At 54.3% G+C, this 57,671-nt stretch carries 42 protein-coding genes (1 of these 42 running past the window's edge); 11 read left to right on the forward strand and 31 right to left on the reverse strand.

Going from position 1 to position 57,671, the window contains the following annotated elements; genetic code table 11:
* Window positions 1-125: 125 nt before the first annotated feature.
* From VAE57_RS01570 to VAE57_RS01615, 10 genes are all read right to left on the reverse strand, one after another.
* Window positions 126-1,574, reverse strand: a complete 1,449-nt coding sequence (locus tag VAE57_RS01570; protein ID WP_322820160.1) for a tetratricopeptide repeat protein — start codon at window positions 1,572-1,574, stop codon at window positions 126-128.
* Window positions 1,571-1,768 (reverse strand): zinc-ribbon domain-containing protein, encoded by a 198-nt coding sequence (locus VAE57_RS01575; RefSeq protein ID WP_322820161.1) that lies wholly within the window; start codon window positions 1,766-1,768, stop codon window positions 1,571-1,573. Before VAE57_RS01575 ends, VAE57_RS01570 begins: the two co-directional genes overlap by 4 nt.
* 94 nt (window positions 1,769-1,862) lie before the next feature.
* On the reverse strand, window positions 1,863-2,825 hold the full coding sequence (locus VAE57_RS01580; RefSeq protein ID WP_322820162.1) for a GGDEF domain-containing protein: 963 nt from the start codon (window positions 2,823-2,825) through the stop codon (window positions 1,863-1,865).
* A gap of 571 nt (window positions 2,826-3,396) precedes the next feature.
* Entirely contained in the window at window positions 3,397-3,654 is a 258-nt protein-coding gene (locus VAE57_RS01585; protein ID WP_322820163.1) for a hypothetical protein, read from the reverse strand.
* Window positions 3,655-4,054: 400 nt separating this feature from the next.
* A complete protein-coding gene (locus VAE57_RS01590; protein ID WP_322820164.1) occupies window positions 4,055-6,148 on the reverse strand; it encodes a carboxypeptidase-like regulatory domain-containing protein in 2,094 nt (697 codons plus the stop codon).
* A 1,531-nt stretch (window positions 6,149-7,679) separates the two neighbouring features.
* Complete coding sequence (gene gpmI, locus VAE57_RS01595; RefSeq protein ID WP_322820165.1) at window positions 7,680-9,302, reverse strand: 2,3-bisphosphoglycerate-independent phosphoglycerate mutase; 1,623 nt, start codon at window positions 9,300-9,302, stop codon at window positions 7,680-7,682.
* A gap of 12 nt (window positions 9,303-9,314) precedes the next feature.
* The gene (locus VAE57_RS01600) at window positions 9,315-9,563 is read right to left on the reverse strand and encodes a hypothetical protein (RefSeq protein ID WP_322820166.1); all 249 of its coding nucleotides are present in this window, start codon (window positions 9,561-9,563) and stop codon (window positions 9,315-9,317) included.
* 34 nt (window positions 9,564-9,597) lie between these two features.
* Window positions 9,598-10,785 (reverse strand): FAD-binding oxidoreductase, encoded by a 1,188-nt coding sequence (locus tag VAE57_RS01605; RefSeq protein WP_322820167.1) that lies wholly within the window; start codon window positions 10,783-10,785, stop codon window positions 9,598-9,600.
* Window positions 10,786-10,791: 6 nt separating this feature from the next.
* Window positions 10,792-12,237, reverse strand: coding sequence for an FAD-binding oxidoreductase (locus VAE57_RS01610; RefSeq protein ID WP_322820168.1), 1,446 nt, complete (start codon window positions 12,235-12,237; stop codon window positions 10,792-10,794).
* 2 nt (window positions 12,238-12,239) lie between these two features.
* A complete protein-coding gene (locus VAE57_RS01615; RefSeq protein ID WP_012257032.1) occupies window positions 12,240-12,590 on the reverse strand; it encodes a hypothetical protein in 351 nt (116 codons plus the stop codon).
* 541 nt (window positions 12,591-13,131) lie between these two features.
* Between VAE57_RS01615 and VAE57_RS01620 the strand changes: the two genes are divergently transcribed.
* Window positions 13,132-13,890: a glycosyltransferase family 2 protein gene (locus VAE57_RS01620; RefSeq protein WP_322820169.1), complete on the forward strand. Its 759-nt coding sequence runs from the start codon at window positions 13,132-13,134 to the stop codon at window positions 13,888-13,890.
* Here the strand turns inward: VAE57_RS01620 and VAE57_RS01625 are convergent.
* Window positions 13,887-14,543 (reverse strand): Crp/Fnr family transcriptional regulator, encoded by a 657-nt coding sequence (locus VAE57_RS01625; RefSeq protein ID WP_322820170.1) that lies wholly within the window; start codon window positions 14,541-14,543, stop codon window positions 13,887-13,889. The genes VAE57_RS01620 and VAE57_RS01625 overlap by 4 nt on opposite strands.
* 346 nt (window positions 14,544-14,889) lie before the next feature.
* On the opposite strand from VAE57_RS01625, the gene VAE57_RS01630 reads away from it, so the two are divergent.
* Both VAE57_RS01630 and VAE57_RS01635 read left to right on the forward strand, forming a co-directional pair.
* Window positions 14,890-16,593: a peptide ABC transporter substrate-binding protein gene (locus tag VAE57_RS01630; protein ID WP_322820171.1), complete on the forward strand. Its 1,704-nt coding sequence runs from the start codon at window positions 14,890-14,892 to the stop codon at window positions 16,591-16,593.
* Window positions 16,594-16,623: 30 nt separating this feature from the next.
* Complete coding sequence (locus tag VAE57_RS01635) at window positions 16,624-17,676, forward strand: AAA family ATPase (RefSeq protein WP_322820172.1); 1,053 nt, start codon at window positions 16,624-16,626, stop codon at window positions 17,674-17,676.
* A 70-nt stretch (window positions 17,677-17,746) separates the two neighbouring features.
* Here the strand turns inward: VAE57_RS01635 and VAE57_RS01640 are convergent, their stop codons facing one another.
* On the reverse strand, window positions 17,747-18,625 hold the full coding sequence (locus tag VAE57_RS01640) for a DNA adenine methylase (protein ID WP_322820173.1): 879 nt from the start codon (window positions 18,623-18,625) through the stop codon (window positions 17,747-17,749).
* A 366-nt stretch (window positions 18,626-18,991) separates the two neighbouring features.
* Between VAE57_RS01640 and VAE57_RS01645 the strand changes: the two genes are divergently transcribed.
* The 7 genes from VAE57_RS01645 (at window position 18,992) to VAE57_RS01675 (ending at window position 35,015) form a co-directional block, all read left to right on the forward strand.
* Window positions 18,992-19,756, forward strand: coding sequence for a hypothetical protein (locus VAE57_RS01645; protein ID WP_322820174.1), 765 nt, complete (start codon window positions 18,992-18,994; stop codon window positions 19,754-19,756).
* Between the two features lie 280 nt (window positions 19,757-20,036).
* On the forward strand, window positions 20,037-22,076 hold the full coding sequence (locus VAE57_RS01650; protein WP_322820175.1) for an alpha-1,4-glucan--maltose-1-phosphate maltosyltransferase: 2,040 nt from the start codon (window positions 20,037-20,039) through the stop codon (window positions 22,074-22,076).
* A 23-nt stretch (window positions 22,077-22,099) separates the two neighbouring features.
* Window positions 22,100-25,462 (forward strand): maltose alpha-D-glucosyltransferase, encoded by a 3,363-nt coding sequence (gene treS, locus VAE57_RS01655; protein WP_322820176.1) that lies wholly within the window; start codon window positions 22,100-22,102, stop codon window positions 25,460-25,462.
* A 59-nt stretch (window positions 25,463-25,521) separates the two neighbouring features.
* On the forward strand, window positions 25,522-27,555 hold the full coding sequence (gene glgB, locus VAE57_RS01660; RefSeq protein WP_322820177.1) for a 1,4-alpha-glucan branching protein GlgB: 2,034 nt from the start codon (window positions 25,522-25,524) through the stop codon (window positions 27,553-27,555).
* A gap of 258 nt (window positions 27,556-27,813) precedes the next feature.
* Window positions 27,814-29,592: a malto-oligosyltrehalose trehalohydrolase gene (gene treZ, locus VAE57_RS01665; RefSeq protein ID WP_322820178.1), complete on the forward strand. Its 1,779-nt coding sequence runs from the start codon at window positions 27,814-27,816 to the stop codon at window positions 29,590-29,592.
* Window positions 29,593-29,622: 30 nt separating this feature from the next.
* On the forward strand, window positions 29,623-32,061 hold the full coding sequence (locus tag VAE57_RS01670) for a DUF3536 domain-containing protein (RefSeq protein WP_322820179.1): 2,439 nt from the start codon (window positions 29,623-29,625) through the stop codon (window positions 32,059-32,061).
* Window positions 32,058-35,015 carry a malto-oligosyltrehalose synthase gene (locus VAE57_RS01675; RefSeq protein WP_322820180.1) on the forward strand — a complete coding sequence of 986 codons (2,958 nt, stop codon included), beginning with the start codon at window positions 32,058-32,060 and terminating at the stop codon, window positions 35,013-35,015. The genes VAE57_RS01670 and VAE57_RS01675 overlap by 4 nt, the downstream gene beginning before the upstream one ends.
* Before the next feature lie 558 nt (window positions 35,016-35,573).
* On the opposite strand, the gene VAE57_RS01680 is transcribed toward VAE57_RS01675, so the two are convergent.
* From VAE57_RS01680 to VAE57_RS01690, 3 genes are all read right to left on the reverse strand, one after another.
* On the reverse strand, window positions 35,574-36,284 hold the full coding sequence (locus tag VAE57_RS01680) for a hypothetical protein (RefSeq protein WP_322820181.1): 711 nt from the start codon (window positions 36,282-36,284) through the stop codon (window positions 35,574-35,576).
* The gene (locus VAE57_RS01685; protein WP_322820182.1) at window positions 36,260-36,943 is read right to left on the reverse strand and encodes a hypothetical protein; all 684 of its coding nucleotides are present in this window, start codon (window positions 36,941-36,943) and stop codon (window positions 36,260-36,262) included. Before VAE57_RS01685 ends, VAE57_RS01680 begins: the two co-directional genes overlap by 25 nt.
* Before the next feature lie 131 nt (window positions 36,944-37,074).
* Window positions 37,075-37,866: an alpha/beta hydrolase gene (locus tag VAE57_RS01690; protein ID WP_322820183.1), complete on the reverse strand. Its 792-nt coding sequence runs from the start codon at window positions 37,864-37,866 to the stop codon at window positions 37,075-37,077.
* Between the two features lie 253 nt (window positions 37,867-38,119).
* Between VAE57_RS01690 and VAE57_RS01695 the strand changes: the two genes are divergently transcribed.
* Window positions 38,120-38,863, forward strand: coding sequence for a hypothetical protein (locus VAE57_RS01695; protein WP_322820184.1), 744 nt, complete (start codon window positions 38,120-38,122; stop codon window positions 38,861-38,863).
* Between the two features lie 622 nt (window positions 38,864-39,485).
* Here the strand turns inward: VAE57_RS01695 and VAE57_RS01700 are convergent.
* The 16 genes from VAE57_RS01700 to VAE57_RS01775 form a co-directional block, all read right to left on the reverse strand.
* Window positions 39,486-40,931, reverse strand: coding sequence for an aldehyde dehydrogenase family protein (locus VAE57_RS01700; protein WP_322820185.1), 1,446 nt, complete (start codon window positions 40,929-40,931; stop codon window positions 39,486-39,488).
* A 46-nt stretch (window positions 40,932-40,977) separates the two neighbouring features.
* Entirely contained in the window at window positions 40,978-42,168 is a 1,191-nt protein-coding gene (locus VAE57_RS01705; RefSeq protein ID WP_322820186.1) for an FAD-dependent oxidoreductase, read from the reverse strand.
* 33 nt (window positions 42,169-42,201) lie between these two features.
* Complete coding sequence (locus VAE57_RS01710; protein WP_322820187.1) at window positions 42,202-42,990, reverse strand: hypothetical protein; 789 nt, start codon at window positions 42,988-42,990, stop codon at window positions 42,202-42,204.
* A 24-nt stretch (window positions 42,991-43,014) separates the two neighbouring features.
* Window positions 43,015-44,667 carry a carbon-nitrogen hydrolase family protein gene (locus tag VAE57_RS01715; RefSeq protein WP_322820188.1) on the reverse strand — a complete coding sequence of 551 codons (1,653 nt, stop codon included), beginning with the start codon at window positions 44,665-44,667 and terminating at the stop codon, window positions 43,015-43,017.
* 8 nt (window positions 44,668-44,675) lie between these two features.
* Window positions 44,676-45,200: a thiol peroxidase gene (gene tpx, locus VAE57_RS01720; protein ID WP_322820189.1), complete on the reverse strand. Its 525-nt coding sequence runs from the start codon at window positions 45,198-45,200 to the stop codon at window positions 44,676-44,678.
* Window positions 45,201-45,235: 35 nt separating this feature from the next.
* Window positions 45,236-46,711, reverse strand: coding sequence for an aldehyde dehydrogenase family protein (locus tag VAE57_RS01725; protein WP_322820190.1), 1,476 nt, complete (start codon window positions 46,709-46,711; stop codon window positions 45,236-45,238).
* Window positions 46,712-46,781: 70 nt separating this feature from the next.
* Complete coding sequence (locus VAE57_RS01730) at window positions 46,782-48,050, reverse strand: acyl-CoA dehydrogenase family protein (protein ID WP_322820191.1); 1,269 nt, start codon at window positions 48,048-48,050, stop codon at window positions 46,782-46,784.
* A gap of 22 nt (window positions 48,051-48,072) precedes the next feature.
* Complete coding sequence (locus tag VAE57_RS01735) at window positions 48,073-49,548, reverse strand: dihydroorotase family protein (protein WP_322820192.1); 1,476 nt, start codon at window positions 49,546-49,548, stop codon at window positions 48,073-48,075.
* A gap of 134 nt (window positions 49,549-49,682) precedes the next feature.
* The gene (locus VAE57_RS01740) at window positions 49,683-50,864 is read right to left on the reverse strand and encodes a CaiB/BaiF CoA-transferase family protein (RefSeq protein ID WP_322820193.1); all 1,182 of its coding nucleotides are present in this window, start codon (window positions 50,862-50,864) and stop codon (window positions 49,683-49,685) included.
* A 57-nt stretch (window positions 50,865-50,921) separates the two neighbouring features.
* A complete protein-coding gene (locus tag VAE57_RS01745) occupies window positions 50,922-51,416 on the reverse strand; it encodes a 3-isopropylmalate dehydratase small subunit (RefSeq protein ID WP_322820194.1) in 495 nt (164 codons plus the stop codon).
* Window positions 51,417-51,452: 36 nt separating this feature from the next.
* Window positions 51,453-52,676 carry a 3-isopropylmalate dehydratase large subunit gene (locus VAE57_RS01750; RefSeq protein ID WP_322820195.1) on the reverse strand — a complete coding sequence of 408 codons (1,224 nt, stop codon included), beginning with the start codon at window positions 52,674-52,676 and terminating at the stop codon, window positions 51,453-51,455.
* Window positions 52,673-54,085: a hydroxymethylglutaryl-CoA lyase gene (locus VAE57_RS01755; protein ID WP_322820196.1), complete on the reverse strand. Its 1,413-nt coding sequence runs from the start codon at window positions 54,083-54,085 to the stop codon at window positions 52,673-52,675. The genes VAE57_RS01750 and VAE57_RS01755 overlap by 4 nt, the downstream gene beginning before the upstream one ends.
* A 110-nt stretch (window positions 54,086-54,195) precedes the next feature.
* Window positions 54,196-55,140 carry a hypothetical protein gene (locus VAE57_RS01760; protein WP_322820197.1) on the reverse strand — a complete coding sequence of 315 codons (945 nt, stop codon included), beginning with the start codon at window positions 55,138-55,140 and terminating at the stop codon, window positions 54,196-54,198.
* A gap of 103 nt (window positions 55,141-55,243) precedes the next feature.
* Window positions 55,244-55,963 carry a hypothetical protein gene (locus tag VAE57_RS01765; protein WP_322820198.1) on the reverse strand — a complete coding sequence of 240 codons (720 nt, stop codon included), beginning with the start codon at window positions 55,961-55,963 and terminating at the stop codon, window positions 55,244-55,246.
* 32 nt (window positions 55,964-55,995) lie between these two features.
* The gene (locus VAE57_RS01770) at window positions 55,996-57,123 is read right to left on the reverse strand and encodes an aromatic ring-hydroxylating dioxygenase subunit alpha (protein WP_322820199.1); all 1,128 of its coding nucleotides are present in this window, start codon (window positions 57,121-57,123) and stop codon (window positions 55,996-55,998) included.
* A 28-nt stretch (window positions 57,124-57,151) separates the two neighbouring features.
* Window positions 57,152-57,671, reverse strand: partial view of a hypothetical protein gene (locus VAE57_RS01775; RefSeq protein ID WP_322820200.1) — the 3' portion only. Its footprint extends 410 nt past the window's final position; the window shows 520 of its 930 coding nt (coding positions 411-930); its start codon lies off the right edge, out of view; its stop codon occupies window positions 57,152-57,154.

Consider the following 57,671-nt stretch of genomic DNA (forward strand, 5'->3'; position numbering starts at 1 on the left):
GCAACGCTGCGTAGTATACTCGAAGGTCGTCAGCTTGTCAAGTGGCAAGGTCATCGCAGGCAACGCACACGCCAGATCGCTTCAGGAAGCGGTAAAGCGTCGACTCGCCTCTCATGCCACAAGTACTACGTACCCAACAGTTCAAGCGCAGTTTCGGCTCGCTGTCGCCAGATGCTGGTCGGTGCCTGATCGGCAACCGCTTCAAGAGCGGCACGTCCGCGCCTCAGATCGCCTTGAGCGCAAAGAATCAACCCGTAGTAGAAACGCGCTTCAACACCGCCCCCTGCTGTCAGGGCTGCGTCGGCTGCGGCTAACGCACCGCTCATATCGCCGCAATAGTAGCGGGTACCGGCCAGGATGGTTAAGGCTTCGGGATCGGTAGGCAAGTTATTAACTGCTGCTTGTGCTGCAAGAATGCCACTACTGCAACGCTCGAAGCCGCTATCAAGATGAAAACGAGCGGCTAATGTCAGATAACGGCCACGCTCATCGGGTGGAGCAGTAATGACTGCCTGTTCGTAGGCATCGGCTGCGGCAACAAAGTCACGTTGAGCAAAGGCTAATCCGGCCTGTGCCAGTGCAATGGCTGGTCCGGTATGATGCTGAGATTGAATCTGTTGCAAGCGACTGGCCGCTGCCGAGAGGTCGCCGGTATGAATATATGCGACCGCGAGTAATGCCCCAATCCGTATATCGTCAGGATGCACCGCAGCAAGCTGTTCGAGTTGTACGATCCCCTGTTGCCGATTCCCCAGGCGTAAGTGAGCGTAGGCTCGATAGATGGCTGCACTCAACCCATGAGCACCTGCTGGATCGACCTGGGCGAAGAATGCAAGTGCCAGATGATCGTATCCCAATTCCAGTGCCAGTTGGCCGAGTAGTTGTGGTCGTGCAGCCGGATCGGCTATAAGCGCAGTCGAAAGTGTTTCCGAGCCTGCCTGCGGCGGCAGGAGTGGACGCAAGAAGGGATCTGAATCGATAACAGACGCTGGTAGGTTCGCCGGTATTTCGTGGTCTGGATTGTACAGAGCACTGAGTAATGTTAGCCGTTCCCCTACTATTGCAACCCAGTCTGCCGGTAATTGATCCGTCGCCACTGATTGATAGGCAGCGAAGGCTGCGTCAAACCGACCTGACCGCAGATCATCATCGGCCAGCAATAGATCACGAATGGCGCAACGATTGGGTAGACAGGTGGTTAATGTCTGCCAGGTGCGACGCGCTGTTGAAGCATCTCCTTCCAGGAAGGCTATTTGCCCCAGATAGAGTACAGCAAGCTGATATTCTGCTGGCCGCAGACCAGTTTGAATAGCAGCAGCGAATGCTCGCCGGGCCAGATCGGTTTCTCCACGTACCGTGAGGACAATACCACGTCGCAGCTCTGCTTCGCTTAACCCATTTGCCAGGGCAGCGTACTGATTGAGTGCAGCACGATAGTGACCGGCGGCAAAGAAGGCATCTCCCTGACGCAGTGCATCGTAGGGATCTGCGCGAAGTGCAAACCATCCCGCAATACCAGCGATTAGGATGCTTATTGACCAGGCAGTGAATTGTCGCCAGTGAGAGGAGATCACGACTCATCATCTTCAGCAGGCAGTTCAAGACGACGACGCTGATGTTCGCGGCGATTACGACACTTTGGGCAGCGTGTCGGCTCATTGAGAAAGCCTTTATCAGCGTAGAACTCCTGTTCGCCGGCAGTGAAGATAAACGTTGCTCCACAACTACGGCAGATCAATTCCATATCGCGATAAAAGATCATTGCCATAGGCGCCTACTGCAACCGAATTGGTATTGATTAATCATTGCTCTCTATTGTACCACGCTGACCTACGTTTTGTCGGTATATTACCACCTGACCGCTACAGTGGTCGTCCGACAACAATCCGATTTTTGCCAGCAGCTTTCGCCTGTGAAAGTGCTGTGGTAGCAATTTGCAGCGCAATTCCGGCAGTATGGCCGTGTTGCGGGATGGATGCAATCCCAATAGAGATAGTGACCGGCGACGGCCAGAGCTGTGATCGCTCGATGACACGTTGGCGTAATCGTTCGGCCAATGCAGCCGCCCCACTGACACCGGTATTGGGTAACGCAGCCAGAAACTGGTCACCCGTCTGCCAGCGAGCGAGAAAATCACTCGGTCGTAATTGTTCACGGAGGACGGTGGCCAGATCGCGGATCATCTGATCGCCGGCGGCATAGCTCATTTCATTGTAGCGACGGAGGTCATCACCATTTATCAGCAATACACTGCACGCCTGGCTTTGTCTTTGCGCTGTCAGAATCAGCTCCTCAAGGCGTTGCCGGGCAGCAAAGCTATTTGGCAAACCGGTAACGGGGTCGATATCGAATTGATGCTGATCATTGAGCGTAGCGCCTAGCGCTGCGAGTTGAGCAATCAATCGGTTGAGCAGTGTCCCTGGATCAGCGGTATCCGGGATCAGAAATTGCAGAATGGTCGCCGGGTCACTGTCAGCGGGAATGTGATGGTAGCGAATAACCGGTATTGTGCTCAGATCAAGACGCTGTGCCTGCCGGTGTAAGAGTGTCTGTAACCGTTCAATTTGCACGACCTGTGTTGCCGGAGCACCTGGTGGAACCACAATCACAAATTGGGTGTTCCCCGGTTGGTAGATTGTTCCAGCCAACTCTTCACGCAATAAGAGGGCCAGCCAGCGTAACGTTGCCGAAGCCGGTGGATGAGGTAACTGAATATCGATGATTCCACACGGCGTCGTCGGTTGCGCCAGCCATTCGGCGAAAGCGAGTAAGTTGGCGGTACCGGTGTTGGGATCACGGCGCAGGATGGTGGTTATGTCTGGCATAGGTTGCTCTCAGCTCGTTTCAATCGGACCAACCCGGAATGATGCTGATCCAATTGTTGTGTGATGGGATGCTATCTCATTATACGAGTCATGTTGGTGAATTTGCAGCTATCATTTGCACGAATCTTGTAGATGTCAGGATCATGTCACAGATGATCTGACATCTCGAACCCGTGCGTGGTGCGGTCGCCCAGAAAACCACCTTTCCTGTAAACGCAAAAGCTGCTGACAGGCGCCAGTGAGGCCGTCAGGGTTTTTCCAATCAGTGTAGTACACTTCAACGCAACCCATCCTGCCGGCTTGCGCATTATCAGCCCGGTGTAACGGATGATCTTGAGTATGTTGGCAGGATGTATCAGATGTCGGCGACAGACATGGGAGATGGCAGACAGGTGCCGTCTCGTACTGTCGATGAGGTAATCCGTCAGACCTTAATAACGTAAACCCGATCACGCAAGGAATATAGCACAGGTTAAAGCCTGTGCTACACGTATGGCTGCTCGTCTTGGCTCGCCCCGCGTTATCAAAAGCGATGTTTGTTGCGACGAGTGCCAGGCCCGTAACGGTGCACTTACCGATGCTCGACTATCCGCAATTGGCTAATCTGCCCAAGCGCCGGGCGATCACGCGGATCGATGGGAAGACGGGCACCGCAGTAGTTGAAGCGGTAGATGCGACCACTTACCGGGCCGATGACGATCAGCGCCGCCTGACCGGTGTATTCGCAGAAAACGGTGAAACGCCGATCACCTGTTGGTTGCGCAGGACGGGTCGTTGTGTCGGTTGTGACCGGTGTCCAGGCTCGATTCTTGCCGCAGCATGTCATCATGACCTCCCTGAGATGGTATCTCATAGACAATTGGTTTCGGGGCGCTGATCCGCTCGATAACGATAGCGCCACCAGAAAATGCCAGCCAGTACAATCCTGCTTCAAGCCATGTTGGCGCGTAGTAGAGGGCGACCGGTAGTGCAAACCAGAGGCTCAGACAATAGAAACAAGCGAGTGCCTGCCCCAAAACACTCCCGCCTGCCCACTGTCGCAAGCGCAAGAAAATCGCCCACGGGCCATCTTCAGCATGAAAGAGATGGGTGATGCGCCAGACAGCACCTATTGCAATGATCAGGCTAAGCCATGACATAACAGCAACCCCTGATATTCAGCGGTGGCGAGTGGTGTTAGCCGATTCGGTAGATCATGCCGTAGCGGCTAACACGCACTCACCACTCTCCTAGACGGCAACCGTCAGGCTGTAGAAACTGAGCTTCCGCGGGTGATAATCGTAGTTGCAATCGACGATGGTGCGCTTGTAGACCCGCAACTCGATTTGATAGCAGCACGTGATCGGGAAGGCACAGCGCAAGTCAGGAATGGTTAAGCGTAATCCCCCACCACGCCAGTGTGGTGCCGTTGCGCCCTGGCTGCGTGCTGCTCCGTAATCGGGACCAACCTGATCGGCGGCGGGAGTAGTTGGCGGCAGGGCGATAGGCGTTAACGTTGCCCCCGGACACGTCAGCAGATTGACGCGACCATCCCTGCCGTAGGTTGCTTCGAGCGTGTAGAACGCCAGATGCTGACCGACATCGTAGGCGATAAAATCAATCTCAAGCGTGCCGCCACTGCCGGCAATGATATTGGCACAGGGATCGGCCAGATTACCATTGATGCGTACTGCGACAATATCGGCTGCCGGCTCAAGATTGCTGGTACTGTTATCGATGGTAAGCACCAGGTAGTTCTCGTGATCGGTATTGCAAATGGGCAGGATTTGTGGATGACCCAATTGCGGATTCGCTCCTGTCCCGCTGTTTTGATAACCGACCAGACGCAAGTAGTACGTACCATCGGCAAAAGTGTTGGCAGTTAACCACTGGAGTAGCAGATTGGGGTTACTCACCCAGAAACGGCTCAGTCCCCAGCTCCCAGGTCCGTTGTTTGCCTCGAAGAATGCCCGTGAAGGAGCAACCAGTCGTCCGCTGATCGGGGTGAAAGTAACCGGGAGCGTATGGAAGCCAACCGGCCCCGCGGGCAGTGCCGGCCCCCAGAAGGTTCGCGTAAAATTCCCAACTGCTGCGGGTGGCATAGGTTGCCACGGCCCACCTGGACTGGTCGCCCATTCAAATTCGTAGAAATCAACCATTGCCGCACTGCCAAACTGTCCGCCAATTGATACTGTACCGGCAAATGGGCGATCACCGTATGAGGCTACAACACTCGGATTCAGATAACCAGCCGGCGCTGCCATCGCCCCCATATTCCCACCGATACCGTTGCTCAGGCTACTGCACACATTCGCTACCACAACACAGTTGCCTTCAGGTGGAGGTAGATCGTCTATGCAACACGCCGCCTCGTTAGCGACCAGCGTCACACTCACATTTGTGGGAATATTCCAGCGCGTATCGGCGATAGTCTCGTCAACGATGACTTTGAGTTGCCCTTCACACTGCTGGGTGACTTGAAAGATAATATCCGGTGTACAATCCCACCATGGCTGCCAGGGTGCCCAGGGCCAGATGCGCAACTGTTCAAGTTCGGGGATATGCGGCAAACGTGCGCGTAGCTTCTCGCGCAGTGCTGGCAACATGGCTGTACCAAATGGTTGGTTCACCAGCGCCATTGCCTGACCATCGCGTTCCAGCAATGGCGCAAAGACGGTGAGCGATGGCCGCGGATCGGGGATGGGAATGGGAAAATCAGGCACCTGCTCGATGATCGGACGTAACAGATCGACGAGCCAGGGTTCGAGTTGCCAGTAGCGAATGCGCCACCACCACCATGGCCACCATCCACAACACCAGCGAAACTTGATGGTGAATGCACCATTGGCATCGGTCGTGTCACACCCCACCTGTTGGCGGCTGGACCACCACCACCAGCGGTCGATATCGAAGGCACACACCTGCGCCCCAGGTACCGGCTTTCCATCTGGACAGATAACTCGACCGGCGATCACAAAATGGCGACACCAGCGTCGCCACCAATGCCAGTAGTAGGCCGAGATCGAGATCGGTTCCAACTTAAACCGGCGCTCCTGCAACGTCCGCGCTGATATAGTGCGACTAATAGTTTGGAGATGAGGTAAATCCTCGTTTTCAGCATCGGCTGGACCAATGATGATGTTCAGAGTATCAGGCGCACCACTCAGTTCAACGCGGACTACCGCTCTGCCCGTTTTATCAAAACGAGCTAGTGCCGAGTGCAAAATGTTACCGGCACCCTCAACCACGACTTTCACCGGCGTCTCAGGAGAGAAATCATCAACACCGCTTGCGTCGAGTGGAATCTCGAAACTCAGTTGCCGTGATTGCTTTTGGTCTGCCATTACGAACCTCCTTCTAATGCTGAACCCTTCTAATCTCGACATGCGTACTGCGACCAGGACAGTGCCCTGCCCCATGGTCGTGGATGGAGTTAGTTGTAAATTTCACAACAGTACCGTAAACCATTACTGAAAAGCAATGAATTTTTCAGGTTTTTGTGAAAATCAGTGTTTTCTCAGTTTATTTGTTCTAAACCATATGTTTACCTTTCGCGTTATTATTCATGCTCGATGTCTTTATGAACGCTGAAGGGTATAATTTTTGCGAAATTCATTGATTTTAAATGATATGTTAACTATTTTGCGACTTCAATCAGCACGAAATTGCTGATATTGCACAATTAATCATACGACACTTTTGCAAAATAATCAGTAAAGATATTATTTAATCTAAATAAAAAGTTGATAAAAAGTATAATCTGGTCACCTGTCTTTTATCTCTTTAGCACGGGGAACATCCTGTATCTCTTGGTTCAGCAGAGGCACATCCGGTAAGCGCAGGGGATAATGACGAGGAGGTAGCCCGGTGTTGTCGAATAGCCACATCAGATGCTGGCGGGAGATATCCAGCGCGACGGCGACAGCCGCACCTTGTGCTGTCGATGACGTGATCTAGTCTTCCGTGAACGCAGCGTAGTCCTGGTCTCCGCAAGATAGGGTCACCCCTGAACCAATGCGCCAGGAGCATCGGTTCAGGGATGACTGTCGTGGTATGACGCCGGGTCATATCAAATCTTGACTGACACGGTATATCATGCAGGTTTCAGGCCCGTACTAACCCACCAGTGAGCCACTGGCGGGTCAACACGGGTGCATGAGCCAGTTCACAGGCAGTTGTGTGAGGTGCAGTGCCATCGTGATGCATGATCAGCATGTCGTGCTTGTGCTGCTGCCAACGATGCTCTGCAATATGCCCCCTCCTGGCCACCTTCGCTGGAGGTCAACAAAACATGCGAGGATATGTGGGGGTAGGACTTGGGGATGCGCTGAACGCCACTACCCTACCCCTTCTCATGCGCTGCGGGAGAGGGAAGAGCAGCAGCCTGACTCAGGTCCTCCTGATGAGGCAGGCATTGGGTTTGTGTATATTCTCTGTCCGCCCTGTACCTGCTGAGGGCGGGAGTCTCCGGTACAAGGTACCTCCGCTGTCGTGGTCAGGACGCAGGCGTCCTGGCGGCCCCACGAGCGGCAAGCCACCCAAAACACGGTTGCTGAGACCGTCCCTGAATCATGCCACCAGGAGTCGCCAGCGCCTGTTGGCGGCTCTCGCCACCTCCCTGCATCCGTGAAAAAGCCAGCGGCCAGAGAGTGCGGAAGCCAGGCTTCCGCACTCAAAACCATGCGACAGGTGACATTTTGAGCGGGAACGGTATCAACGCCGGTATGTGATGTCTGCGTGGATCGATGATAGATACATCTTTCCCGCTGCAATCCCACCCCTTGCTTAACGAGGTGTTTTGTGCAGAGGCATTCCTTTGCTGAAACGCCACCTGACACGCCACTTGTGCGGCAGCGGGCAACCTGACCGGATTGGCTAAGTACGATGCACAATCAGACTCTGCCCAGTCATATCGGCTGCCGGTTCTAACCCCAACAGTTCGAGCAGTGTTGGTGCCACGTCGGCCAATCGGCCACCATGCCGCAGTTCGATAGCATCTTTGCCATAGCCGGTACCACCAATCAGGAAGCAAGGTACCGGATTGGTGGTATGCGCCGTATGCGGCCCCCCGGTTTCAGGGTCAATCATCTGCTCGGCATTCCCGTGATCGGCAATGACGAGGGCCACGCCGCCCCGTTCCAGAATAGCCGGCACCACCCGCGCCAACCCGGCATCAACGGCTTCACAGGCTTTGATCACTGCCGGGATACTCCCGGTATGACCAACCATATCGGGATTGGCATAATTGACCACGATGAAATCGTATTGATCGCTCTCAATTGCAGCCAGCAATGCCTCGGTGACTTCGGAGGCACTCATTTCCGGCTTCAGATCGTAAGTAGCGACTTTGGGTGATGGGATGAGTTGACGATCTTCGCCGGGAAACGGCTCTTCGCGCCCGCCATTGAGGAAGAAGGTGACGTGCGGGTATTTCTCAGTCTCGGCAATATGAAACTGGCGCAGCCCGGCCTGGCTGATCACAGCGGCCAGCGGATTGGTGACGTAACGGGGTGGGAAGGCAACCAGTACCGGCAAGCCCTCTTCGTATTGAGTCATGGTCACGAAACAGAGATCGCGCAACTGACGCTCACGCTGCCAGATCGTGGCGGGCAACGGTTGGCCTTCAGCTTTTTGCCGTTCATAGTGCTGGTGAATACGTTCATTGAGGTCTGGATCAACAAAGGCACGGGTCAACTGCCGACCACGGTCGGGGCGGAAGTTGGTAAAGATCACGGCATCGCCGTCGCGCACGGTAGCGGTTGGTTCGCCACCGTCGGTGACAATCACCGTGGGTAAGACAAATTCATCACTGACATCACGGGCATACGATGCCTCAATCGCTGCCCGTGCTGAAGTTGCCTTCTCACCCACCCCATCAACCAGGGCCGCATACGCCCGTCCCGTGCGTTCCCAACGCTTATCACGATCCATTGCATAGTAACGACCGGCAACGGTAGCAATCGTGCCGACTCCAAGCCGGCCAATCACCCCTTCAAGGGTGTCGAGAAAGCCCAGCGCACTGCGTGGCAACACATCACGCCCATCGAGGAAGAGGTGGAGGTAGACGCGCTGGAGATGATGGCGGTGGGCCAGCTCTAGCAGCGCGTGCAGGTGATCTTCATGGGCATGCACGCCTCCAGGCCCAAACAGCCCCATCAAATGTAAGGCCGAGTTGCGCTGTTTGACGTGTTCGATGGCCTGGAGCAAGACCGGGTTGGTAAAAAAATCACCATCGGCAATCGCTTTGCTAATGCGCGTCAGTTCCTGATAGACCACAAAACCGGCACCAATATTGAGATGGCCTACCTCGGAGTTCCCAATCTGACCTTCAGGCAGGCCAACATCAAGCCCTGAAGCTCCCAATGTTGTGAAGGGGCAATTCGCCATCCACGCATCAACATGGGGCGTATCGGCCAGATCAGCCGCATTACCCGGCCCTGGTGGCGCAATGCCCCAGCCATCCATAATTATCAAGACCACCGGACGTGGACGTGCCATTAGACGTTCTCCTTATCCCAAACCAAGAGCTACCTGGACGATTCGCCACGCTGCCAGTAGCCCAAGCAGCGCGGCTCCGAGCAGAGGAACAACCGTCAGCAACAGGCTCCAGATGCGTTCACCCATTGCAGGATTGGTACTCACGAACCCGCGAAGTAACTCGCGACGGATTGCCTGCCAGCCACCCCATAAGGTCGCCAGTCCCAGTGTGGCAAAGACCAGTGCGGCACCGAGCGCGATAAGTGAACCGAGTAGCGCCATACGACATCTCCTGACTTCGTGAACATTATCGCTCTTATTCAATCAGCCAGCGCCCTGGATTGAGAATGCCTGCCGGGTCCCAACGTTGGCGCAAGGCACGCATCAGATCAATGGTTGGTGGCGGCGGCCCCCAGCGCTCAATGCTGACAGGACTGTATTCAACTACGGCATACCCACCTGCACCGGCCAGCGCCTGGCGTAACACGGGCAAGTGCGTGGCGGCAGTCTGCGGACAACAGGCAATGATCAGCCCCAAACCGGGAAAAACAGTTACCGACTCAGGCGTGACCGTCGCCAGCGCAGCCATCGCCACCGGAAGCGCACTGTCAGGCACACCGATCCGAAGGATCAGGCTGGTGGCAGATGCATGTGGATAGGCGGCATGGTGCAGGGCACGATAGTTATGTTCGACCTTCAGATCAGTCACAGCAGAACAGGCTGCGGTAGCCAGCGCTAGCTGGCGTTCCACCGCGGCTACCACACCGGCGAAGTGGGCTTGTAGCATGATAGAATCTGAGATGGTAATAACCAGCCCGACCGGCTGTAATGGTGGTCTACGCAGCGCCTCGGCCACCTGCCAGGCCTCGTCAAAGGTAGAGCATGGAACGCGCAGTGAAACAAACGTTTCCGGGAGTGGCGCGACTTTGAACGTTGCCGTTGCCATCACCCCAAGCGTGCCATACGCGCCGAGGTGTAGCTTGTGGGTATCGTAACCGGCCACATTTTTGACCACCCGCCCACCACTCTGTACTACTCGCCCATCACCGAGCACGACTTGCATGCCGAGGAGCCACTCTCGTGGCCCACCGTAACCCAACCGCAAAGGCCCCCATGCCGCGATCGCCAGTAATCCCCCGATAGTCGCAGAGTCTGGTGCAGGCGGATCCCAGGGCAACCACTGTCCCCGTTCGCGCAACAGTGCCTGTACCGCCACTAGCGGCAAACCGGCTTCAACCGTTATCACCAGATCGGCGGGCTGGTATTCAATCACCCGGTTCAGTTGGCGCAGATCAAGGGCGATATCGTAACGCTGCGGCGGATCGAGCAGAAACTGGTGTGTACCGGCCCCCCACGGCACCACTGCGGTGTGAGTACGGGTTGCTTCGGCGAGCAATTCGCTCACATCAGCGACGGATGTCGGCTGCACAACCTGCTGCGGTTGTCGATCAGCCAATGCATACGTTACCGGCGATGGCTTGGTTGAAAAAGGCAAGGCATTCATACCCGTCTAAATCCACGCCCCCCGGTCAAGCGCACGCAGGGCACCGCGGGCAAACCGGATGTCGGCACAACTACTGCCCCCCGGCAGCAGTTTGCAGGGGTTCATCACCCCATTCGCATCGAAGATGGCGCGTAGGTCGGCGAAAGCGGCCAGATCGGCCGGGCCAAAAATCCAGCCCAGATAATTACGCTTCTCAATCCCAATACCGTGTTCACCACTGATCGTACCGCCGGCAGCAACACACGCCTGCAAAATCTCTTCACTGGCGGCAACTGCCCGCTCAAGCGCACCGGCGTGACGGAGATCGAACAGCAACAGCGGGTGGAGATTACCATCACCGGCGTGAAAAATATTGACAATCGTGATCTGGTGACGGGCCGCCACCTCTTCGGTCAAACGCAACAGTTCAGGCAGACGCGACCGCGGTACAACACCGTCCTGAATGTGATAGTGCGGGGCAATCCGTGCGCAGGCCGCCAGAGCGCCTTTACGACCGGCCCACAACTTCTCGCGCTGGTGGGCATCTTGCGCCGCCCGCAACTCGCGCACCTTATGCTGATGACAAATCTGTTCAATCGCTTGGGCCTGGGCGATCACCTCTTCACGCAATCCATCAAGCTCGATCAACAATACCGCCCGCGCATCAGGCGGATACCCCGCCTGAACTGCGGCTTCGACCGCGGCAATGCCCTGCCCAACCAGCATCTCAAGCGCAGCAGGAATGATGCCATGGGCAATAATCGCAGACACCGTCTCACTGGCCGCGTCGAGATCGTCGTAGATGGCCAGAAAGGTGTAGATCGACTCAGGATTTGGGGTTAATTTCACCACTGCTTCGGTAATGATACCGAGGGTTCCTTCACTGCCCACCACAACCCCCAGCAGATCGTAGCCTGGCGCATCCAGGGCAGTCCGACTCATCTCGATCACCCGCCCATCACCCAAGACCAGCGTTACTGCCAGAACATGGTTGGTGGTGACGCCATACTTCAGGCAGTGCGGACCGCCGGCGTTGGTGGCAATATTGCCGCCGATGGTACTGGCGCGCTGGCTACTGGGATCGGGGGCAAAATGGAGGCCATAGGGCGCAGCGGCGAGACTGAGATCGGTGTTGACCACGCCGGGTTGCACGCGGGCAGTACGCGCCACCGGATCGATGGCTAAAATCCGATTGAGGCGGGTAAGGGAAATGACCAGCCCACCCTGTTCGGGTACCGAGCCACCGGCCAGCCCGGTGCCCGCACCACGGGCAACGATTGGCACCCCGAGCTGAGCTGCCACCTGCACACAGGCCGCAACTTCGGTGGTAGTGCGCGGCACAACAACCACCTCCGGCATACCCTGATCAAGGGCTGAGCCATCGTACTCGTAGAGCATCAACTCTTCTGGCCGGCGCAGCACAATTGCCGGATCAACGACGCTCAGGAGAGCGGTAATCAGTTCATCACGCATCGTCATTTTGTCCGTACACGGCGCTTCAGATCAAAAACCGGCCGGCGAAACGTCAGGATGTCGAGCGTACCGCGAGGATATGAACGTAAGACCAGCGCCAGACCACGCGGATGACGGCGCCAGATACCGGCCAGGGCTAGCCCAATCAGTAGCGGGGTCATTACCCAAACCAGCACTGGCGTTCCATTGTTCAGAATGATCGAACCAAGCCCGACACCGACCAGCAACCATTGTCCAACCGGCAGTAGCAACATCCGCTCGCGTAAATGGAAGAAGGCGACGGTGTAGGCTATCACATACCAGGCCGACAACAGTATCATGACGATCAACAACCAGGAAAGCAGTGTTGCCATAAATAACCCCGTGATGCGTGCCAATGCTACCCGTATGATAGCACACTAGAAGTCATCAATATCAAATCTTGACTGGAACTTATTTCATAAAGCTGCACTGTCATCCTACAGACTGTCACCCAGGCTCATGAACGCTTGCCAATCACCAACGACAGCATATCTTGCTCCCGGGCTGCCGGTATGACTGCGAGGAGAGCTGACGAATCTCCGGCGTCATCACCCGCTGATATCGATTGCCTTGCTCGCTCATCATCCGCGTGGTGCGCAGTGTGACGTGCGGCAGCCACGCTGTCACGCCAGCCGTGCTCACGATCCGGTATACGGAGATAGCGTACACGATATCCCAACTAGCGCGTGATTACGCTGCGGATAAGCGACAGCGTTTACTCCTTTTTTCAGTCACAGGTACGTTGTAAACCTTCATCAGCCTGTGCTGCTGTCACGATAGCACAGCTTTACGTTCAACCCCTGACGAGGAGTGCGCGACGCCTGTGTTATAATCAGCCGGCGGCACTTCAAACGGCGCATGGAGTTCAACTGTATGGACAAGCGACCCAGTATCAGCGTCTTTTTTCCCGCCTGCAACGATGCCGGCACCATTGGCAGCATGGTGGTTGCGGCGATCGAGACGCTGGAAGACATTACCGATGATTACGAGGTGATTGTGGTCGAGAATGGTAGCACTGACTACACGGTTGACGTTCTCGAATCACTGGCAAAGCGCTATGATCGGCTGCGCGTATACACATATCGCCAGGCGTTAGGGTATGGTGGAGCGTTACAGGTTGGCTTTGCCAAAGCAACGAAAGACCTGATCTTCTACACCGACGGCGATGCGCAGTACGATCCACGCGAACTCAAGCTCCTCTTACCGGCACTGCGTGACGATATCGATATTGTGAATGGCTGGAAGATAGATCGCGAAGACCCGTTGCATCGCATTATCATCGGTCGTATCTACCACCACACGGTGAAATTTCTCTTTGGCTTTAAATTGCGCGACGTTGACTGCGATTTTCGCCTGATTCGCCGGCATGTATTCGACGATATCGAGCTGGAATCAGACAGTGGAACGATCTGCCTGGAGTTGGTGAAGAAGTTACAAGATGCCGGCTATCGCTTCGCCGAAGTACCGGTTCATCACTATCATCGCACCTACGGCAAAAGTCAGTTCTTCAACTTCCCGCGGCTCTGGCGCACCTTTGTTCAGCTTATTGGCCTGTGGTGGAAGCTGGTGGTACGTCGTGAACACATGCGCAAGCGCAAAAAGCGCCTGGCACCCGAAGAGATCACACGCTAACTCTGGGCCAGCTCGCGTAGCCGGGATGGATTCAGCAGAGTAATACCTGAACTGTCTACGTCGAGCAGACGGGCATCGCGGAACTGATTAATGACCTTGGTCACGGTTTCGCGATACGCATTGATCATATCAGCAAGCTGTTGATGGGTGCGCCGGGGTAAGCGGTTCGGTTGCGGGGCGGCCACCTGTTGCGTCTCCGACATTTCGAGGAGAACTGAGGCCAACCGGGCTGGCACTGACTTAAAGGCCACTTCCTCAATTCGTCGGCTGACAATCATGCGTTGTTGACCAAGAAGTTCAAGCATTGCCATGGCCAGCGTCCCGTTTTCAGCCATCGCTTGCAGTATCTCGCTCCGGGGAACCGCCAATACCCGTACCGGCGTCAATGCCTCGGCAAACGTATCATAGGTTGCATCACGCTCAAAGACGCTCAAACCAAACACCTGTCGCTCTTCAACGACACGGACAGTGAGTAGTCGTCCTTCGCGTGACGCAAGATGTAATCCAACCTGACCGTTCATTAGCAGGTAGAGAGTTTGGGCCGGTTGGGTCGGCGTGTAGATTGTATTGTGCCGGCGAAAGGATTGCGCCTGACCAAGAGAGCTTACACGATCCCAGACGATCACTTCCGCTTGTTGCAGCCGTGAGGTCATTGTGGTTCCCTTTCCGCGCCCCGGTGTACGGTCGGAATGTGTTTCTGTATCGCCTTTGTATTGTACCATAAGGTTTCGGTAGGTGCTGCCCAATAAATTAGTTGGTATACGCCAGGTTGCTGCCTTCGTCACCACAGAGACACGGAGGACACAGAGGATGGGTATAGCCCGAATTGCTAGCGTGAGACGCGAAGTAGCATGTCCATAGGAACTGGCTGCTCCCCACATCGTGCATGCGGTTACACCACCCGGTGTTGAGGGCAACGTCGTGCTGTTCATCCTGGCAGTCAGCCGCTGTGGCCTGCTCATAGCATAGGTAGCAACGTTGAGTTGGTATAATACTTCTATGCACAACGATCACTTGCTTCACCACAACCGATTGCCATTCATCTTGATCACGTTGAGCGTCCTCCTGGCTGCATGTGCCACGCTCCCTGCACCAGAGCCAACGGCGACGATACTGTCCACCGCCACACTCCCACCAACTGCAACCCCACTTCCCCGTGGTGGTACCCTGAGCATACGAATCGCTGCTCCTGTTAGCGATCTGCGCCCCTGGCAGCCACGTTCTCGTGACGAAGAACATCTGATCAGCCTGCTCTACAGTGGTTTGATGCGTCTCGATGCCGATCTGTGGCCAACCCCCGATCTGGCCGAACGACTTGACATTGATGTCGATGGACGGCGATTGACGTTTACGCTCCGTCAGAACGTGTACTGGCATGACGGTCAACCACTAACGGCTGCTGATGTACTCTTCACATTGGAAGCACTCCGTAGTCTGCCTGAAACCAGTACTGCCCTGTTGGCCGACCTGCGCTACATTGCTGCGGCATCTGCCCCTGATGAACGCACGGTCGTGATTGAGTTGCGCAGCCGCTATGCACCGATGCTGAGCCTGTTGGCCGTCCCCATTTTGCCTCGTCACCTGTTTGCCGGACGTGATGTGAGTCAGGTCGATTTTCTCGCCCAGCCGATTGGGAGTGGCCCCTTTCGTTTGCGGGAACGACAGGCCGATGGCAGTCTGGTACTGGAACGACACGATCAGTATCACCACGGTTCGCCGCTCCTCGATCAGGTGGTGTTGACGGTCATGCCGGAAACAGCGATAGCTCAGCAAGCCCTGCGTGATGGGCAGTTGCTGGTAGCCGAGTTGCCCTGGGGGGCGCAGGATGCACTCGGTAATGTCACAACCTTGCGTAGTGGTAGTATTCCCGAAAATGGGGTCTATTTTCTGGCCTTCAATTTGCGCCCCGGTCGTCCGTTTGCCGATGTGCGCCTGCGACAGGCGCTGGCGACAGCTATCGATTTGCCGCGTCTGGTAGAGACGGCAACCAAGGGGGTGGGGGTGCCGGTTGGCAATGGCGCCTTGCCAGGTAGTTGGGCCGATCTGACGCCTCCGTTACCGGCAGGCGACCTGCCGGCTGCACGCGAGATACTTGATGCCGCCGGTTGGGTATTGCCTCCCGGTGCGACAATCCGCCAACGGGAGGGAGTACCGCTGATCGCCCGCCTCTACGTTCGGAACGATGATGAACGGCGATTGGTGGCTGCCCGTCGCATCGCCGAGATTGCTGCCAGCATCGGTATCCAGATAGTTGTAGAACCGGCTGATTTCGCAACCGTCATTCTGGCGCGCTACGTGGCGCCATACGATTTCGACCTCTTGTTGGGAAGCTGGCTGAACGGTGCCGGTGATCCGAACTTTGCCGATACGATGTTCTACGACCCTGATGATTTTGCGCTCTTCCATTCCAGCCAGCTTGAGCAGGGACCGGGTGACACCCGTGCTACCCGCAATTTTGTCGGTTTCAACGATCCGGTGTACGACGAGCAGGCACTGATTGCCCGTCAGCTCTACGGTCGCGAGGAACGGCGCAGTGCAATTGCCCAAACCCAGGCTCGCCTGGTCAGCGAATTGCCTTACCTTTACTTGTGGGTTGATCGCACCGCAGTCGTAATCAACACACGGATACAAACACTTGATGGGCCGGTTGATCTGACGACACCACGCTACTTGTGGAATATTGAACGCTGGTACCTTCTGTAACCGGGTAAACAGGTCAGCGGTGGAGGTCGCATGAAAAATCCCTTCGCTGAGCGCGGACGGATTACCGATCCGGGCAAATTTGTTGGTCGCTGGCGCGAACTGGGAGCGGCATGTGAACAACTCGAACGCCGTCGCCCGCTCTTGTTATACGGGCCGAGCGGGAGTGGTCGATCATCGCTGTTGACGCATCTGGCACAGGCCGCTGGAGCAGTGCTGGAAATCCCCAATCTGAACGCCTTCTACCTTGATCTTTCCCTGTTGCCTGATGCAGCGACGACGTATGGTCTGATCGTTCGTGCTCTGGGGGGGAGTGAACCAACGATTGCGGCTCTGGAACAGCGTCTGGCGGCCAGCGGCAGACCAGTCCTGATCTGTCTCGATGGGGTCGAGGCCGCGATTGCTGCCGGCTGGGGTGAAGACCTGCTCGAACGTTTGGGCCGCCTGGCCCGGCGGAGTGCACCCGGCTATCACGGGGTGGCCGGGCCAACCGGGCAAACACTGGCGTATGATTTGATGGTTGTCGGAGCCATTCGCGGCACACCACCCCTACTAAGTGAACCATTCGCCACGGTGCGCCTGGGGCCACTGAGCTTCGCCGAAGCACGCCTTTTGCTCGATAGCTACCTCGAAGAGGGTGAGCGTCTGTTCAGTGCTGATGAAGTACGCGAGTTGATGACGCTAAGCGCCGGTCAGCCAGCCTTCTTGCAGCGTGCAGCCTACCATCTTTACGAGGCGCGCCGGCGGCCAACATACCGCTGGCGGAAAGCATACCGGGCCGAGCTACGCGAACATCCACCGCTCGACAACCCCTTACCACCTGCTATTTTCGAGACGGACGAAGACGATGATGATGAAACTGATGATACGTTACCCGAACAGATCGAGAGTGCAGCACCAGTGCGTCATCGTCGGCGTGTCAGTCATCCGCCTAGTGATGATTTGCGTCCGCTACTGGCAGCCGTCGGGCCGTTACTGGCCGGTCTGATCAGTTTTCAGGCCAGTAGTTCCTGGCCGGTAGGCATAGCAATTGGCGCCGCCGGTTATCTGGCCGTGATCGCCTGGAACTGGCGCAGAAGCGAATAGACGTTGGCATTAAGCATTGGCAAGTTGGGCGATAGTGATCGACAGTTTCGTCAGTGTAGCGGCATAGGTTCTAATCACTGGCAAGCTTATGTGGAGTGAGCACGCCAGCCGGAAAACTACAGGCAATCAGCTCTTCAACCAGCCCGCGGCGTGAACCGTTGCAATTGATTTTGCGACTGGCCAATACAACATCGACCCGGCAGGCGTTGGCGTACAACTGATGGGCCAGGGTTGTTGATGAATTCGAGAGCATCACAAAACAATTCCGTGCCGCCAGTTGATGAAAGACCAGGGCAAGCCGACGTTGTTCGCTCTCGTCGAAGCCGCGTCGTGTATAACTGGTAAAGGATGCGGTGCTGCTGACCGGTACATACGGCGGATCGAAGTAGACAAAATCACCCGCCTGAGCCTCATCGAGCACAGCAGCAAAATCGGCCACCCGCAGATCAACATTGCGTAAGGCCCGACTCACTTCACGGAGATTATCGCTGTCAACGATCTGCGGATTCTTGTAATAGCCGAAGGGGGCGTTGAACTGCCCCTTATTGTTCAAGCGATAGAGACCATTGTAACAGGTACGATTAAGAAAGATGGTGCGGGCTGCGCGTTCCACCCGTGAGCGACGAGCAAAATCCGGCTGGCGATCCCAACTGCGAATATCGTAGAAGAAATCACGGTCGGTCGCATACGGGCGCAGACGGTGCAACAGTGCAATCAGATCCTCAACCTCATCACGAACAGCAATATAACAGTCGATCAGTTCCGCGTTGAGGTCGCTCAGCGTGGCTCCGTGTCGCAGCAGACCATGGTTCCAGAGGTAAAAGAAGAGTGCGCCACCACCGACAAACGGCTCGTGATAGCGGCCAAAACGCTCTGGAATGCGCCGCGAAAGCTCTGGCAAGAGCTGACTTTTCCCACCAGCCCACTTGAGGAATGGACGCGCAGGCACACAAGGCTCCTCGCCAAACCTGCCAGACCAGGCAGGTTCGACTCCCATATGCGGTTATTGAGAATTGGATTATAACATATCGCATGAGAGGGCTATGTGCAAAACGGCCACGGCATGATCTGGCGTCGGATTGGTGTGTGGCGACACCACCGGCACCCAGGCAATGCCCTGCGTCCCCACATGATTTGCGGCACGGGCTGAAGCCTGAGCTACAGGGAAGCGCACGTTTTGGGCAGTGGGATAACAGAGTTCAGGATACAACCTCGTATAATAAGCTACACAGCAGAAATACCAGATGAAGAGCTGCGATTGATTGACGGGCACGGCGGTGTCTTACGTTTGAAACCTGTCTATTGAGAGGATGCCATGCAGATTGATATCCGTCCGCTAACAACGTATGCCGAATATCGAGCATGCGAACAACTTCAGCAAGTGGTATGGGGTGACGAGTTTGTGGTGCCGCTCAACTTACTGACCACCGTACAGCGGAACGGCGGGTTGGTGTTGGGGGCATTCAAAGGTGACGAACTAGTCGGCTTTGTCTTTGGTTTTCTGGCGCGCACTGTCGACGGACGGTTAAAACACGCTTCACACATGGCAGCCGTCCACCCCGATCTGCGCGATGCCCGGATTGGCGAACAACTCAAACGGGCGCAACGCGAGTTTGTGCTGGCCCAAGACCTGGAGCTGATGACGTGGACGTTTGATCCGCTGCTGGCCCGCAATGCCCATCTCAATCTGCACAAACTCGGCGCAATCAGCCGTACCTACCTGCGGAATGTGTATGGGCCTGAGCCAGAACTCGTTGATGGCATCTTGCCCAGCGACCGTTTTCAGGTCGAGTGGTGGCTGTTACACTCGCCATTTGCCCGCCCATCAGCCGATCAGGTTGCCAGATCACCATTGCTCAACCCAACACTAGATACGCCGGTGCAGATTACCCATGAACCGGTTGTGCGGCTGGCTATTCCTGCCGATTTTGCTGCTCTTCAGCAGCACGATCCGGCAATTGCCCAGGCCTGGCGTTATCATTTTCGGGCCTGGGCTGAAGCTGCCTTTGCCGCCGGGTATGTCGTTGTCGATTTCGTACGCACTGAGAACTACTATGTGCTGGTTTCAGTAGATGCTTAGACGACCAACACAAGTTACCAATCAGTACCGCATGCAACTAGTTTGACACATCCCGCCGGGGAACGTACAATCAAAAGGGCAGGCATACTGAACATTGTCATAGATCACGGACATGCCCGGCATGCGGCTTGCCGGCCCATACGGTTTGTCGTATATCATCTGCTGGCACTTCATCACAGATTATCAATACCCCAGCATACGACGTACCGACCTATACGGTTTGTCGTCTATCGCAAGTGCACAGAACGCACATTGCTTGCTGTCAGATTGAGGAGGTCTAATGACCGTCAAGGAGTCACGCACTCGTACCCGCCGCACGGCGGCAAAAGCGAAGCTCGATCTATCGGTGATCGGTGAAGGACGGCGACGGGTCATTATTGAAGCGGTTGAGCCAATCATTGATGGTGGTCGTTATCCGGTGAAGCGGATCATCGGTGATACGCTGGTGGTCAGTTGCGATCTATTTGCCGATGGTCATGATGAACTGGCAGCGGTAGTACGCCATCGACCGGTAGGCGCTAACACATGGCATGAAGCACCAATGCGCTTACTGGTCAATGATCGTTGGGAAGGTCAGTTTACCCTGAATAGCATCGGCCGGCATGAGTTTCAGGTCGTCGCCTGGATCGACCGTTTCGCGACCTGGGTGCATCAACTTGAGAAGCGGTTGGCTGCCGGGCAAGATGTGCGGGTCGATTTGCAGATCGGTGCCGCGCTGGTTGGTGAAGCAGCACGTAATGCCAGTGACGCTGATGCTGCCGTGCTGCACGTCGCCGAAGCAGCCCTGATTGCCGGTGATGTTGATACAGCCTTTGCTGCTGAAATCCACTCCTTGATGGCTGTCCATTTGCCACGCCGATTTGCTACCGAGTCTGAGATTTACCCGGTAACGGTCGAACGTGAACGGGCACGCTTTTCCGCCTGGTACGAGCTGTTTCCCCGCTCGACGGCTGACGAGCCAGGTCGTCACGGTACGTTCCGCGACGTGATTAAGCGGCTGCCATATATTGCCGAACTCGGTTTTGATGTCCTGTATCTGCCACCAATTCATCCGATTGGGTACACCTTCCGCAAAGGCAAAAATAACAGCCTGAATGCCGGCCCCACCGATCCGGGCAGCCCATGGGCGATTGGGAATGCCGATGGCGGACATATGAGTATTCATCCCGAATTGGGTACCCTGGATGATTTTCGGGCGCTGGTGCGCGAAGCGCAGAAATACGGTATCGAAGTAGCGCTTGACATCGCGTTCCAATGCTCACCCGATCATCCGTATGTGCGTGAGCATCCGGAGTGGTTCCGCGCTCGCCCAGACGGAACTATCCAGTATGCCGAGAATCCACCGAAAAAATATCAGGATATCTACCCGTTCGATTTTGAATCGGAAGACTGGCAGGGGCTGTGGCAAGAGCTGCGCCGGGTCTTCGAGTTCTGGATCGAGCAGGGTGTGCGTATCTTTCGGGTGGATAACCCGCATACCAAGAGCTTTCGCTTCTGGGATTGGTGCCTGAACTCGCTGAAGAGCGCACATCCCGACCTGATCTTTCTCTCGGAAGCGTTCACCCGGCCAAAGGTGATGTACCATCTGGCCAAGATCGGCTTTACGCAGAGCTATACCTATTACACCTGGCGCACTACCAAACACGAGTTGACCAGCTATCTGCAGGAATTGAACACCCGCCCGGTCAGTGATTTCTTCATTCCCAATTTCTGGCCGAATACACCTGACATTCTAACCCCACAGTTCTACGCCGGTCAGCGGTCGGTGTTTATGACCCGCGCTGCGATGGCAGCGACGTTGACGGCCAGTTGGGGTATGTACGGCCCGGTGTATGAATTGATGGAGCACACGCCGGTAGCCGGACGTGAAGAGTACATTAATAATGAGAAGTACGAAATCCGGCACTGGAATCTCGATGCACCGCACAGCCTGCGCGGCTACATCGGCCAGCTCAATCGGATTCGGCGTGAGCATCCGGCCCTTCACCGGAATGACACCCTGCGCTTCCACCGCGTCGATATCGATTTTCACGAGCACGAATGGTTGCTCGCGTATAGTAAGACATCACCGGACGGCAGTGACATCATTCTGGTGGTGGTCAATCTTGACCCAGAACGTACCCACAGTGGTTGGGTACAGGTGCCGCTGAACGACTGGAACGTGAACGGCGTGTTCCAGGCCCACGATCTGTTGACGGACGCACGTTACACCTGGTCGGGAGAGTTTAACTACGTACAGCTCAGCCCGATGGCTCCCGTCCATATCTTTTGTATTCGCCGGCTCCGGCGTGACGAGCGCGGCTTTGAGTATTTCGCCTGATAGTTGTACGATGAGGGAGTGGCATGAACCGTGTACGCCCGGCCAAGACACCGACTCTGTTAGCCGATGATCCGCTCTGGTACAAAGATGCGGTTATCTACGAATTGCATGTACGCGCTTTTTGCGATAGCAATGGTGATGGCATCGGCGATTTTCCCGGCCTGACCAGCAAGCTCGACTATCTGCAAGATTTGGGCGTAACGGCAATCTGGCTGCTCCCCTTCTATCCCTCACCGCTGCGCGATGATGGCTACGATATAGCCGATTACACGAACATTCATCCCAATTACGGCACACTGGCTGATTTCAAGGTGTTTATTCGCGCAGCCCATCGGCGTGGGCTGCGCGTCATCACCGAGCTTGTCTGTAACCACACCTCTGACCAGCACCCCTGGTTTCAACGTGCCCGGCGGGCTAAGCCCGGTACTTCAGCCCGCAACTTTTATGTCTGGTCGGACACACCCGACCGCTATAAGGACGCCCGGATCATTTTCAAAGATTTTGAGACCAGTAACTGGACGTGGGATCCGGTCGCGCAGGCGTACTACTGGCACCGCTTCTACAGTCATCAACCCGATCTCAATTTTGAAAATCCGGCTGTCCAGCGTGCTGTCTTCAAGGCGATGGAGTTCTGGCTCGATCTAGGCGTCGATGGCATGCGTCTCGATGCCATCCCTTACCTCTACGAAGCAGAAGGCACCAATTGCGAGAACCTGCCGGAAACCCATGCCTTTCTCAAGCGCTTACGCAAGCATATGGACGAAAAGTACCAGGGGCGTATGTTTCTCGCCGAGGCCAATCAGTGGCCGGAGGACGCGGTTGCCTATTTCGGCGATGGTGATGAGTGCCATATGGCCTTTCACTTCCCGGTGATGCCCCGGCTCTTTATGTCGGTTCACCTTGAGGATCGCTATCCGATCATCGATATTATGCGGCAAACACCGCCTATTCCCGACAATTGCCAGTGGGCAATCTTCTTGCGTAATCACGATGAGCTGACTCTCGAAATGGTCACCGACGAAGAGCGCGACTATATGTACCGGGTCTACGCTCGTGATCCCCAGGCCCGGATTAATCTCGGTATTCGCCGGCGACTGGCACCATTGCTCGGCAACCATCGCCGTAAGATCGAGTTAATGAACGGATTGCTCTTTTCGCTGCCCGGCACGCCGGTGATCTATTATGGTGATGAGATCGGGATGGGGGATAACATCTATCTCGGTGACCGCAACGGTGTGCGCACACCGATGCAGTGGAGTGGTGATCGGAATGCCGGTTTTTCGCGGGCTAATCCTCAGCAACTCTATCTGCCGGTGATTACCGATCCGGAGTACCACTACGAGACGGTCAATGTCGAGACGCAAAGCGCTAATCAGCATTCATTGCTGTGGTGGACGAAACGCCTGATTGCACTACGGAAACGCTACGCCGCATTTGGGCGGGGAACGCTCGAATTTCTCTACCCCGAAAATCGCAAGGTACTCTGTTTCTTGCGCAAAACCGACGACCAGATTCTCCTGGCCGTGTTCAATCTATCGCGGTTTGTGCAGGGGGTCGAAATCGATCTCTCGCCGTACCGCGGACTGATGCCGGTTGAACTGTTCGGTCAGGTGGAATTTCCACCGATTGGCGATCAGCCCTATTTCCTAACCCTTGGCCCACACAGCTTCTACTGGTTTACGCTGACACCACAACGGGTTGAGGGAGTACGCTTACCCACACTCCAACCCGAAACCGAATTGGTTGAGATTCCGGTTGATGCGATTGAGTGGGATGCGATTTTCTACGATGGTCGGCAGACACGGCTTGAGCGAGTCTTACCCGATTACTTGCGCTACCGGCGCTGGTTTGGGGCCAAAACACGCAAGATCAAACAGGTGCAGGTAAGCGAGTTTGCCCGTCTCGATTATGCCGGTGGCCCGGCCTACCTCACCCTGTTGCAGGTCAACTATGTTGAGGGGGCACCAGAGACCTACTTGTTGCCAATGGCGTATGCCGAAGGCGAACGCGCCGACCAGCTTCTGGCCGATCAACGCCACATGGTGATTGCCCGACTACGGGTTGGCCGCCGACCTGAAGCCGGTATCCTGTACGACCCGCTCGGTGAGCGTCGCTTTGCGTCGGCGCTCCTGGAACTGATGATCGGACGGCGCCGTTTGCGGGGTGAGGCCGGTGGTGAACTGGTGGGTGGTACGACCCGTGCGCTTCGCAAGCTCCTCGGCGGTAGTGATGGCCTGGAACCGAATTTGATGCGTGGCGAGCAAAGCAATTCATCGATCAACTTTGGTGGTCGGCTCATTATGAAGCTCTTCCGCAAGATTGAGCAAGGCCGCAATCCCGATCTGGAACTGGGACGTTTCCTGACCGAAGAGGTTGGCTTCCCTCATACACCACCGGTAGCCGGCTACATTGAATACCTGCGCGGCAAAGATGAACCGTTGACGCTGGCAATCGTTCAGGGCTATGTGCAGAACGAAGGTGATGCCTTCGATTACGCGCTCGATGTCGTGCGCCGCTACTATGATACGGTGCTCACCCGTACCGATGTCGTGCCGCCGGTTGTGAAGGCAAGCGTTGCCGGCATGCTCGCGGCTGCGCAGCAGCCACCGCCAGCCCTGGTTGAGGAATTGATCGGTGGTTACCTCGAGTCGGCACGCCTGCTCGGTCAGCGGACTGCGGAGATGCATCAGGCGTTGGCCAAAGGGAGTGGGCCAACGATGGCGCCTGAACCCTTCTCAACCCTTTACCAGCGCTCGATCTACCAGAGCGTTCGGAGTTTGATCGGACACACGCTGCAAGATTTGCGGAAACTGCTGCCGTCGTTGCCAGCAACCGTTCGTCCGGCGGCAGAGCGTGTTACCCAGAGTGAAGAGGCGCTCCTGGCGCGGTTGCAACGGATTACCGGTGACAAGATCGAGACGGTGCGTATTCGCATTCACGGTGACTACCATCTCGAACAGGTGCTCTTCACCGGCAAAGATTACATGATCATCGACTTCGAGGGTGAACCATTGCGCCCGATCAGCGAGCGGCGGATCAAACGCTCACCGTTGCGTGATGTGGCCGGCATGTTGCGTTCATACCAGTATGCCGCCTATGCTGCTCTATATGCCCGCGATAGCTCAACCAGAAGCACTGAAGAGATCGAGCGGCTTCAGCGCTGGGCTGATATGTGGAGTTTCTGGGTCTGTGCAGCTTTTCTCAATGGCTATCTGACGACAGCCGGCCATGAAGCATTCGTCCCCCAGGATCAGGCCGATCTCGAAGCCCTGCTCGAGACGTTTGTCGTCGAAAAAGCTGTCTACGAACTGAGTTACGAGATGAACAATCGCCCTGACTGGCTGCCAATCCCGATCAACGGCATCTTACGCCAGATTGAAGAATGATCGCTACCGCCGATGTTCCTGTGTTACCATCGGCTTGAAGCACCATAAAGGAGGCTGCAATGAGTGATACCGAAAAACCTCGCCGTACCCGCCGTAAACAGGTGGTGAACGCTGATGATACTTCCACGACAGTAACGGCCTCGACCACGGATGCACCAACCGCAACCCTTGAGGAACCATCGGCGGCTGCGCGTGCTATGATGACCAGTATCCTCAGTGAGGATGATATTTATCTGTTCAACCAGGGAACCCATTACCGATTGTACGACAAATTTGGTGCTCAGCCGGTCGTCCTGGAAGGTGTACCGGGCACCTATTTTGCAGTTTGGGCACCAAATGCCGAGTATGTGGCCGTGATCGGCGACTGGAATAACTGGGATGCCGGTGCTAACCCACTCCGTCAGCGCGGCTTTTCGGGCGTGTGGGAGGGATTTATCCCCCACGTCGGCAAAGGCATGCGCTACAAGTTCCACATCGCCTCACGCTACTACGGCTATCGTGAAGACAAGACCGATCCCTTCGGCACCTACTTCGAGGTCGCACCGCAGACGGCTGCCATTATCTGGGATCGCGATTACACCTGGTCGGATCAGCAGTGGATGAGCGAACGGGGGCAACGGCAGCGCCTCGATGCGCCAATCTCCATCTACGAAGTGCATCTGGGATCGTGGCGGCGCAAACCGGAAGAGGACAACCGTCCGCTCAATTACCGTGAACTGGCCCACGAGCTGGTCGAGCATGTAAAAGATTGTGGATTTACCCACGTCGAGTTGTTACCGGTCACCGAGCATCCCTTCTACGGTTCCTGGGGGTATCAATCGACGGGTATGTTCGCGCCGACCAGCCGGTACGGAACGCCGCAAGACTTCATGTATTTCGTGGATTATCTGCATCAACACGGGATTGGGGTGATCCTTGATTGGGTGCCCAGCCACTTCCCGACTGATGGTCATGGACTGGCTTACTTCGATGGTACCCATCTCTACGAACACGCCGATCCGCGTAAAGGCTACCATCCCGACTGGGGCAGCTACATTTACAACTACGGTCGGAATGAGGTACGGAGCTTCCTGATCAGCTCAGCACTCTGCTGGCTGGATAAGTTTCACATCGACGGAATACGGGTTGATGCCGTAGCGAGCATGCTCTACCTCGACTATTCGCGCCGACCCGGCGAGTGGATTCCCAACGAATACGGTGGGAACGAAAATCTGGAGGCGATTAGCTTCCTGCGTGAATTGAACACCCAGATGTACAAGTACTACCCCGATGTGCAGACAATCGCCGAGGAGAGCACGGCCTGGCCAATGGTATCGCGACCGGTCTACGTTGGTGGATTGGGCTTTGGCTTCAAGTGGGACATGGGCTGGATGCACGATACTCTTCAGTATTTCCGTCGCGATCCGATCTATCGGCGCTTCCATCACAACGAATTAACCTTCCGTGGCCTCTACATGTTCAGCGAGAACTACGTGCTACCGCTCTCGCACGATGAGGTCGTTCACGGAAAAGGGTCACTGCTCGACAAGATGGCCGGCGATGTCTGGCAAAAGTTTGCCAACCTGCGCCTGCTCTACAGCTATATGTTTGCTCAACCCGGCAAAAAACTACTCTTCATGGGTGGCGAATTCGGACAGTGGCGCGAATGGTCACACGATACCAGCCTGGACTGGCACTTACTGATGTTTCCTTCCCATCAAGGGATGCAGCGCCTGATTAAAGATCTCAACCATCTCTACCGTACCGAGCCGGCCTTGCACGAACTGGATTGCGATCCACGCGGGTTTGAGTGGATCGATGCCAACGACGCCGATGCCAGCGTCTACAGCTTTTTGCGCAAGAGCCGCTACGGTGAGCAGATTCTGATCGTGATTAATGCAACACCGGTCGTGCGTGAGGATTATCGGATTGGAGTACCGGTAGGTGGCTGGTGGCGTGAATTGTTCAACAGTGACTCGGAGTACTACTGGGGAAGTGGTCAAGGCAACGCTGGTGGTGTGATGGCCGACGCAGTTCCAGTCCATGGCCGGGATTTTTCGCTGCGACTGCGCCTGCCGCCCCTGGGTGCGCTCTTCCTGAAGCCTGCCGGCTAAGTACTACCACTCAAGGTGCACGTTGAGTGCACTTCCATTTCGTGACTGCCGATTGTTTATGCTCCACCTGACCGGGAGTAACTTGCCGGCGTGAGTTACTCCCGGCTATAGTAACGATCCTGTGTTCACCACGACAGCCTTGCTTACCACCAGCCCTGGCCAGACGTACACACCTTTCAGCGACACCGTACTTCGTACCGGGACAGCATAGTATACGACATAGACAGGTTTCCGGCCTGCGTATCAAGAGGTTTGGCGATGTTTGATCTTCCTCTCCCTGGTGCAATCTATCGCACCGATGGTACAACTGCCTTCACCTTATGGGCACCGACTGCAAATAGAGTAGAACTGGTGTTACTCGACCCGACACTACAGACGATAGCGATGCAACCGATTGGCTATGGCTGCTGGCATGTGGTTACCACAGCAGCACCGGGCAGTCGTTATCGCTATCGGCTTGACGGCAACCGCGAGCGACCCGATCCGGCTTCACGTTGCCAGCCTGAAGGGGTGCATGGCCCGTCTGCCGTTGTCGATCACACCTTTGCCTGGACTGACACGGCATGGCGCGGCGTACCACTCAGCGACCTGGTCATTTACGAACTCCATGTCGGCACATTTACTGCGGAGGGAACGTTTGAAGCGATCATCCCTCACTTGCCACTCCTGCGAGATTTGGGCATCACAGCAATTGAGCTGATGCCAGTAGCACATTTTCCCGGTGTGCGCAACTGGGGGTACGACGGCGTGTACCTCTATGCACCGCATACCGCTTACGGTGGGGTGACCGGTTTGAAACGGCTGGTCGATTCCGCTCACGCGCATGGTATGGCCGTCCTGCTTGATGTGGTCTACAACCACTTTGGTCCAGAGGGTAATTATTTATGGGATATTGCCCCTCCAGCCTTCACCAATCGCTACCAGACACCGTGGGGTGCTGCGATCAACTACGATGGCCCAGAGAGCGATCTGGTGCGCTGGCTGATTATCGAAAATGCGCTGGAGTGGCTCCGCGAATATCACATCGACGGACTGCGCCTCGATGCAACGCACGCGATCTTCGATGTGTCGCCGTACCACGTCCTCGAAGAGCTGGCGGATCGAGTGCAGGCTCAGGCAATCCGGCTGGGGCGACCGGCGTATCTCTTCGCCGAACATCCGCTCAACGATCCGCGTTTTGCCCGCCCCAAGGTATTGGGAGGCTACGGGCTAAGCGGTATCTGGTCGGACGATTTTCACCATGCGTTGCATACGTTGTTAACAGGAGAGCAGCGTGGGTATTATGAAGGCTTCGGTAGCCTCGAGCAGATGGCGACTGCGCTCGAACGGAGCTTTGTCTTCGCCGGGGAATACTCGCCGCATGCCCGCCGCCGTTTTGGGCGTGATCCGTCTGATCTGGCAGTCGAGCAGTTTGTAGTCTTTGCCCAAAACCACGATCAGGTCGGTAATCGCGCCTTAGGTGACCGGCTGGGGGCAACGCTGAGTGAAGCGCAGATGCGACTGGTTGCGGCTACTGTGCTACTCAGCCCGTATACACCGTTGATCTTCATGGGTGAAGAGTACAACGAACCGGCACCGTTTCAGTATTTTACCGACCACAGCGATCCGGCACTCATCGAGGGGGTACGCGAGGGGCGCAAGCGCGAATTTGCATACTTTCTCAGTCCGGGGCAGGAAGTACCCGATCCCCAAGACCCGGCCACTTTCACCCGCTCAAAGCTCAACCATGCGCTGCGCACCGTTGGTTGCCACGCCGCCCATCAGGCATTCTACCGGGAACTACTGTCACTCCGCCGCACCCTACCCGGCTTGCGCCAACGACCGCGCACCCGCATCGTTAATCGGGTAATTGTTGTAGAATGGCCTGCAATCAGACTACTGCTCAATTTTGGGGCTGAACCGGCCCGGATTAAATTGACTGCTGATACCTGGCGCATCCGCATGGACAGTGCAGATCCGTCATCGGCAACCTGCAACGAGGGTTGGGTAACCTGTGCCGGTCACAGTGCTGTCTTACTGACAGCAGAAGCATCATAATCGTTGGTGAGTATTCTGGGAGCGTGCATCATGGCCGAGCGGCTGATTTGTATTCACGGCCACTTTTATCAACCACCACGCGAAAACCCGTGGCTTGAAACAATTGAACAGCAAGACTCGGCGTATCCATACCACGACTGGAATGAGCGAATAACTGCCGAGTGCTATGAACAAAACGCCGCTTCACGTATTCTGGACAGCCAAAACCAGATTGTTCAGATTGTCAACAACTACAGCCGGATCAGCTTCAACTTTGGGCCAACCCTGTTGACATGGCTGGCCGATCACGCACCACAGGTGTATCAGGCAATTCTGGATGCCGATCAAGAGAGCCAGCGCTATTTCGGGGCTGGCTCAGCAATGGCCCAGTGCTACAACCACCTGATTATGCCACTGGCGGCCCGCCGTGACAAAGTGACGCAGGTCATCTGGGGGATTCAGGATTTCAAGCACCGGTTTGGCCGTGACCCGGAAGGGATGTGGCTACCAGAAACCGCCGTTGATCTTGAAACCCTCGACATTATGGCTACGCACGGGATTCGCTTTACCATTCTGGCCCCAACCCAGGCCAGTCATGTGCGCAAAATCGGCGAACTGATCTGGCACGATGTCAGCGGTGGGCGGATCGATCCCACCCAGCCGTATCTGGTCAAATTACCGGAAGGACGGTCGATCACGGTCTTCTTCTATGATGGCCCGGTGTCCCGTGCCGTCGCCTTCGAGCGTCTGCTAAGTAGTGGGGTAGGTTTTGCCAACCGTCTGGCCAGTATCTTCAACGATCAGCGGCCGTGGCCCCAATTAGCTCATATCGCCACCGACGGCGAAACGTATGGGCATCATCACCGCCATGGTGACATGGCGCTGGCCTATGCGTTGCACTACATCGAGCAAACCGGACTGGCGCAGTTGACGAATTATGCCGCCTACTTGCAGCGCTATCGGCCAACCCACGAAGTGCAGATTATCGAGCGCACGTCGTGGAGTTGTGCGCATGGTGTCGGACGCTGGATGAGCGATTGTGGTTGTAATACTGGTGGCAATCCGGGTTGGAATCAGGCATGGCGTGCCCCCTTACGTACAGCCCTCGATTGGCTGCGCGACACGATTGCCCCTCGCTTTGAGGGGTACGCCCGCCGCCTGCTCGTCGATCCATGGGCTGCCCGCGATGACTACATCAGTGTCATTTTGAATCGTTCACCGGAGAATATCGCCGCCTTCATTGGCCGTCACGGTCGTGGCCGGCTCGATGAAGGTCAACGGATCGCGGTGCTGAAGTTGATGGAATTGCAGCGCCACTTGATGCTTATGTATACCTCGTGTGGCTGGTTCTTCGACGATCTGAGTGGGATTGAGACCATTCAGGTCATGATGTACGCCGGACGGGCACTGCAACTGGCGCACGATCTGTTTGGTGAGGATTTCGAGACAGAATTTCTTGATCGACTCGCGCAGGCGCGGAGTAATCTACCGGCCCGTGGCAATGGTCGTGATCTCTACGAACGCCATGTACGTCCGGCAATGGTTGACCTGCGTAAAGTGGGTGCTCACTACGCCATGAAGACCCTCTTCAACGGTGTAGGTGAGCGTGAACAAATCTATGCCTACACGGTTGACCGTGAAGATTACCATCTGTTGCTGGCCGGTAAAGCGCGTCTGGCGATGGGGCGGATTCACATTCAGTCGACGATTACCGGTGAAGCGACCCGCCTGAGCTTCGGCGTGCTGCATCTCGGCGATCACAACATTTCGGGTGGTGTCCGGGCGTACCAGGGCGAGCAGTCATACCGGCAACTGATTGAAGAGTTAAGCGAACTCTTTCTGCGGGCAGATATTCCGGGTGTGATCCGCATGGTTGACCGGAATTTCGGTCAGGAGCAGTATTCGCTCAAGCTGCTCTTTGGCGACGAGCAGCGCCAGATTCTGCATCGCATCCTCACCTCAAGTCTGGCCGAGGCTGAGGCTGCGTATCGCCAAATCTACGAAAACCATGCCCCACTCATGCGGTTTCTAGCCAGTATGGGTATGCCTGTTCCCCGTGAGTTCCAGATCGCCGCTGAATTCGCTATCAATACCGAACTGCGCCGTCTGTTCGAGGCTGAACCACTGGATTTTGATCGGATCAATAGCCTGTTACGGGAAGCCCAACGGTCGGGCGTCACCCTCGATAGCGAAGGATTAAGTTATGCACTATCCCGAACGATCCGCTCAATCAGTGAGCAGTTCCAGTTGACGCCAGAAGACCGTGGATTGTTGACGCAGCTCGATGCCGCGGTTGGCCTGGCCCGCAACCTGCCATTCGAGGTTGATGTCTGGCATACGCAAAATGTCTACTACGAGTTGTTGCAAACCGTGTATCCGCAAATGAATATTGACGCAGGTGAAGGCTATGCTGATGCCCATGCATGGTTACGCCTCTTTCGATCATTAGGTGTCAAGTTACGCTTTCGCCTGCCGCCAGGAGAGCCATGATTGATGTAGAACTGCGTGTTCCGCGTGCAACCTACCGTCTCCAGTTGAATACCGATCTGACCTTTACCGACGTTGCTCGCTACGTACCCTACTTTGTTGAGCTTGGGATTAGCGATCTCTACTTTTCGCCCATTCTGACCCCCCGCGCCGGGAGTCGTCACGGCTACGACATTACCGATCATACCCATCTCAACCCCGAACTAGGGGGTGAGGAGGGGTTTTCTCATCTCGCCACTGTGTTGCGCGAACACCATCTGGGGCTGATCCTCGATGTCGTCCCCAACCATATGGGAATTGGTGATCCACGTAACACCTGGTGGCGCGACGTGCTCGAAAACGGGCCAAGCTCGATCTATGCACCGTACTTCGATATCGACTGGGACCCGGTACCACCCGAATTGCAGGGGAAGGTGTTATTGCCGGTGCTGGGTGATCAGTACGGCGTCATTCTTGAGCGGGGCGAACTACGTCTGTCTTACGACAATGACGGCGGTTTTAGCCTCAACTACTGGGAGCATCGCTTTCCGCTCAATCCGCGCAGCTATGCCGACATTCTTGCCCACCGCCTCGATGAGCTGCTGAATGAATTGGGCGCAGATCATCCCGACGCCATCGAATTGCAGAGCATTATCACCGCCATCGGTTATTTACCGTCTCGTCACGAAACCACGCCGGATCGGGTGATCGAGCGCAACCGCGAGAAAGAGGTGATCAAGCGCCGGATTGCAACACTGATCGAAGCCAGTGAAGCGGTACGCCGCATGGTCGAACGGGCCTTGGCCGACTACAACGGCGTGCCCGGCGATCCGCGTAGCTTCGACCTGCTTGATGCCTTGATTGCCCGCCAATCGTACCGCCTGGCGTTCTGGCGTGTCGCCACCGAGGAGATCAATTATCGTCGCTTCTTCGACATCAACGACCTGGCAGCGATTCGGGTTGAACTACCCGAAGTATTACAGGCCACGCATGATCTGGTGTTGCGCTTGCTGGCTGAAGGAATTGCTACCGGCGTTCGGATTGATCACCCTGATGGACTGTGGCAGCCAGCAGCCTACTTTCGCCAATTGCAAGAGAGTTATCTGCGCTATCGAGCCGCATTCCACTTCGGCGGAAGTGCACCACCTGATCTCGATGATCAAATCCGTCAACGCCTGGCTCAGGCTGAGCGTGGCGAGCGCTCCTGGCCCCTCTACATAGTTGCCGAGAAGATTCTCAGCCACGGCGAACCATTACCCGCCGATTGGGCAGTAGCCGGTACAACCGGCTACGACTTTCTCAACCAGATCGGTGGTGTATTGATCGACCGCAGCAGTCAGCGGGCGTTCAATCGTCTGTACACCCAATTCGCCGGCCCCCAACCTACCTTTGCTAACCTGGTCAACAGCAAAAAGAAGGAGATCATGCTGGTCTCACTGGCCAGTGAAGTCAATACCCTGAGCCACCTTCTCGACCGGTTGAGCGAGCATACCCGCCGCTATCGTGATTTTACCCTCAACAGCCTGACCTTCGCGATTCGCGAGGTGATTGCGGCGATGCCCGTCTACCGCACGTATATCGGCCCGGATGGCGTTGTCAGCGAGCGTGACGAACAGGCGATTCGCTACGCCGTTCGTGAAGCCAAACGACGCAATCCACGCACGGCTGCCCAGATTTTCGACTTTCTGGAAGAGACGTTGCTCTTGCGCAATCTCCACCATTTTGCCCCTGAAGCGCACGCCGACGTCCTGCGTTTCGTGATGAAGTTTCAGCAGTTAAGCGGGCCGGTGATGGCAAAAGGGGTTGAAGACACCGCATTCTACGTCTACAACCGACTGGTGGCCCTGAATGAAGTTGGTGGCCATCCTGAACTCTTCGGGTGTGAGGTGGCCGAATTGCATCAGGCAGCTCAGGAACGGCAACAGCACTGGCCACACAGTATGGTGACAACATCAACCCACGACACCAAACGGAGCGAAGATGTGCGTGCCCGCCTGAGCGTACTCAGCGAGCTACCTGATGAGTGGCGACGACGCGTGGTACGCTGGAGTCGCTTCAATGCCGCGAAGCGCAGCACCATTGAGGGTAGTCCGGCACCAACCCGAAATGACGAGTACTTGCTCTATCAGACACTGGTTGGCGCCTGGGAAGGAATGGAACATTTGACCGACTTCACAGCCCGGATAACCGCCTACATGGAAAAGGCAACCCGGGAAGCGAAGGTCAATACGAGCTGGATCAATCCAAACCCAGAGTATGATGCAGCCGTCCAACGGTTTGTGACCGGCATCCTCGATCCGCGTCGCTCGCGGCGTTTTCTGGAGAGTCTCGACAACTTTGCCGGGCGCATCGCCTTTTTCGGTCGTTTCAACAGCCTGACCCAAACCCTCGTGCGCCTGACAACAGCCGGTGTTCCTGATCTGTATCAAGGTTGCGAACTGTGGGATTTCAGTCTGGTCGATCCCGACAATCGACGACCGGTGGACTTTGCCCGGCGTGCTGCACTGCTGGCGGCCATCCGTCGACAACGTGAGCAAGACGGTGTAGCGGCACTGGCTGCCGATCTACTGGCTACCGCCACTGATGGCCGGATTAAACTGTATACAATTGCGACAACGCTAGAGCTACGCCGCGACCGCCCCACACTCTTTGCCAATGGCGAGTATGTGCCCCTGTACGCCGAAGGACCGGCAGCCGGACATGTCATCGCCTTTACCCGCCGCCATCCAACTGCCGGCGAAGCAGTAACTGTCGCACCTCGTCTCACCGCTCGCCTGAGTGGCGGTCGGGAAGTCCCACCGCTTGGCGACCTCTGGGAAGAGACATGGCTCCCGTTGCCCAATACCCTGCCGGGAACACGTTACCGCAACCTGTTCACCGACGAATGCCTGACCGTCGTCGAACACCAGGCTGGTGCTGGCCTGGCAATGGCCGAAGTACTTGGTCACTGGCCGATAGCGCTGCTGGTGCGCGAGTAAGGTTGTTTCGCCACACGTTCGGGCTGCGACGATGAACCGCTGGACGTCAGTAGGGGCGACGCATGCGTCACCCCTACTGAGACAACCCACCACCGCCTCACCGGTAACATACGTGGTAACGCTTCAGCGCGAGGATCACACCTAAACGATGCAGCCTGTTGAGCAAGATTTGATTTGATAGCCTCGGCGATGATGCACAGTATTGGTCAGATTTGATATCACACCCCCACCCGCCATCCCGTTTCCAGCCAGTACCATGTCTGCTCCAGAAGGCACTGCTACGGGGGAAGTCGTATCCCATCCGGTATCAACAAAAGCACGGTACGCTACCAGACATCACCCTGACAACACACTAGAGCGCGGATGCGTTAAACCGGTGCGCTCGTACCTGCAACGATACCATCAGCGGCTCAACGGTGATCTGCCACAAGTATGCCATGAGCGATGGATGTCTTTGCGCGAGGGCTGGTACAAACCAGACTGGCGATACATAGAAAACAGTTGTATTATCCCCAAGAAAATTGGCTTGCCAGTTTGGAATCGGTCAGATAGAGAACATCACACCGAAGCGGCTTGTGGTGTGCGGCCAGCGTACATGCCAACACTGTGTCGCACGTATTGGTACATTTTAGACGCTGCCAACCAGAACACCAGCCAGGAAATAGCATTGATCGATTGCTCAACCCATTGTAAGGCTATAGTTTGCTCCATGCGAGCCATACCATTGAGAACAAAAACACCGACCAGGTTGAGAATGAACAGCCAGCCTGCCTGCGGCAGGTTTTGGCGAAAGGCAAAGATGATGAGCAGGATGCCTGTCACGGTGGTTGCCAGTACCATGACACTAAGCAAGATACGCTCCCACGCAGGTGAAAATGGATTCGCCACGTACAGAGTGATAGAGCCTGCAAAGGTCAGGGCAATGAAACTAGTTGGCGGAATCCAGACATGGAAGGTTTTCTGCCGGCGTACCGAACGAGCAGTCTGCCAGACACTCCAGGCGATAAGCGTATAGCCTGGCGCCATCAGAACAAACAGTGCGTCATCGAGCAAAGTCAAGTTGACCTGGCTCTGGGTAAGTGCCATAACAAGTTTCCAAACGGCCTTTGCCAAACCTCCCGCTACCGTCAGGAAGACCCCCAATACCGCGATCTGTCCCTGATAAGGGTTAACGTGCGTTACCATGCGGGCGATGAAGGATAGGCCAATCGCTGCAAACAGTACCGGTAAAAAATCCACAAGCGCTAAGGAGAGAGTGTAGGTTTCCATTGCATCCCCCCGTCGTTTTTTGTCAGGCCGAAAAATTTTCGTGCCGTCAGCACATTAGCCAGGCCAAGCACTGCTTCACCGAGATTGCCGATGTAAAATGTACCTGTTCCGGCAGCAATGAACATCAACACCCCTCCGGCCGCCAGCCATGACCAGCCGGTTTTGCGCCATAGAATTACGCCCCAGGCAATGAGCAGAATGATAGTTACCAGAGCTGGAACAGGCGGCCCTCTCAACCCGCCTTCATTCACGTACCGAAGAGTGTCCATAACAGTATGCGGTTGCAGATCGAGTGCCAAAACGTCTTCATAAATACCAAGGCCAATCAATAGGGTCGTGAGGATACAAATCAGGATATGGGCTGTTCTTCCTTTCGTCCAACCAATTTCGGCCCGGCGTAGCACGCCAAAACCAAAGATAATCAAAAATGGCGTGACAATTCCATGCACAAGGTACCGCCCGGCATTGAGCATTGCCAGCAGCGAACCTTCTCCTATAAAGCGTCCCAAAAGGATAACCAGCGTATCAAAGATCAGTCCGGCCAGGACAACGGTCAACAACAGGGCATACGACGACCGCCCCTGACGGTAGAGCTGGATCGCCTGCCAGGTGAAATACACAAAGACTGACACAAAAATCAAGTAAAGCATCGTTAACATAACCCTTCTCCTTCGGTGAAAAACAAAAAACCAAATAAATAGCGTTTTTACAACACATTGTTTTACTCTTAACAAAACTCTTGAAAGCTAATTCTTAGATATCTTCTTATTTACAGCAGTAACAAGACCTTTCAGCTCATCTGAAAGAAAGTGCGAAGTATTTGTGCGACTTCGGAGGCGTGTTGATCACAAAGATATGGGCCAGCTCCTGGCACAATACAAATATGTCCATTTTTCAGGAGAGCATAAGCGGGTTCTGCCGAATCTCGGAGTGTATCGTACTCACCGCTGATAATGAGAGCAGGTTGTTGCAAGGCAGATAACTGGTCTCCAAATGACTGTTCAAAAACCGCCTGATAAGCTCGTTGAGCCGCCTGACGTGCCATCTGCGTAAGCAACACTTCACGATGAACAATCTCAAGTGGCAGGGAAGGGTCACGCTGGCGAATGCGTTGCCAGACTGCTATCAGATGTGACCCGTCTTCGACCAGTTCTATCGGTTTAAGGCTGGCCCTTAGCCGATCCTTTTGATCTGCACTAAGCAACGGTGGCCCTGAAAGTGCTACTTTCTGGACAAATTCAGGGTGTGCATACGCCATCTGAACAGCAATAGCCGCACCGGTGTGGTGCCCAAATACGTAGCAAGAGGCAACGCCAAGCGTTGTCAGCGCTGCGTGAAGTGAGGATGCCAGAAATTCGATGGTGAATCCTTCAGGCGGGGAAAACGAATTTCCAAACCCAGGGGTATCAGGGGCAATAGTGTGAAACTCACCGGCGAGCAAGCCCATAAGACGTTCAAACATCTGCCCTGAACTGGCAGTCTGATGTAGCAGTACCAGGATCGGGCCATCAACCTGCCTGAGTCGTCGGTAGTGAATTTGCCCGTAAGGTGTATCTACGTAGCCTTTGTAAATGAGTGACATATTTGACTCTGAAATATTATGACATTATGGTCCGTCTACCCTTTTGCAAGACAGGCCGGTACCACATTGACTCATCCGCAGATCGGGCGAGTACGATTAGCACAGGTCAGATCAGCTATGAGTATGTTGTGCTACGAGAATCTATCGCCAGGAGTCGATTAGTATGTTATAATGTTATAACATTTAAACGGCTTTGTCAAGATATAGCCCATGGAGTTGCGACCAGCACCGGTTCAGGAAGGAGATGTCACCTATGCCAGACCAACTCGGCTATCGCAAAAAATTTGGCGTCATCATCCCCAGTACCAACACAATCGTGGAGCCTGATTTCTACCGCATGACTGTCCCCGGTGTGACCGCCCATGTCGTACGCATTCACATCCGCGATCAAAATCTGAGTAGTGATGAAGCGTTTGTGAATCTGCTACAGCAAATTCGCATAGAAATCAAATACGCTATCGAGCGGGTGTTGACCGCCGAACCGGATTATATGGTGATGGGTATGAGTGCCGAAACGTTCTGGGACGGCGTGGAAGGCAATCGTCGATTTACCAAAATGATTTCCGATTGGGCCGGCGGTTTACCTGTAGCTACCGGTGCCGAAGCCTGCGAGCGTGCACTCAAGCTGTTTGGAGCAAAGAAAATCGGCGTTGTAACACCATATCAGCCGATTGGTGACAAAAACGTCGTGCGATTTTTCAATGATTTGGGCTTTGAAGTGACAGCCATCAAGGGACTGCGTTGCCCGACGGCAGTTGCTATCGCCCATGTGTCTCAGGATGAGTTACGTCAAGCTCTTATCGAGGTCAACAAAGATGCTGATGCTCTGGTACAGGTCGGCACAAACTTGAGCATGGTTAGCCTTGCCGATGAGGCTGAACGCTGGCTGGGTAAACCTGTGATCGCTATCAATGCTGCAACATGGTGGATGGCTCTACGCGATAACAGCATCATGGACAAGGTGTACGGATGTGGCACCCTGCTGCGGGAATACTAGAAGCTCATCCATACATCGATGCATTAAGGACGTTCCTGAGCCATTTTCCCTACACGCTCAGTTATGCAGGCATCGGGTCGTGTGGGGTGCGGAAGCCAGACTTCCGCACCCCATGCACCAGATATGTGTAGTACGTGCTGATCTGTCCGCTATCGCTCCGTGTAACCTATGCCGGCATAGGGCTTTACAATGAAGGACGAAGAGGATCGTCCATGCATTGGACATCAGGATGGTCTGTTAAGTATATGCAGCTCTTGCAAGTCTGGAAGGTCGATGCAAACACTAGCATTTATTTCATAAAAAGCTGTGCTGTTGTGCTACCTGACCATCGCACAGGCTCATGAACGCTTGCCAATCACCAACGACAGTATATCTTGCACCCGGCACGCCAGCATGGAAGCGAGGAGGCTGACGACCATCTCCTACCATCACGCGCTGAATTGGTTGCCATGCCCGCCTGCCATACGTGTGTCGCATCGCTTGGAGTACGGCAGCGTGGCTGCCCCACCAGCCGTGCTCACAATCAGGCGCTTGTGATGTCGTAAACCCTACTGGTCCTACTGGTCACGGGAATGCTGTGTTTGCTTGTCGCGATCTCTGTCGGTCGTTAATGCGGCAACTTTTAAAACGGTCCCGACGTCTCTCCTGACTCTACTGAAATCCACTTAAGTTCGGTAAAGTGTTCAATCGAGTATTTACCGCCGCTACGGCCAATACCTGACATGCCATACCCACCAATCGGCGCCATTGGGTCTGATTGGAACGAATGCGTTCCAAGATGAACTGCGCCACAGCGGATTTGACGAGCTGCACTCAGCCCGCGCTTCAGATCATTGGTAAGAATACCGGCACTGAGACCATACTGGCTTTCATTGGCAATTGCAATCATTTCTTCCAGAGAAGATACTTCGGTGACCAGTGCTACCGGGCCAAACGTCTCTTCTTCCCAGCATTCACCCCACCTCGGTGGGTTATAAATCACGGTTGGCTGAAAGACCAGTCCGTGATCCACATTTCCACCGGTGATCACCTGTCCTCCCCCTGCTCTGGCCAACTGCACGTGACGAAACACTTTCTCTACAGCGCGTTGATTGATGAGTGGGCCGTAAGCCGTGCGTTCATCACGCAAATCCCCCAGATATAGACTGGCTGCCTTCTTCGCCAGCGCGTGGGCAAAGGTCAGACCATGGGGTGCCTCAACGATAATGCGAGCGCTTGACATACAGATTTGTCCGCTGTGAGAGAATGCGCCCACCGCAGCAATTTCTGCCGCTTTGATCATATCCATATCGCCCAACACCAGCAGAGGGTTTTTTCCGCCCAGTTCCAATTGCAAGCGCTTCAACGTCTGAATCGCGATGTGACCGACCTTGATGCCAGTAGCTGTTGACCCTGTGAACGCCACCCCACGTACTCCAGGATGTTTGACAAGTGGTTCACCACATTCTGATCCGCAGCCGGTCACAACGTTGAAAACACCGGACGGTAAGCCAGCTTCGTACAACACCTTAGCAAATTCGACAGCAATCAGCGGAGTCTCTTCCGAGGGCTTGGCAATCACAGTATTACCAGCCCCAAGTGGAAAAGCTGCCATTTTCGCTAAAAGTGCCAGTGGCGCATTGAATGGTGAAATCACTGCAACGATACCCACCGGTTCTCGTACCACCATTGAAAGACGATGGGGCTTCTCGTTCGGCAGTGTATCTCCGTAAAGTCGTCGCACTTCACCGGCTGCGGCACGTAACACTGAGGGCGTGTACAGAAGTTCATACCTTGCCTTGACAATCGTGGAGCCGCTTTCATCAATCAATAAGTTGAGTAAACGGTCGTGATGTGCTTCCACCGCATTGGCACATTCGAGTAATATTCGCTCTCGTCGGGCAGGCGGTAACGATGACCAGAAAGCGAACGCTTCTTGCGCCGAGGAAACCGCCACTTCTACATCTGCCTCAGTTCCACATGCAGCATAACCGAGGATGTCACCACTCATAGGCGCAACGCTGGGGAACGTTTCGCCACTTGCTGCAGGAACTTCACGTCCGTGAATGAAATGTCCGTAGATTCTCATAAGCAACCTTCTCGAAGTGCGGACAGATGTCAGGCGATCTGCGTGTTCAAATGCGGTCTTCTAACATACTTGCCCGCAACAAATACGCTCGCGCCTTGGCCGGATCATTTGCAGTGTCGGCGAGAAATTTGTTTCTGCGCTCCCGCTCTGCTTCATCGCTCATCACCATGTGCCGGTACTGCTGGTCGGTGTAAAGCTGAACCGACTCTACCGCATATCGGCGACGCTCTTCGGCATAAACGTCAAGCAGGGATTTTGATTCGCCGTTCTGTATCCGGTAAAACACATCGGCCAGACAGGCAGCATCATGAATACCGCTGTTCATACCCATGCCACCAGCCGGGTTATTGTTGTGCGCAGCATCGCCAGCCAAAAGGACACGACCTACTCGAAAGGTGTCGGCAACACGTTGATGAACGCGATACAGTTGCGTCGTTTTGATACGAAAGGCTGGCAACTGACCGAAGAAGTGTTCCATACGTGCCCGCAGATGCGCCTCGCGTAAGGCTACGTTTTCATCTTCATCATTCGTCATCCGAAAAACAACACGAACAATGTCGGGCAAGTTCAGAATAATGACCCATTCCCTGGGATCGAAGACGTAACATACCGGCGCTGCCCCAGGAAATAGCGTATCAACCTTGAGATCGCCACCTATGAGCAAAAAGCGATCCTCGTAGGTTTTTCCCTGGAAGCCAATGGTCAAACGCTTGCGCACTGTGCTGTGTGAGCCGTCTGCTCCAACCAGATATGCCCCCTGCCGTTCAACGATCCCGTGCGCAGTGGCAAACCTTGCCGTCACATGCGTCTCATGATCGGTAAAGTCAATCAACTCATGCCCCATGTGAACGCTGCCTGGACAAATAGCCTCAACAGCCGGCTTCAGAATGCGCGTTACGATATACTGTGGACACTGTAACCGATACGGGAAAGGTGTGTCGCCAGCAATACAGGCATAATCAAATTCCGCAGCTAATCGACGGGGCGAGCGCTCCCAGTATTGGATGCGATGCACCTTATACCCATGGTGAATGACCTCATCGACCACACCCCATTCATGGAAGAGTTCCAGCGTTCTGGGATGAAACGTACTGGCGCGAATTTGTGTGTTGAGTTCGGCGTCCTTTTCAAAGACCTCCACTGGAATACCCTTCCGTGCTAATGCCATTGCCAGTGAAAGCCCCACCGGACCTGCACCTACAATCAGGACGGGGAATTGTGCACATATCGTGTTCATAGTAAAGCCCCTCGAAGACCAGGCTTTTAGTGTTCATTCCCGCTCTTCAGCGTGCAAAATGCGAACCAATCGTTCGCGCATCGGCACACCTACCAGACGGTCTGCTAACACGTTGGCGGGGTCTTTTTCGACGATAGTACGGCGTAGCACAATATCGCGTTGCCTGACAGCAGTACGCTTCTCTGGGTCTAGCGGCTTTGCATGCTTGACAAACTCTATCCACTGTCGCACGTATTGCAGCATGACCGGCTCCACGACCGCCTTGAAATCGTCAAAGGGTAACAGACCACAAATTGCGATAGGAGAAAGTGTCGAGCGGGTATACAAATGAACTGGGGTGAAGGTCTTGTAGCGAGGATTTCTACGAAGGTCAATCCAGGTTTCATTCATTGTTTCGTGATACTGGTTTAGATGGTCAAAATGCAACGGTGGGTCGTAACGGGGAAGAAAGTCTACGTAGCAAAAAACATCCGGTGCAGTACCCAGGGCCAGGCCCAAATGCGGCACATCTGTTTCTTCGTTCATCCAGCAGGTCAGATGAATGTTGGTAAAACCCGTCTCCGGTCGTCCTATCCACGAACGAACGATCCAGTCGATCGTTTCACCCGTGTACGTGTGTATGTTACCAACGATATTCCCTTGCAGGTCTGGGATATGCTGAATATCTCTGCACGCCAGGTCTTCGCGCACAGGCAGGTTTGAACAAATAATTGCCCAGGCCCGTTCACGGACATCCAGCAGATAACGGAACGTTTCGGTGTTGTCAACCGGCGCTCGTGAATCCAGCACATCAGCCAGATGTTGTGTCGTATCTCCTGTCATCGGCTGCTCCTTTCCCTTTCATGTTCAGGAAATCACAGGTTGCATCAGCATCCAGGGTCTGTTATGTAACAGGTGCGTACGATAAGACACCATCTTGTTGGCTGCTGCTGCCGGATGAATCGAGGCCAACGTTAATTCATCGCCCTGGGCCATCGTGACCACCGGTACATTGATGTTACCGTCGAAGGGACGGTTCTTCCATGGTGTCCACAGGGTAAAATCTTCGGTAATTGCATAGATACCGCTTGCCGTAGAACTGGCGACTACAACGTTCATTCTGTTTTCGGCAGCACGCTCCCGGAAGCCTAGTGTTACTTCCCATTCCTCCAAAACCTGCGTTGGCACCGCTACCACTGCCACACCCTGCAATGCAGCCAGACGGAACGCTTCAGGGTAAATCGCGTCATTACCTGTTATCAGGGCTATCCGTCCCCATTCGCTATCAAACGTATTCAGCGTATTTCCCAACCTGGACCAGGGATGTCTACCGCAAGGGTGTAACTGTGGCTGTTTGAGAACGACCCCTTTCTGGTTGAACAGTACGCCTAGATGGGTTTTATCTTCCACGATTGACGTCGCGATATAACAATCCTCTGCCACTGCTTGAAGCATGCGGATCATCTCGGACGAGGCTTCTTCAGCGTGATCGAGCGTGGTCACGTGAAATAACTCTGATAGGACAATGAGCCTGGCCCCTGCTGAAACGCCCTCTGCAACCTTTTTGATAGCGAACTCAAGCGCATCCCGTCCCTGGCTTGAGACCTGGATCGCTCCCGCCAACACCTCTGGTGCTGCGCTCAAATGATCAGGCTCCTGAGGATGATCCCCCAGGGGCACGTACAATTCAGGGCGTCGGGTTAAGAATATATCTGTCCCATCAGGTCGCAGTTTATGTTCTGCTTCACGCAAGTCAATATCTGCAAAAACCACCGCTTCGCCTTGCCGCGGGGCTTTCACCAAGACGCTACCATCAGGTGCAACAATTTGACTCTCACCTGCTCCTTCAAGCAATGTGGGTGAGATCTGTAATCGTGCTGCAACCATGTCGCGCAGTTCTTCGGGCACAAGCGAACCGACTTTATTGGCAGCAGCGACAAACACTTTATTCTCCGCTGCGCGAACCGGAATGTGCAGTGAAGCCTCATCGAATGCAAATGAGTTGAGGCTGTTGAGCAGCAAATGTGATCGCCGAACGGCGAGCGAGCGTGCCACTTCGGGGATGACACCGTCCATGCAGGCATACATACCCAACCGTCCATATTTCGTCTCCACCACGGGAGCAATGTCAGTAGCAGGAGTCAGGAAGTTGTTCTCATTTCCCATCAGGACCTGTTTATCATTCATGGCACAAATACGCCCACCTGGATTGAACAGGATGTTCGTACCTGTTACCTTACCATGCGCCCGACGCATAGTGACGTTAACCTTGATGTAGCAGTGATAGGAACTGGCTTTGGCCGCGATGGCCCGCAAAAAGGTGTCATCTGGAGTCACCGCCACAGCGTAGCAGTGTTCAGGGTTTTCATACCAGGCAAGATGGTTAATGAATTCAGGCAACACGATCACATCAGGCTTTACCTTCCCTGCCTGGTCAATCATTCGCAGACATGTTTGCAAGTTAGCGGCCAGATCGGTGCCCGTACTAAATTGGGCTACTGCTACCCGAATACGAGACATAGCTTGATTCACCCCAATGCTCGCTGCGCTTCAGCAATCACTTCGTCATAGTCAGGTTCGTCGCCCAGGGATGGCAGGTAGTTGACATAGGTGAGGATACCATCACGACCAACAATGAAGACGGCACGCCGCAGGTAGCGACGTTCTTTGATCAGCAGGCCATATTTCAAACCGAATTCGGTTTCGACCACATCAGAGAGCACTTTTACCCTGTCAATACCTGCTGCGCCACACCAACGCTTTTGGGTCATCGGAAAATCGGTGCTAATGGTATAGATAACTACCTCGTCGCTCAGCTTAGATGCTTCTTCATTGAAACGGCGCGTCTCGCGGTCGCAGACGTTGGTATCGAGTGAAGGGACAGCCGAAAGGATGATGACCTTGCCCTTCGACTCTTGCAGGGGACTCACAGGCGACCAATCAGCGGCATGAACCGTAAATTCGGGAGCAATGTCCCCCACCTGCACTGCATCTCCGATCAGGGTGACAAACGTATCACCCACCTTAAATGCATTCTTGCGAATGGTTACCATAGTAATACCCGTTTCTGTAGGAGATTAATTCTCGTTTAACGTGCAGCCACCCCAACAACCGACTTGCCGCAAAAAACATCGAACGTTTCAAGTGTGCCCTCTTCGCCAAATCCGCTGAGACCCCAGGCCGGGCGCGGAGCATCAATGTTGAGTTCGAGCAGACTGACACCATTGATCTTGACACCACCTGTATTCATTTGGCGAGCGATGCGAAAAGCGTGCTCCTCATCGCGCGAGAAGACATACCCACCCAATCCGTATGGAGACTGATTGGCAAGCTGGATGGCCTCTTCGTCAGTACGGAAGGTATGAACAGCAGCAACAGGCCCAAAAATTTCCTCTAGCGTATCCTGCGGACTGGCGTCCGTTATGAGGGTAGGAGAAAGGTAGCACCCGTGCGCCGGGACAGAGGCTGTCCTATGAATGCATGTCCCCCTGGCTGCTAATTCACGAATGGCAGACTCGACACGAGCTTTGTGAACCGGGTTTGCCAACGGCCCTAGCTGGGTTGCAGGATCAAGTGCATCTCCGATACGCAAGGAAGCCAGCCTGTGCAGGGATGCTTCCAGTACAGATTGGTAAATTGTGTCGTGAACCAGCAATCGCCCAAGCGCACGACACCATTGCCCGTTGAGAGTGGTCAAACCGGCAACAACACCCTCTGCCACTTTGTCAATATCGGCATCTGCGCACACAATCATTGCATTGTTGCCGCCAAGCTCCAGTTGCATGGATTTGAAATCATGCGCACAGGCCGCAGCCACGGCGCGCCCACCCTGCAAGCCACCGGTGAAGGAGATAGCACGCACGCACGGGTCGCTGACCAATTGCTGACCAACATCAGCGCCTCCATTTACGATTTGGAACAGGCCCCTGGGCAAACCGGCAGCTTCAAGCCCTTCTACCAGCAACAAACAGGAATAAGGTGCCCACTCGCTCGGCTTGAGGATCACAGGACAACCTGCTGCCAGAGCGTTTGCCACTTTATGCGCTGCTAATGCAGCAGGTGAGTTCCAGGGAACGATAGCTACCGCTACCCCAAGTGGCTTGCGCAGAATCTCTACATCACCACATGGGCCTGGGACAGTGCTGAAAACATACCCGCTACGCAGCACGCCTGCTGCCGCTCTAAATGCTAACCAGACAATTGCATTGACGAATTGGGTAGTGCTGAAAATGATCCCCGTATGGTATGACTCTACGCCGGCAATCATCGGCACGAGGGTCATAAGATGATTGGCAGCATTTTCGAGCATTTCAGCACGCGCTTCAGGCGGAGTGTTTGCCCATACACCTGATTGATGTAACCGGTATGCAGTTTGCAGGGCACGCTCCAACTGCTCTGGATCGGTTGCTTTTTGAGGTGCAATAGGTTCACCCGTGCTTGGGTTATACACAAACGAACCAAGTTCAACTGTTGGTGGAATACGTTCACCGTCTATGTAGTCGAACAAGGTGAAGTGCTTTTCAATATCGGCCAGGGAAGGGATGTCCATCTCAGGAGATGTCATAGGATTCTCCTCCTGAATACAATCTGGTGAGAGCCATCGTTCGCGTATCATCAACTCTCCGTAACCAGTTTTAGCGCACGACGAACGTCTTGCTCTCTGCTCCTTCTACGATACTCTTCGCTGCTTCAAGACGGCCGCGCTCCGCAGGAAAGCCCATAACCAGGCTCATGGCAACATCACGGAACATGCGGGCAATCAGACCACGGTTAGCAGTGCCACTGGTGCCGGTCATTTTCAAAGCCATCTTAACGACTTCAAAAGCGCATTCAGAAATGACTCCCTTCGCCAGACGCCAATGCCGTACCACTTCAGTTTTTGACGCAACCGGCGGATCGCTGCTCTCCAGATCAATTTGGCGACGCAACCACAAGCGGGCTGTCTCTAGCTTGACTGCCATGTTCCCGATCAATTCCTGATGAAATGGACTACTGGCAATTGGCATGCCGGAGTCTTCAAACTTCATGGTCATTGTCTTCTCCAGAGCATAGTCATAAGCAGCCTTTGCTGCTCCCAGATAGATAGCTGAAATCGCGGGTTGATTACCCATCAACGATCCCCGGCTGGTTTCCATCAACTTGACAAATGCTCCGGGAACAGTCAGCGCTTCCTCGTCCGGCACAAACACATGTTCAAGGATGATGCCGTGTGACGCAGTAGCACGCATTCCTAACGCATCCCACTGCGGTCGCTCCCTCACCCCTGGCGCATCACGTGGCACAAAGAACATACACAGGCCCTCTGCGGTACTGTAGTCCTTGCGCTTCGCCACCACCAGATACGCATCTGCTACCCCGGTATTACAACCAAAGGACTTGACGCCGTTCAGTAACCAACCGCCTTCGACCTTCTCAGCCTCGGTGGCAACCAACACGGCACTTTGCGCAGATTTGACCGTTTCGCTGGCAAAATTGCCCAGAAGCTGTTTCTTCGTTCCCATGCGGTGCAGCACATTCTCAGCAAAGCGCTGCACGAGAGGGACCTCTTCGGGGCTGAATATACCATCCTCGATGGCTTCGAGCGCCAAAAGCCCGCGTGAGGCGGTCGAGCAATGAAAAAAGTAAGCCAGTGCCGTAGATGGACAGGCACTGCCCATAGCAAATGTCGCTGCCGCCAGGTCACGTAATCCGCCGCCCAACCCACCAAACGTTTCTGGAATAATCAAACCAAGCAAGCCGGCTCTTGCCAGAGTTTCGCGATGCGGCGCATAAAATTGCCCGCTTGCATCTGCTTCTTCGGCATGAGCACGCAATTCTGGTAGAATTGCCTCTACACGCTCAGCACGATCTCTTTCGGCAAGCGTAAGATCATCAAATAAAAATTCAGCAGTCAATTGGGCCATTGCATACTCCTCAAGCTGCGACTTAAGTAACCGATGACGGCATTGTTGGCCTGCGCATGTACCGGCCACGGGGGTTACCGATGATATTCCCGTTCTCAAACACCTTTTGGCCACGCAAAAAAGTAACCTTCACACGCCCGGTAAGTTCGTGCCCCTCAAACGGCGTATAGCCCTGCGCCGAGAAAGAATCAGTGGCACGAACAACAAATGTCTGGTCTGGGTCGAACAGGACGATATCGGCATCGAATCCTTCGGCAAGATCACCTTTCGACAGCAGACCATAGCGCTGAGCCGGATTCCAGCAAACCAGTTCGGCCATGCGATTGAGCGATAAGCCACGCTTTTTTCCTTCGCTGTACAAACCTGAAAGCAGATACTCCGTGCCACCGAAACCCGACTTCGCCATCCAGATGTCATCGGGATGTTGGGCGTTGTACTTCAGCTCTGCCGCGCAGCAGGCGTGGTCGCTGACGACCCAGTCTACATCACCGTTTAGCAATTTCTCCCACAAAAACTCGACGTCCTCACGGGGACGAATTGGCGGATTAACCTTAGCCAGCACGCCGTTGGGTTCGTCCACATCGAGCAGCAAATGGCCAATGGTAACCTCGCGCTTAAAGTTGATGTGAGGAAAAAGGTCGCGCATCATCAGGGAAGCTTCAAGTGCCTTGCGCGAGCTGAGATGCAGCAGATTGATATTGAGGCACCGTGTTTCGTAGGCCAGATACGCTGCAATGAACACAGCCAATCCTTCGCTGTGCGGAGGACGAGCAGCATGATAGGCGGGTAAGCCTTTCAACCTACCTTCCTTCTGGATGATGGTAGTGTATGCATCCAAAATATCGGCAATTTCGCAGTGCAGACTCAAACTTAGATAGGGTGCTTGCGCTGGATTATCCTCTATCATATCGCTTAACTTGCGCATAATGAACTCGAAATGCGCAAAGTCATATTTTTCACCCTCTTCCAGCTTCAAAAAATTGCGCTGTTGGTCTGATTTACCGTGTAATCCATGACTACCATAGAACATGAAAATCTTGAAGGAAGAAACGCCAAATTGCTGGAACAAGAAGGGCATTTCATCGATATGAATACGATTGATAGGAGCAAGATGATAAGCATAGTCAACCCAGTAGTTGCCTTCAGAGCGCCTCAGAACTTCGGGAAAAAACTCGCGATACGGCCCACCTTTGTTCAGGTAGTACTCGCCGGTACGAAAATAGGTAATGGTCGAGGTCACACCGCCCATTGCCGCAGCTTTAGACTCTGTCGCTGCGTCTTGTTCTAGCGGTGCGTAAATACCGACATGCATGTGCGCATCAACCAAACCCGGAAACGCGAGCAGACCACGGGCATCGTGGATATGCATCGCTTGATCTGAGGGGATTTCGGGCGCAATGTGCGCAATCTTTTCCTGTTGAATTGCAATATCTGCTGTGAATACGTCACTTCGATTCGGTCGCACAATCCGCGCATTTTTGATCAGTAAATCGTACATAAGCTCTCTCCATATAGCACTAGAGGGCAGCTAAACACGACAAACGCACGGTACAACAGAAGAAACTTATACTGCCAGACCCAGACTCTTTTGTTACCCTTTCAATATCTTACTATTTCCTATTTTCTATTCTTTTACTCGGCTGCAATAACACCAGATATTATCAATTGCTCAATTTCTTCTGACTCTAACCCCATCTCTGTCAAGATAGCTCGTGTGTGTTCACCGGGCCGGGGAGGATGATGTTTCAGTTCTGCACCTGTTCCTTCCAGAAGCAACGGCAAACGAGGCAAATATGTCTGTTTGCCATTAGGCAGGATAACCGGAAGCAGGCTAGCACCTTCTACAAGTTGTGGGTCGGTAAACAAATCTTCCGGCCTGGCCACCGGCGAGAACGGAATGTCAGCATACTCGCAGCGCTCAATGACATCAGCTTTGGAGTACCGGGCAATCATAGTTTGTATCGCAGGCAACAACCAGTCACGTTGTGCAATGCGCCCATTGTTGGTGGATAAACGCTCATCAGCCAGCCATTCAGGACGTTCAAACGCAGTACAGAAGCGTACCCATTGCTTATCACTGGTAACGCCGATAAAAACCTGGTCGCCTTCGGCGGTAGTGAAGATGTGATAAATCGCCCAGGCACTGATTCGTTCAGGCATGGGAGGTATGGGTTGCCGGCTTAAGCTAGCGTAAGCCATGTGATGCCCCATAATAAAGGCGGCAGTCTCAAATAAAGCGCTTCTGACAAGTTGACCTTTGCCAGTTTGATCGCGTTCGCGCAGAGCAGCCAAAATCCCTATAGCGCCCATCATGCCGGTTGCGATGTCTATAACAGATGCACCGGCACGCAGCGGCTTGCCGGACGGGCCGGTCATGTAAGCCAGCCCACTCATCATCTGCACAACTTCATCCAACGCCAGCCGATTAACGTATGGGCCAGGGAAAAATCCTTTGAGTGAGCAATAGATGAGACGAGGAAACGCAGCCGAAAGCGCTGCATAACCCAGTCCCAGTCGTTCCATTGTTGCTGGCGCAAAATTTTCAATAAGAACATCAGTGCGCTTAAGCAATCTAAAAATAACCTGACGACCTGCTTCGGTCTTGATGTCTACAGCTATACTCTTCTTGTTGCGGTTAAAAAAGGGATAGTATCCTGTGCCAAACCCTCTGAGATCGCGGGTGGGATCTCCCGAAGGAGGTTCGACTCGAATCACTTCTGCCCCCAGTTCAGCCAGGATGAGACCGCAGGCTGGGCCGAGAACAGCGTGGGTAAATTCGATCACGCGAATGGAAGAAAGGGTTTGAATCGTCATATGGTTTCTCGATGACGTATATCAATATCTACAACTTTCGTCGGCCAGGTTTGTGGACTACACGTAATCGCCATACTTCAACAAATAGTTGACCAGACCACCTTCCTGCAGAATTCGCATCATCTGCGGTGGCATGGGCGCAGCACGGTAGATTTCGTTCTTTGTGTGGTTAATCACCACACCGCCCTCAAGATCGACCGAAATCGAATCGCCGGGTTGAATGGCATGATCGACCTCCATAACGGGCAAACCGATGTTGATAGCATTGCGGTAGAAGATTCGGGCAAAGGATTTCGCAATAACTACAGAAATTCCAGCCGCCTTGAGCGCCAGGGCTGCCTGCTCGCGGCTTGACCCACAGCCAATGTTGTTTCCTGCAACCAGAACATCACCTGGTTGAACCTTTCTGGCAAACTCCGGCTCCAAATCCTCCAAGACATGGGCAGCCAGGATAGAGGGATCGAGGGTTTTGGTGTATTTACCAGGAATAATGCGGTCCGTATCCAGGTTATCCACCAGATAAACATGAGTGGTCGCACGCCTATGACTCATAACTGAGCCTCCGTATCAATACCGTCGAGACATTCGTCAGTCAGGTTCGGCAATCTCTCCAGCCAACGCCGAAGCCGCTACCACCGCCGGCGAAGCAAGGTAAACGAGCGCTTTGGGATTGCCCATTCGTCCACGAAAATTGCGATTGGCAGAGGAAATGACTACTTCACCATCGCCTGGTATGCCCAGGTGCGAGCCAACACAGGGACCGCATCCAGAGGTAATGAATGTTGCGCCTGCTTCCGAGAGGATTTGAATCGTTCCATCGCGCAACGCCTCATTGAACACATTCCTGGATGCCGGCGCAATGATCAGACGCACGCCATCAGCAATTTTTCTCCCCCTGAGTACCTGAGCAGCCGCGTGCAGGTCTTCAAGTCGAGCATTAGTACAGGAGCCAATGAAGGCATAGTGGATTCTCGTACCGATAACTTCATCAATTGGGACAACGTTTTCCGGCGTGTGCGGTCTGGCAATCTGCGGACGCAAGGTTGATACATCAAACGTCAGCCTTCGGACATATTCAGCACCAGCATCGGGATGAATTGGCTCGAAGAGATACCAGAGTTCGAGGCCTGATGGGTCAACCAGGGCGGCTTTTGCCCCCATTTCTGCACTCATGTTTGCGAGCACTATCCGGCTGGCCAGGCTCAGGCTGCGCACGGTTTCACCGGTGAATTCGATTGCCTGATAATTTGCGCCCATCGAGCCAATTTCTTTGACCAAACGCAGCATCACGTCTTTCACCGTGACGCCTCTGTGCAATTCTCCACACAGAGTCACCTGAATCGTTTGCGGCACTTTGAGCCAGGTTTTACCGGTGAGCATAACTGCCGCCGCATCAGTAGAACCTATCCCCACACCGAGCGCATTGATCGCACCATAGGTAGTGCTGTGGGAATCGGCACCGAGGAACACATCGCCAGGGCGAACGTGGGTATTCTCGATCATTAGTTGGTGACAAATGCCCAGACCAACATCGTACAGGCGACAGCCCATTTCACACGCAAAATCACGCATCAATCTGTGTAGATTGGCAATCGTTTCATTGGGAGCGGGAGAAGCGTGATCTATCACGAGCGAGACACGAGTACGATCCCAGATCTTTTTGCCACCCATCCCACGCAACGCTTGAATCGCAAAGGGTGCGGTCGCATCTGTTGCCATGACTCCGTCTACAGGCACAATGACGACATCACCTGCTCTGACAGATTTACCCGTATGCCGGGAGATAATTTTTTCGGCAATGGTCTGTTTCATAGGCACTTCTCGACCTGAGACGCGGGGGTGAGTAATTTGTGCATCTTAGCAGGAAGGTCTTTGCCCAGGAACGTCTCCATACGTCGCGAGAGAGTCGCTACCGCCGAGACATCTATTCCGGTATGTATCCTCATTTCATGCAACATGTGAGCAGTATCTTCGGTGGGGATATTCCCTTTAGCCGACGGAATGAACGGACAGCCGCCCAGCCCACCGAAAGAAGTGTCGAACATTGTCACTCCTGATTTGAGTGCTGAAAGCAAATTGGCAAGACCCTGTCCGCGAGTATCGTGCAGATGTAAAACGAGTGGAACATCGCCTGCCAGCAGTAACACTTCCTGTACGAGCCGGCGTACTGATTGAGGATTGCCTAAACCTGCCGAGTCGGCGAGTGCAAGTTCATCCACCCCCATCGCCAGGAAGCGCCGCGCCATTGAAACAACTCTAACAGGGTCGATCTTACCTTCATATGGACAGCCGAACGCAGCCTGCACACCTGCACGCACACGCATCCCGTGATCGTGAGCTATCCTGACCATCTCGGCTACTTCGGCCATACCTTCCTCGATGGTCGTATTGGCATTTTTCCGGGCCAAAGCCTCACTGGCAGGCACCCCCATCTCTACTTGCCTGACACCTGCTGCAATTGCCCGTTCCAGGCCCTTTTTGTTCAGCACCAGAGCGCTAAACACTACATCTTTGCGATCAGGAAGACGAGCAAACACCTCTTCAGCATCTGCCATCTGCGGTACGATTTTGGGATGAACGAACGACGAAACCTGGATGTGTTTCAATCCAGCATCGGCCAGCCGTGTGGCAAATTCAACTTTCATTTCAGTGGGGATACATTGCGCTTCGCGTTGAATACCGTCGCGTAAGCCAACTTCGATCAGAGTAACTGCAAGCGGTACAGTAGGAATATGGAGTGCCTCGGTGCGTCGCCATAACCGCTTGTAATACAGCAGAGGCATATCCAGATCTGAGACAGACAGATCACGTACTTCACCGACAAAAATGGTGTGATCACCACCTTCATACATTGCCCACACGGTGCAGTCTATCCAGGCCAGAGATTCAGGTAGTATTGGACTACCCGTTGTTGCCGTTTGTGTCTTTAATCCGGCGAAGCGATCTTTAATTTCAGACCTCATACCTGCAAAGCGAATTGCGATTTCCAACTGCTGCACCGACAGCACGTTCACAGCGAAAATGCCGCTTTCGGCAATGGCTCTGTGCGTGAATAACTTCTTGTTCAGGGAAACCATCACTAAGGGCGGTTCCAGGCTAAGGCTACTGAACGAACTGACGGTGACACCCAACGGTGTCTGATTGTATCTGGTCGTTACAACCGTCACACCTGAGGCAAATTGGGACATTGCACGTTTAAAACTACTAATATCAGAGGCCATCTACATCTCCTTGAGGTAATACAAAGACAATATCGTTCTGTCTGCGTACAAACAATTCGTTTGCTGCGCCAGTCTCTCCGGTAGACATTGCAAAAACGACTGTTTTGACATTAGTTCTCACTCCAGGTCAATACCCCAAAAGTGGTATATTGCATCCGATCAGATTGATACCATTGCCAGACAACGCTTAAAGTAAAATTGTCATCAATAAGAAATTCGCGGCCTCTGATTTTGAACGCTTCACCGTAGAAATGCTGACTGGTGTACAGTGCTCGTCCGTAACCGAAACTATTGCCGAACAGATCAGGACCTTCAAAGAAGTGACGGTTACCATTGCGGTAACGGTTGAATTTGTACTGTTTCCCGAAGACGCCACTTATCGAAACAATCAGCTCAGCCCGCAGTAAATCGAGCGGTCGATAGTCGATAGAGACCTGATTCACGCCAAGTGACTGCTGATCTGAGCCATAGACCATCATCTCACCATGCCACGTACCGCTCTTTTTGGAAGGCAACACGTGCGGTTTTCGTCCATTTATTCGCTCCGTTTCACAAAAAGCATCGATACGAGCCTGCGTTTCAGGATTGGTGTGATAATCGTGCGCGACCTTGTAGATTCCGTTGAAGACGGCACATATCTTAGGCCCGTCATAGAGCAGGGATGAGTACACCTGCGTTTGCATATCGGGCAAAATGTGCACCATCGTGCGCAGGTCAGCAGTCCATAGGGGGGAATAGTAATGAGCATCAACCAGCGTACCGTAAGGATGACCTGCACCAACGAAGTCAGGTCCCAGGTAAATGCGATCCCGGTCAGAGTCAATGACGCCGAAAGCAAATATATCTACGACTTCAAAGCGTGCTGCTAGCGGGCCGGTAGCATCCAGCAGACCTGTATTCATGACATAGGTAGTCTTTCCAGTCTCCTGATCGAATACTGAGGATCGGGAGACTCTGTTATACCCGATATGATTGCCCTCCGCGTCGAAGACCGAAGGGAGTCCAAACCACTCACCTTCAATGGTCTTTTGCCAGTTTGAAGATTGACCGGTCATACTGATCTCCTTTACCCGTTACCAGAAGTGGTGCAGTATGCGCTGGAGAAGTGTGCAGGATGTTCTGCTATTCTGCTTCTTTACCCGACTTTGAATACACGCTTTATGCTTCCACGTCCTGACTGCACAGAATATGACGCATCCGCTCGCCCATTTCTGTACCGACCAGTCGTTCGACTTGGGTCCAAACTTTATCGACACTCGGATTAAAGATGGCAGCGCGATTGAGGCGATCACGTTCGGCGAGGTCACCGGCAGGTAAGGCGTCGGCAGGCAGGCCATGGTCTACCAAATGGAACCAGTGTTCGAGATAGGCATTAACCGGTTCCTGAATGCGCTCGAACGCAGACTCATTCGCCCGGTACGCTAACATCCAGGGCGACATAAGTGCATATTGCTTTGGGGTTAGCTGAGCAGGGGTCAGCCCTTCAATTTGCCTGGCATGTTCAAAAATAGGGGTCAGTGCGTCGAAGACAGCATTCATGTAAGCCAGATTGGCACCTAAATCAGCACGTGGGATCAGATCCAGGTGAAAGGCGAAATGTGGTCCTGCCAGCACTGAATCAAGAGTGAAATGCGGCACCGGACTATCGGGATGGGTGAAGGCAAAGATCATGTGCGAGTCCAGCCCAATAGGATGGACGGTCAATCCGATGTACACCATCTTGCGTACTCGCTCACCATAAAACAAGCGAAGTGCGCCGACAGGTGTCGAGATGTGCGGCGAAGTAAGACTGATGTAAGGAGAACCGATCTCAGTAAGGTTGCAGCGAGTTCGGATCTTCTCCAGGGTACTGAGTGAGAGTTGTTGCGGCCGTGACATTGTTCCCTCCGCTCTCGATCCTGAGTGAGTACTCACTCGCTCTGCTTCGTAGGCTGCACCGTTGGCACTTCCTTCAACACCCAGGCACGGGCCAATTCGGGCACTTCGCGACGAGCTGGAGAGGGGATGACTACCGCACGTTGCCGGCCATATTCTTGTTTGATACGGCGAACATCAATCTGCCAGCCCTTATCAATGTATTTCTGCCGCATACGGCGATAGGCAATCTGGATCGCATCTGATCTGACCGACAGTTCCGCACCGATGTCGTAAGGTAACAATTCAGGACGCTGAGAGAGGACAATCGGATAGTCCTGGTAGAAGATTTTCAGCACTCGCTTCAAAGCATCACCATCAGCCCAGTTGCCTTTGAAAAAGGTGCGCATTTGGGTCCATTTGGTAATGGTGGTATATTCGTCAACCGGGATGTGACAATTGAACAGCACCATCACACCCATCGGTAAATGCACTTCCAGTAGTGTGATGCATGGCATCCAAAAACCGGTGCGTGTCTTCACATCAGGACGATTTTCTTTGTAAAGAACATGCCACAATCCCTTCATGTTTCGCTTGGGGGGCTTAAGCATAACGGTTGCTTCTGCACCGTATGGGTGAAGAATGACCTCATAATCAGGAACGTCTGGTTCTTCGCGATTGCCAAACGCGCCGCCGTGCACAAATGGAGCATGTGCTATATCAAGGCTGTTCTCCAGGGCACGCTCGTAGTACACCGGCCACTCGAATTTCCCGCGAATCACCTTAAAGCGTGGGTCGCCGAAATACGGCAGATCGGGCAAAGGTGGGCGCTCTGCTTCAGGAAGGTCACCCAAAAATGCCCAGATGTAGCCATATTTCTCAACCGTTGGATACGCATCAATCCGCGCTTTTTTCGGAGGAACCAGGTCGGGATGAGCAGGAATTCTGGCACATGCACCATCTGATCTGTATTCCCATCCGTGATAGGGGCAGACAATACAGTCACCGCTGACCCAACCTTCTGAAAGCGCACCACCACGATGCACACACAAATCGCTCAGTACATGCGCCCTGCCATCCGAGGTGCGATAAATAACAAATTCCTGTTCCAGGGCAGTTACCCGAACCGGTTTATCTTTCACCGTGTGTGAAAACTCTAAAGGCCACCAGAAATTCATGAGCATGGCTGCACTCCTTATCGATGAAACTGTGTTATTTCTTCCGAACAACGATATGCTTTCCGGTCAGTGGTTTGTTCTGCAAAAATGCCAGAATCAGTCCGGCAATTTGCTCACGAACCTCTGACGCCGGTCGCGTCATCTCCATATCGAGAAAAGAGCGGCCTGCCGTTTCATCGAGCGGATACGCGATGGAAAAATGATTTGCGCCTTGAATCAGCACATCATACGCCTGACTCGCTGCCGACTCCTGGTACGCTTCATCAAATGTTTTCGCGACCGGATCATCTATCAGTTCCTCTGTTCCGTAACGAATGCGGCTACTGACAATAACACCATCGCGAGCACCACGCAGAAGGAGAGTTGGCTTGCTGGCAATCTTCAAAACTGTGCCCGGTGCAAAGCCGAGAGCAGTAGACGCCATGGTGTGACCTGCATACGAAAAAACAGCCCTGACCTGCGCGAAAAATTGCCCATTCTGGAGAGCTACCGTCCCCCCTGCCGAATGACCGCCAAGGATGATGTTGTTCAAATCCAGGGCGCGATAAAGAGGA

The sequence above is a fragment of the Chloroflexus sp. genome (assembly GCF_034434295.1).
Classification (GTDB): Bacteria; Chloroflexota; Chloroflexia; order Chloroflexales; family Chloroflexaceae; genus Chloroflexus.

Bases quoted from the DNA above. Each gene is read 5' to 3' on its own strand.
- VAE57_RS01575 (WP_322820161.1), bottom strand. From the start codon at position 1,768: ATGGCAATGATCTTTTATCGCGATATGGAATTGATCTGCCGTAGTTGT.
- treZ (WP_322820178.1), top strand. From the start codon at position 27,814: ATGTTTGATCTTCCTCTCCCTGGTGCAATCTATCGCACCGATGGTACA.
- VAE57_RS01735 (WP_322820192.1), bottom strand. From the start codon at position 49,548: ATGTACGATTTACTGATCAAAAATGCGCGGATTGTGCGACCGAATCGA.
- VAE57_RS01675 (WP_322820180.1), top strand. From the start codon at position 32,058: ATGATTGATGTAGAACTGCGTGTTCCGCGTGCAACCTACCGTCTCCAG.
- VAE57_RS01745 (WP_322820194.1), bottom strand. From the start codon at position 51,416: ATGAGTCATAGGCGTGCGACCACTCATGTTTATCTGGTGGATAACCTG.
- VAE57_RS01600 (WP_322820166.1), bottom strand. From the start codon at position 9,563: ATGGCGCTACTCGGTTCACTTATCGCGCTCGGTGCCGCACTGGTCTTT.
- VAE57_RS01730 (WP_322820191.1), bottom strand. From the start codon at position 48,050: ATGGCCCAATTGACTGCTGAATTTTTATTTGATGATCTTACGCTTGCC.
- VAE57_RS01760 (WP_322820197.1), bottom strand. From the start codon at position 55,140: ATGACCGGTCAATCTTCAAACTGGCAAAAGACCATTGAAGGTGAGTGG.
- VAE57_RS01695 (WP_322820184.1), top strand. From the start codon at position 38,120: ATGCCAGACCAACTCGGCTATCGCAAAAAATTTGGCGTCATCATCCCC.
- VAE57_RS01755 (WP_322820196.1), bottom strand. From the start codon at position 54,085: ATGGCCTCTGATATTAGTAGTTTTAAACGTGCAATGTCCCAATTTGCC.
- VAE57_RS01750 (WP_322820195.1), bottom strand. From the start codon at position 52,676: ATGAAACAGACCATTGCCGAAAAAATTATCTCCCGGCATACGGGTAAA.
- VAE57_RS01710 (WP_322820187.1), bottom strand. From the start codon at position 42,990: ATGACAGGAGATACGACACAACATCTGGCTGATGTGCTGGATTCACGA.
- VAE57_RS01580 (WP_322820162.1), bottom strand. From the start codon at position 2,825: ATGCCAGACATAACCACCATCCTGCGCCGTGATCCCAACACCGGTACC.
- VAE57_RS01650 (WP_322820175.1), top strand. From the start codon at position 20,037: ATGACCGTCAAGGAGTCACGCACTCGTACCCGCCGCACGGCGGCAAAA.
- VAE57_RS01635 (WP_322820172.1), top strand. From the start codon at position 16,624: ATGAAAAATCCCTTCGCTGAGCGCGGACGGATTACCGATCCGGGCAAA.
- VAE57_RS01725 (WP_322820190.1), bottom strand. From the start codon at position 46,711: ATGACATCTCCTGAGATGGACATCCCTTCCCTGGCCGATATTGAAAAG.
- glgB (WP_322820177.1), top strand. From the start codon at position 25,522: ATGAGTGATACCGAAAAACCTCGCCGTACCCGCCGTAAACAGGTGGTG.
- VAE57_RS01690 (WP_322820183.1), bottom strand. From the start codon at position 37,866: ATGTCACTCATTTACAAAGGCTACGTAGATACACCTTACGGGCAAATT.
- treS (WP_322820176.1), top strand. From the start codon at position 22,100: ATGAACCGTGTACGCCCGGCCAAGACACCGACTCTGTTAGCCGATGAT.
- gpmI (WP_322820165.1), bottom strand. From the start codon at position 9,302: ATGGCACGTCCACGTCCGGTGGTCTTGATAATTATGGATGGCTGGGGC.
- VAE57_RS01670 (WP_322820179.1), top strand. From the start codon at position 29,623: ATGGCCGAGCGGCTGATTTGTATTCACGGCCACTTTTATCAACCACCA.
- VAE57_RS01630 (WP_322820171.1), top strand. From the start codon at position 14,890: ATGCACAACGATCACTTGCTTCACCACAACCGATTGCCATTCATCTTG.
- VAE57_RS01700 (WP_322820185.1), bottom strand. From the start codon at position 40,931: ATGAGAATCTACGGACATTTCATTCACGGACGTGAAGTTCCTGCAGCA.
- VAE57_RS01610 (WP_322820168.1), bottom strand. From the start codon at position 12,237: ATGCGTGATGAACTGATTACCGCTCTCCTGAGCGTCGTTGATCCGGCA.
- VAE57_RS01770 (WP_322820199.1), bottom strand. From the start codon at position 57,123: ATGCTCATGAATTTCTGGTGGCCTTTAGAGTTTTCACACACGGTGAAA.
- VAE57_RS01740 (WP_322820193.1), bottom strand. From the start codon at position 50,864: ATGACGATTCAAACCCTTTCTTCCATTCGCGTGATCGAATTTACCCAC.
- VAE57_RS01685 (WP_322820182.1), bottom strand. From the start codon at position 36,943: ATGTTAACGATGCTTTACTTGATTTTTGTGTCAGTCTTTGTGTATTTC.
- VAE57_RS01605 (WP_322820167.1), bottom strand. From the start codon at position 10,785: ATGAATGCCTTGCCTTTTTCAACCAAGCCATCGCCGGTAACGTATGCA.
- VAE57_RS01715 (WP_322820188.1), bottom strand. From the start codon at position 44,667: ATGTCTCGTATTCGGGTAGCAGTAGCCCAATTTAGTACGGGCACCGAT.
- VAE57_RS01620 (WP_322820169.1), top strand. From the start codon at position 13,132: ATGGACAAGCGACCCAGTATCAGCGTCTTTTTTCCCGCCTGCAACGAT.
- VAE57_RS01705 (WP_322820186.1), bottom strand. From the start codon at position 42,168: ATGAACACGATATGTGCACAATTCCCCGTCCTGATTGTAGGTGCAGGT.
- VAE57_RS01680 (WP_322820181.1), bottom strand. From the start codon at position 36,284: ATGGAAACCTACACTCTCTCCTTAGCGCTTGTGGATTTTTTACCGGTA.
- VAE57_RS01765 (WP_322820198.1), bottom strand. From the start codon at position 55,963: ATGTCACGGCCGCAACAACTCTCACTCAGTACCCTGGAGAAGATCCGA.
- VAE57_RS01615 (WP_012257032.1), bottom strand. From the start codon at position 12,590: ATGGCAACACTGCTTTCCTGGTTGTTGATCGTCATGATACTGTTGTCG.
- VAE57_RS01645 (WP_322820174.1), top strand. From the start codon at position 18,992: ATGCAGATTGATATCCGTCCGCTAACAACGTATGCCGAATATCGAGCA.
- VAE57_RS01625 (WP_322820170.1), bottom strand. From the start codon at position 14,543: ATGACCTCACGGCTGCAACAAGCGGAAGTGATCGTCTGGGATCGTGTA.
- tpx (WP_322820189.1), bottom strand. From the start codon at position 45,200: ATGGTAACCATTCGCAAGAATGCATTTAAGGTGGGTGATACGTTTGTC.
- VAE57_RS01590 (WP_322820164.1), bottom strand. From the start codon at position 6,148: ATGGCAGACCAAAAGCAATCACGGCAACTGAGTTTCGAGATTCCACTC.
- VAE57_RS01585 (WP_322820163.1), bottom strand. From the start codon at position 3,654: ATGATGACATGCTGCGGCAAGAATCGAGCCTGGACACCGGTCACAACC.